This window comes from Streptomyces sp. NPDC002602 (assembly GCF_042889445.1).
In the GTDB taxonomy this organism is placed as follows: domain Bacteria; phylum Actinomycetota; class Actinomycetes; order Streptomycetales; family Streptomycetaceae; genus Streptomyces.
In genome coordinates this window covers 518014-574019 of record NZ_JBIAQX010000001.1, presented here as the reverse complement: position 1 = coordinate 574019, position 56006 = coordinate 518014, and the positions used below count along the sequence as shown (strand labels likewise).

The following is a 56006-nucleotide window of genomic DNA, read 5'->3' as shown; positions in this document are numbered from 1 at the left end:
GCCCCAGCCGGTCTGTACCTCGTCGCTGATCCAGAGGATGCCGTGCCGGTCGAGGACCTCGCGGAAGGCCCCGTACAGGCCGTCGGGCGGGGAGGTGAAGCCGCCGACGCCCTGGATGGGTTCCGCGATGAGCGCGGCGACTCCGCCGCGCGCCTGGCCGAGCACGTCTTCGAGGTCCGCGACGGCGGCGGCGGTGAACTCGGCGTCGGGCAGCGCCGCGAAGGGGCCCCGGGTGCGTACCGCGCCGTGGACGTAGTACGTCTGGAGCGGCGAGAGGCTGGTCGGGGACCAGCCCCGGTTGCCGGTGATCGAGACGGTGGAGAAGGACCGGCCGTGGTAGCTGTTGCGCATCGCCAGGATCTGGTTGGAGCGGCGGTACGACGTGGCGAGCAGCAGGGCGGTGTCGTTGGCCTCGGTGCCGGAGGTCGTGAAGAAGACCCGTGCGTCCGGGATGCCGGACAGGGCGGCGACGCGTTCGGCCAGTTCGACCATGGGCCGGTTCAGGTACAGGGTGGAGGAGTGGATGATCCGCCCGGCCTGTTCGGAGACGGCCTTGGTGACCTCGGGCAGGGCGTGGGCGGTCATCGTGGTGAGGATGCCGCCGAAGAAGTCGAGGTAGCGGTTGCCGTCGGCGTCCCAGACGTGGCGGCCCTCGCCGTGCGTGAGCTCGATGGGGCGGTCGTAGTAGAGCGCGAGCCAGTCGGGCATGACGGTGCGGTGGCGACTGTGCAGGGGGATCGGGTTGGTCACGGCTGTACGAGCCCTCCGTAGGCGTCGGGGCGGCGGTCGCGGTAGAAGGCCCACTGGTTGCGGACCTCCTCGATGAGGCCGAAGTCGAGGTCGCGGACGAGGAGTTCCTCCTCCTTGTCGCCGGCGACCTCCCCGACGAACTGACCGCGCGGGTCCACGAAGTAGCTGGTGCCGTAGAACTCGTTGTCCCCGTACTCCTCTTGGCCGACCCGGTTGATGGCGGCGACGAAGTACTCGTTGGCGACGGCGGAGGCGGGTTGTTCCAGCTGCCACAGGTAGGCGGACAGGCCTCGGGAGGTGGCGGACGGGTTGTAGACGAGTTGGGCGCCGGCCAGGCCCAGCGCACGCCATCCCTCGGGGAAGTGGCGGTCGTAGCAGATGTACACCCCGACCCGGCCGACGGCCGTGTCGAAGACGGGCCAGCCGAGGTTTCCGGGGCGGAAGTAGAACTTCTCCCAGAAGCCCTTGACCTGCGGGATGTGGTGCTTGCGGTACTTGCCGAGGTAGCTTCCGTCGGCGTCGATGACGGCGGCGGTGTTGTAGTAGAACCCCTCGGACTCCAACTCGAAGACCGGTACGACGATCACCATGCCGGTCTCGCGGGCGAGGTCCTGCATGCGGCGGATGGTCGGGCCGTCGGGAACTGCCTCGGCCCAGCGGTAGTGCTCCGCCTCCTGCACCTGGCAGAAGTACGGGGCGTTGAACACCTCCTGGAAGCCGATGATCTGCGCGCCTTGAGCAGCCGCCGCGCGGGCGTGCTCCTCGTGCTTGGCGATCATCGACTCGGTGTCTCCGGTCCAGGTGGCCTGGACGAGTGCGGCGCGGACGACTTGGGCCATGAGCTGCTCCTCGCGACGGGAACGCCGACTTCTACGCACGTAGACGGTGTGCGTAGGGAGTAGAACGTAGGCCTCGTCACAGCGTGGGGCAAGAGCGCCTTGCGCGGTTGGAGTAGTCGATCGCACTACGTCGATAGGCGGTCATTTCCTGTCATCAGGTGGGCGAACTGGTACTCAAGTGGTTACGGAGTAGCGATACCGGCCACGCGCAGGGCGTGTGTCAGGTCCCGGTGTCGGGTCCCCGGGAGGGCTCCCGCGGCCCGGAGCAGCCGCGGGGCGAACCAGTGCGGATCCCGTCGCGCCAGAGCGGCCGCCTCCTCGGCGGTGCGCAGCCGCACGAAGGCGCCGAGCAGGGCGTCCGCCTCCCGTTCCCGGCCGGCAGCGCCGAGCGCGAGGGCGGCCTCCGCGATCTCGGCGGCGGGTCGGGCCACGCCCTGGCGCAGCAGCGCGTCGCAGTCGGCGTCCCGGCCGGCCACCGCGAGGGCCGCCGCCGCGGCCGCGAGCCGTTCGGGCGGAAGCGAGGCGGCCTCCCAGAGCAGGGTGGCCCAGTCGGCGGCGAGCCCGGCGCGGATCAACGCGGCGGCGAGCCCGGGCAGCAGTTCGGCCGGCCAGGCAGCCGCCTCGCACAGCAGGGCGTGCGCCTCGCCGGTGCGGCCCCGCGCCCGGAGGTCCGCCAGTGCGGCGACGAACACGGCGGTGCGGCGGGGGCCGGGCGGGCGCGGGTCCGGACCGGGCGGCGCGGGCTCCGGGGCCGGGGCGTGGGGGTGTTGCGGTTCCGGGCGGCCGAACCGGGCCCCGCGCGGGGCGGCGGCGGCCGTGCCGTCGGGCGCGCCCGGCGGCGCGGCGTCGGCAGGCGACCGGGGCTCCGCCGCCCCGGCGTACCGGGCGCCGCCCCCGGAGCGCCGGCCACCGCGCAGCCACCGCCCCTCGGCCCGACCGACCGGGGGCGCGTCGGGGGCAGGGCCCGGCGGCGCGGGCGCGTCGGGGGCTCGGCCGTGTCCGGGCGACGGGGCGGGGGCCGGGGCGGAGGCCTGGGCGGGGGCCGGGGCGGCGTACGGATCCCGGACCGCCTCGCCGTACGAACCCCGGGCCGGCGCGCCGTACGGATCGTCGGCCGGGGCGGCGGTCGCCTCCGCGGCCGGGGCTTGGGCCGGGGCTTGGGCCGGGGCTTGGGCCGGGGCTTGGGTCTGACCGGACCGTTCCGGGGCCGGCGCCGGGGCTTGGGCCTGACCGGACCGTTCCGGGGCCGGCGCCGGGGCTTGGGCCTGGGCTTGGGCCTGACCGGACCGTTCCGGGACCGGTGGTTCGGGCGCCGCATCGACGGCCGGGCCGGCCGCCGCCGGGCGCCGCCGCGGCATCCCGGGCAGGGGTTCACCGGCCGCGGCGGCGGACGCGGTGTCCGACCGCGTCCACTCCCGCACCTCGGCCGGGTTCATCGGCAGCGCGGCGAGCCGGGCCGTGAGGTCCTCGTGCCGGCCGGCAGCCCGGGCCACGTCGTCCCGGGTCCAGGCCATCTCCCGCGTCAGCGCGGCCGCCTCCACCGGGTCCGGCGTACCGCCCAGCCGGGCCGTCAGGCTGCGCAGCGCCGCCTCCGAGGCCTCCCGCTGCGCGGCGGCCGCGCGGAGCAGGGCCCGCAGTTCGCCCGCGCCACCCGGAGCCCGGTCCCAGGCCCCGGCCGCGGCCCCGCGCAGCCGGGCCGCGTACTCCACCTCGCCCGCCACGGCCCGGGCATCACCCAGCAGGGACTCCACCACGTCCCACGGGGGGATCGCGGCTCCCTCCAGACAGGCCCGCATCCCGTCGGGGTCCCGGCGCAGGAACTCCCCGTACCAGCCCGCCCCGGGATCCAGTCTCCGCGTCAACCCGCTCAAGTATTCAGCGAGTTGAGCAATCAGCAGCGAAGTCGCCGTCTCCATGGGCGCATTGGATCCCAGCCGTGTTACAGGCGGGCTACGGGAACCTCAAAGCTTGACGGCGATCGCGGTGTGCGGGCGCTTGCCGCGACGCACCACGGCGGCGGGCACGTCCACCAACCAGAACTGCCAGGTGTACTTGCGCATCATCAGCCCGCGCACCCGCTTGAGACCCGCCTCGTCGAGCAGCCGCGCCTCGCCCGGCAGCGCGGGAGCGCCCTCCTCGACACGTCCGCGCACGTCACAGGGGCTGACGGTGACCCGGCCGCTGTTGCGGATGCGCTTGACCTTCCAGGAGTCGCTGCGCGTCCACACGTACAGCTCGCCCCCGTCCACCACCGCCCATACGGGTGTGGCGACGGGGGTGCCGTCCTTACGGAAGGTGGTGAGGCTGACGTACTTGCCCCGGCCGAGCTCCTCAAGGTTCATGCCCCGACCTTAGGGGGTTCCCCGCCGATCGGGCCGGGCCGGGCCGGGAGCGGGTGGTGGCCGGGGACGCCGCCCGGGTGGCGGGAGACCACCTCGCCCGGCTCCCCGCCCTGGGCTCGACCCTCGGGGACGGCGCAGGCCGCGAGCAGCAGACCGCTCGCGAGGACGCCGCCGAGCAGTCCGAATCCGAGTCGCTTCGATGCGTTCGTGGCTGACACGCCTTCACGCTTGCCCCGCGCTCCGCGGACCCCACCACCGGTTGGGCCGTTCGGCCGACCGCCCCGCTCGAACGACAGGCCGGCGGGGCCGATCAGGCGTACCCTCGCCGCCCCTTCGGCGCACGCCGGCACCCGCCCGTGTCGCCCCTTCGACGCGCGCCGGCACCCGCCCGTCCGACACGTCGGCCGTCCCGACGGAGGCGGCCGGACGGCACGGGCTCAGGCGGGCACAGGCTCAGGCGGGGACGGACTCAGGCGGGGACGAAGGCGCAGCGCCGCATCACGTCGTCGAGGGAGAGACCGAGGGCGCCGGCGAGGGCCGCCACGGTGAAGAAGGCGGGCGTCGGTGCGCGGCCCGTCTCGATCTTGCGGAGCGTCTCGGCTGAGAGTCCCGCGCTCGCGGCGATCTCGACCATGCTGCGCGGACCTCGCGCCTCGCGGAGCAGCGCGCCCAGCCGCTCGCCGCGCTCGCGCTCTTCGGGGGTGAGGGGGGTTCGGACCATGCGGCCATCCTACCCCGGGACCCAATTTTCATCCCGTTAAAGTTATACCGGTATAGTTATTGGCATGGTGAAACTGAAGACGGACCGAGACATCGAGGACATGCGGGCTCCCGGCCGGGTCGTGGGGCGGGCCCTGGCGGCGGCGCGGGAGGCGGCCGACGTGGGGGTCTCCCTGCTGGAGCTGGACGCGGTGGCCCGCGAGGTGCTGAGGGAGGCCGGTGCGACCTCCCCCTTCCTGGGGTACCGACCGCAGTTCGCGCCCGTGCCCTTCCCGGCGGTGCTGTGCGTCTCGGTCAACGACGCGATCGTGCACGGCGTCCCGACCGGATACCGGCTGCGCGACGGGGACCTGGTCAGCGTCGACTTCGGCGCGAAGCTGGGCGGCTGGGCCGGCGACGCCGCCGTGAGCTTCACGGTCGGCCGGGGCCGCCCGGCGGACCTGCGACTGATCGAGACCGCCGAGGCCGCCTTGGCCGCGGGCATCGCCGCCGCCGTGCCCGGCAACAGGATCGGCGACATCGCCCATGCCGTCGGCACGGTCTGCCGCGGCGCCGGGTACGGCATACCGGACGGGTTCGGCGGGCACGGCATCGGCCGCTCCATGCACGAGGACCCCGGCGTGCCGAACGAGGGTCCCGCCGGGCGCGGCATGAGGCTGCGCGCCGGCATGGTCCTCGCGATCGAACCGATGGTGATCGCCGGAGGCACCGACGACTACACCTGCGACGCCGACGGCTGGACCCTGCGGACCGTGGACGGCAGCCGCGCCGCGCACGCGGAGCACACGGTCGCGATCACCGCCGACGGCCCCAGGATCCTCACCACCCCGTGACCGTGCCGGGCCGGCCTTCTCGGCCCGGCACGATCCGAGGGAGACGACTTACGGGCGGCCGTGCGGGTTGACCACCATCGCCGAGCCGCCGCCGCGCCTGCTGGTCTCGGCCGCGGCCAGCCAGCGGCCGTCCGGCAGCCGCTGTACGCCGGTGGCGGCGCCGATCTCCGGGTTCTGCCGGAACCCCTGGCCGATCGCCTCCAGTTCGGCGCGCACCGGACTGTTCCACAGGCCCGGTTCCAGCTCGGTCGTCGTCTGGTTGCGCTGACTGGCCCGCGGCGCCGCGATGGCGTCGACCAGCGGCAGGCCCCGGTCCAGGTGTCCGAGCAGGGTCTGCAGCACGGTCGTGATGATGGTGGCGCCGCCCGGGGAGCCCACGGCCAGCACCGGGCGGCCGTGCTCCAACACGATGGTCGGCGCCATCGACGAACGCGGTCGCTTGCCGGGGCCGGGAAGGTTCGGGTCGGGTACGCCGGGGGCGGCCGGGGCGAAGGAGAAGTCGGTCAGCTCGTTGTTGAGCAGGAAGCCTCGGCCCGGGACGGTGATCCCGCTGCCGCCGGTGGACTCGATGGTCAGCGTGTACGACACCACGTTGCCCCAGCGGTCGGCGACCGTCAGGTGCGTGGTGTTCTCCCCTTCGTACGTGGTCGGGGCGGCCTTGCCCGTGGTGGCGCAGGGCACCGGCCTGCGCGGGTCGCCGGGGGCCAGCGGGCTGGTCAGCGTCTGTCCGGGCTTGACGAGGCAGGCGCGGCTGTCGGCGAACCGCTGCGAGAGCAGCTCCCGCGTGGGCACGTCCTCGGCGGCCGGGTCGCCGACCCAGCGGCCCCGGTCCGCGAAGGAGATCCGGGAGGCCTCGATGAACCGGTGCAGGTACTGCGCCTCGGAGAGCGAGCCCAGGTCGGTGCGCTCCAGGATGTTGAGCGCCTCGCCGACGGTGGTGCCGCCCGAGGAGGACGGGGCCATGCTGTAGACGTCCAGGCCCCGGTAGCCCACCCGGGTCGGGGCCTGCCGCTTGGTGGCGTACGCGCGCAGGTCGCCTGTGGTCAGATCGCCGGGGCGGACCACGCGGGTGGCGGCGGGATCCACCGGGGGCTTGCGGACGGCCCGCACGATGTCCTCGGCGATCGGGCCCCGGTAGAGCGCCCCGGTGCCCTTGCGTCCGAGTTCGGCGTAGGTGGCGGCGAGGTCCGGGTTCTTGAAGGTGGAGCCGACCACCGGCAGGGATCCGCCGGGCAGGAAGAGCTTCGCGGTGGCCGGGAAGTCCTTGAAGCGGTCCTGGTTGAGTTCGGTCTGGGACCGGAAGGTGGCGTCCACGACGAATCCGTCGCGGGCCAACTTCTCCGCCGGGCGCAGCAGTTGACCCAGGGGCCGCGAACCCCAGGCGTCGAGGGCGCTCTTCCAGGTCGCCGGGGTGCCGGGGACGCCGACTCCGCGCCCGCTGGTCTGGCCCTCGGCGAAGGGGATGGGGACGCCGTTCTCCTGGAACAGGCCGGCGTCCGCCGTCGCCGGGGCGGTCTCGCGACCGTCGATGGTGTGCACGCGGCGGGTCTTGGCGTCGTAGTACACGAGGTACCCGCCGCCGCCGATCCCGGCGGAGTACGGCTCGGTGACGCCGAGTGCGGCGGCGGTGGCGACCGCCGCGTCCACCGCGTTGCCGCCGGAGCGCAGGACGGCGATGCCGGCGGCGCTGGCGTCGGCGTCGACGCTGGCCACCGCACCTCCGTGGCCGACGGCCACCGGGACCTTCGCGGGGGCACCGCCGATCGGCACCGACGGCGGCGCCGCCGCCCCGGTGGACACCAGCGCTCCGACGAGGGCGACCAGCGCCCATTGACGTGCGGCGGGACGACGCATCCGTACCTCCAGTCGACGGCCTGTCAGACCCCGTGCCACAGGCCCAGGCCGGCACTCTAACTTCACCGCACCCCCCGCGTCAGGACGGCCTCGCGCGGGTTAACATCCGCGCCATGAACGACGACGTGCGCAACATCGTGCTCGGCGTGGTGGCCACGGCCATCAGCGGCGGCTTCGGCTGGTTCGCCCGTACCTACCTGTGGCGCCGCACGCTCCGCCGCAAGCAGGCCTTCTTCGGGCTGCCGTCCGGCTCGGACTGTCTGTTCGTGGTCAACCGGCAGATGGGCGGCACGGAGGGGTCGGTGCACCGCAACGACGCCTTCGCGCTGCTGGAGATATCCGCCCTGATCAAGGACTGCGGCGCGAACCTTCAGATCGTCTCCCAGGACACGGTCCGCCAAGGCTTCGGCGAGCGCGCCGAGTTCTGTGTCGGCGGTCCCGTCTCCAACGCGCGGACGGCCGCCCACCTGGGGTCGATGCTGCCGGGCATCCGGGTGGACGTCAGCACGGCGGCGGGTCCCGACCGGGGCGCCATCATCGTCGGCGAGGAGACGTACCGCTGGAACAAGGGCTTGGTGGACCACGTGGTGCTGGCCCGGCTGACGACGGGACCCGGGAGCAGGCCCGTGTTCCTGATCTCCGGGCAGACCGCGATCAGCAACCAGGCGGGCGCCCGCTATCTGGCGCGCAACCACCGTGAGTTGGCCCGCAAGTACGGTGACGACTCCTTCTGCGTCGTGCTCAAGGTGGTCAACTCCGACGCCTACGGACCGGACGTGGCCGAGCTGTTGGCCGATGTCACCCGGTCGGCCCGGACACCCGCATCGGCAGCCGCGTGATCCCGTTGATGAAGTTCGAGACCAGCCGGCGCGGCGGGCCGGCCGATTCGGGCGGGGGCATCAGTGTGCGCCACTCCTCGTAGAGGATGCGCAGTTGGAGCCGGGCGAAGTGGGCTCCCAGGCAGACGTGTGGTCCGTCGCCGAAGGAGACGTGCGGGTTGTGCGCGCGGCCGAGGTCGAGTCGGTCGGGTGCGGTGAAGACCCGCTCGTCGTGGTTGGCGGAGGCGTGGAAGACCACCACCTTGTCTCCGGCGCGGATCCGCTGCCCGCCGAGTTCGGTGTCCACGGAGGCGGTGCGGCGGAAGCTGAGCACGGGCGGGTGGACGCGCAGGAGTTCGTCCACGGCCCGGTGCATGGGTACCTCCCCCGCGGCGAGCCGTCGATAGCCGTCCGGGTCGCGTGCGAGGGCGAGCAGGCCGCCGGGCGCGGCGCTGCGTACGGTGTCGTTGCCCGCGACGGTCAACAGGAAGAAGAACATCTCCAGTTCGGCGGGCTCCAGTTCGGCTTCCGCGAGGGCGGTCATCACGTCGTCGCCGGGACGCGCCCGCTTGTGGGCGGCCAGTTCGCGGGCGTATCCGAACATCTCGCCCAGCAGCGCCGGGGAGCGGGGGTTGAGGGGTTTCCCGTCCGGGCCGAGCAACGGTTCGGGGGCGTCGTCGGGGTCCTGGTAGCCGATGACCCGTACGGTCCACTCCAGGAGCAGGCCGCGGTCGGCGGCCGGGATGCCCATCAGGTCGGTCAGGTTGAGCAGCGCGTACTCGTCCGTCACCGCGGACACCAGGTCGGTGGCCCCGTCCTCGGCGCCTTCGCGGGCGGCGCGCAGCAGCGCCCGGGCCCGCTCGCGCACCCGGCCCGCGAAGGCGTCGACGCGGGCGGGGGTGAAGGCGCGGGCGACGAGCCGCCGCAGCCGGCCGTGCCCGGGAGGGTCCTGGTTGAGCATGGTGCGGCGCAGGAAGGGCAGGTCGGCGGGGTCGGGGTCGCGGATCTGGGTGGCGCCGAGCCACGAGGAGTACGTGCTGTGCTCCCGCAGGACCCGTACGACGTCGGCGTGTCGGGTGACGGCCCAGAAGCCGGGGCCCGCGGACCAGCCGAGGACCTCCGGTTCGGCCTGCCGGGCGACGGGGTGCCGGTCGCGGAGCAGCCGGTAGCGCGTGTACGGGATGCCTTCGGCGTACAGGCGGGGGTCGAAGACGTCGGGGACGTCCGTGTCGCCGTGCGTGGGGGCGGGAGCCATGGGATCACGGTGCCGGTCGGGGCGCGCGCCCCGCAAGAGGACGGAACGCGACGGCCCGACACGATCCGAGGGACGGTCTGGGCCGTCTCTTTCGGATCTTGCCGGTCAGGCCCGCGTCGTCAGGTGCCGTGCATCGCAAGGCGGAGAGGCTCCCGAGTACTGGACGTCCTCGGGTGCCTCGACAACGCGGCGAGGTGCGGTGCCGGGCGGCGCGGGTCAGGCAAGATCCGGAAGAGACGGCCTAGAGGGGGCCGAAGCGGTAGCCGAAGCCGCGCACGGTCTGAATGTAGCGAGGGGCGGCGTCCGGGTCCTCGATCTTGTGGCGCAGGCGTCGGACGCAGGCGTCGACGAGGCGGGCGTCACCGTGGTAGCTGTGCTCCCACACGTACTCCAGCAGTTGCCGGCGGGAGAAGACCTGCGCGGGGGCGGCCGACAGGTGCAGCAGCAGTTTGAGTTCGCTGGGGGCCAGCGGGACGTGCGTGCCGTTCTTCGTGACGGTCAGACCGGCGCGGTCCACGGCGAGCTCACCGTGCGGCTCGATCCCGGAGCGGCCGTCGGTCGGGGCGACCAGGCGCCGCAACACGGCCCTGACTCGGGCCTCGATGATCTCGGTGCGGACGGGTTTGACGACGTAGTCGTCGGCGCCCGCCTCCAGGCCGACAACGATGTCGAAGTCGTCGCCGCGTGCGGTGAGCATGATGACGGGGACCTGGCTGGTCTCACGGATGCGGCGGCATACCTGGACGCCGTTGATGCCCGGCAGCATGAGGTCGAGCAGCACCAGCTCGGGTCGGAAGACGGCCATCAGGGCCAGGCCTTCCTCCCCGGTCTCGGCGGTGCTCACCTCGTGACCTCTGCGGCGCAGGCCGAGGGCGACCCCTTCCCTGATGGAAGGGTCGTCCTCGATCAGCAGTACGCGTGGCATCCGGTCAGTATCCAGTGTGGTTCGGGTGCCTTCCTCCCCCTACCGGCCCGTCTTCCGGCGGAGGGATTCGAGCAGGTCGGTGATCTCCGTCAGGCGCAGCGGCCCTGCGAGGAGGATGACGACCAGGGCGATCGTCGCGGTTCCCGCTCCGGCCGCGGCGAATCTGCCGAACGCGTCACACGCCAGGGCCGCCCCGTATCCGGCGACCGCCGCCGGCACGCAGGCCAGGAGCAGCCGCAGGTGGGTACGGAGCGCCGTGGTCCGGGCCCCGGCGGGGGTCTTGGGGCGCGGGCCCAGCCGGCGGGCGAGGGCGTACGCGGTGACCGCGGCGCCCGCCAGGTAGGCGAGGGAGGTGGCGCCGGCGATGCCGGTGACGACCCAGCGCGGCGGGAGCAGGGCGTGGGCGGTGTAGGCCAGCGACGCGGTGAGCACGACGATGACCAGGTTCAGGAAGAACGGGGTCCGGGTGTCGGAGAGCGCGTAGAAGCCGCGGGCGAGCACGTACTGGGCCGAGAAGGCGACCAGGCCGGGTGCGAAGGCGATGAGGATGCCGGCGATGACCTCGCTGTCGGCGGGCCCCACCTTCCCGTACTGGAGCACGCTCGCGGTCACCCAGGGCGCGAGGGCGGCGAAGATCGCGGCGGCGGGCACGACGAGGGCGGCGCTGGAGCGCAGTGCGTACGAGACGTCGCGGCGGACGGCGGCGTGGTCCCCGTCGGCGGCCGAGGCGCTCATCCGCGGCATCAGGGCGGTGACCAGCGAGACGGTGACGATGCCCTGCGGAACCACCCACAGCTGGTAGGCGTTGCTGTAGGCGACGTAGCCGGCGCCGCCCGCGACCCCGGAGTCGTCGGCCAGTTGGCCGGCGGTGGTGGAGAGCAGGGTGACGACCCAGTAGGCGAACTGGTTGGTGAGGACCAGGGCGACGAGCCAGCCCGCGTTGCGCAGCGGGCGGGTGAGGCCGCTGCCGCGCCAGTCGAAGCGGGGGCGCCAGCGGAAGCCGGCCGCGCGCAGCGACGGGATCAGGGCGAGTGCCTGGACGACGATGCCGGCGGTGGTGCCGATGCCGAGCAGTCGGGTCTCGGAGGCGCTCAGCACCTCGTCCCCGCCGACGGACACGTACAGGTGGAAACCGAAGACGGCGATGAGGACGAGGTTGTTGAGGATCGGGGTCCACATCATCGCCCCGAACCGGCCCCGGGCGTTCAGCACCTGCCCGAGCAGGGTGAACAGCCCGTAGAAGAGGATCTGCGGGAGGCAGAACCGGGCCAGGGCCACGATGGTGTCCAGTTGGGCGGCGCTGTAGCCGTCGGGCGCGTAGGCCCGGACGATCCACGGCGTGGCGAGCACCGCGGCGGCCGTGAGCACGAGGAGCGCGAGGACGCAGACGGTCAGCAGTCGGTCCGTGTAGGCGACGCCGCCGTCCTCGTGGCGTTTGGCCGCCTTGATCAGCTCGGGTACGAAGACGGCGTTGAGGGCGCCGCCGATCAGCAGGATGTACACGATGTTGGGGATGGTGTTGGCGACGGCGTAGCCGTCACCGAGGAAGTGGGTCCCGAGCGCGGCGACGACCACGGCGGAGCGGACGAAGCCGGTGGCGCGCGAGACGATCGAACCGGCGGCCATCAGCGCGCCGCTGCGCAGCACGGAGCCCTTGGCGGGCGCCGCCGGAGCGCCGTCCGGCGCCGGTCTCGTCTCGGTGGGGGCGGTCACCGGTGGGCACGGGGGGCCGCGAGGGCCCGGTCGCGCGCGATGTTGTCGTGTCCGTTCAAGGGTCTCTCCCGCTTGCCTGGTGCTTCGGCGATCCGACCGGCGGTGAACGCGTGTTCGCCGAGTCCGAGGAGGGAGGGTACCCCGCGGATGTCGTACCCGCCGGATCCGGTGGGAGGGGTGAGGGGGCGCGGGCGCCGCGGGTTCGGCGGGAATCGGACCACCGCGTCGACGTCGGATCGGCCGTCCGCCAGAGCCGGGGTCCCTGACGGGAGGGCCGTAAGTCCTTTCACCCGCGCCCGGAGGACGTCCGTCCATTTCGCGGCGCGGGTCCCGATCGGGAATCGGCGTTCGGTTGCACGATTCACTGCGGCGCATGTCACAGCACCGCGGCCGATCTTTCTGTCGAAATCCGCAACCCGGGGCCCTCGTGCGCACTCTCCCTTTACGAACGATCATTACTTCGGAGGGGTTTCCGTTGAGCCGCACACGCCGAATCGACCCGTCGCGCCGTCACCTCACGCGGGCGCGCGGTCGAACCGCCGCACTGGCCGGCGCCGCCGCGCTGGCGTCCCTCGCACTGACCGCCTGCGGGGGCGGTTCCGGTTCCGCCGGTGCCGGCGACGGCAAGGCGGGGAAGGACGAGAAGGCCACCATGGCGATCTCGGTCAACGCGACGGGCGGCGAGGCGAAGGCCGGCCAACCGGTCACGGTGACCATCGCGGACGGCAGGCTCGCCCGGGTGAAGGTGACGGACGGCAAGGGCGGTGAGCTGGCCGGTCGGATAGCCGCCGACGGCAGGACCTGGACGTCGGAGCGCAACGCGGCCCCGGGGGCCGAGTACCGGGTCGAGGCGCAGAACGCGGAGAGCCAGAGCGCGGAAGCCCGTTTCAAGACGTCCGCGGCCGACAAGGTGAACAAGGTGACGATCAATCCGGGCCGGGTCACCCCGGTCGTGGGTGTGGCGCAGCCCGTCTCGATCGTGTTCGACAACCCGGTGAAGAACAAGGCCGAGGTGGAGAAGCACCTGAAGGTCACCACGTCGAACAACACCGAGGGTTCATGGGGTTGGTTCAAGGACTATTCCGGCAATGACCGAGTGGACTGGCGACCGAAGGAATTCTGGAAGTCCGGCACCGCGGTGAAGGTCGAGATGAACCTGAACGGTGTCGACTCCGGAGCGGGCGGCGGGCTGTTCGCCAAGGACTACTCCACCGAGTTCAAGATCGGCAAGGACCGTCGGGTGAAGGTGGATCTCGACACTCACAAGCTGTCGGTCACCGAGGGCGGCCAGGTCGTGAAGACCATTCCGATCTCGGCCGGCACCCCGGGCGGCCAGAAGGCCTCCTGGTCCGGGACCATGGTGGTGATGGCGAAGGAGGGCACCATCCGGATGGATTCCCAGACGGTGGGCCTGGGCGACTCCTACGACAAGATGGTCGACTACTCGATGCGGTTGACCTGGTCGGGCATGTACGCGCACGCCGCCCCGTGGAACAGCGCGAACTTCGGCAGGGCCAACGCCAGTTCCGGCTGCGTGGGCATGAGCGACGCCAACGCGGCGGCGTTCTACGAGCAGGTGCAGGTCGGCGATCCCTTCGAGGTCGTCGGCAGCGGCTCCAAGGGACGCGCGGACATCGGCAACGGGTACGGCGAGTGGAACCTGTCCTGGGACGAATGGAAGGCCAAGAGCGCGCTGAACGGCGCGCCGCAGAACGGCTGACCACGCGACACCTTCCGATGCGGGCCGGTGCGTTGAACTTCAGTCAATCGTTACCCGTACGTAACTTACTCATGGGTTACCTAGGGTAAGCCCCTCCCGTTACCGTCGGGTCACTTTGACAACGGCGTACGCGAGGAGCGACAGATGGTCCGCACCACCAGCACCGCGGCGGCCGCAGCGACCGTGGCGGCCGTACTCGCGGCAACCGCCCTGGGCCTGACCCCCCACCAGGCCCAGGCGGCCCCCGTCACCGGGCCCACCGCCACCGCCGACGCCTCGTCGGAACTGCGCTTCCACGACATCCCCGGCTCCGGCGGCATCACCCTCAAGGGCAACGTCCTCACCCCCGCGGGCGCCGGGGCCGGCGCGAAGTACCCGCTGATCGTGCTGCCCACCAGTTGGGGCCTGCCGCAGATCGAGTACGTCGCCCAGGCCAAGAAGCTCGCCGACTCCGGTTACGTCGTGGTCAGTTACACCTCCAGGGGCTTCTGGCTCTCCGGCGGCCAGATCGAGACGGCCGGCCCGGCCGACACCGCCGATGTCTCCGCCGTCATCGACTGGGCCCTCGCCAACACCCCGGCCGACGCCGCGCGCGTCGGTCTCGGCGGGGTCTCCTACGGTGCGGGCATCAGCCTGCTCGCCTCGGCCCGCGACCCCCGGATCAAGGCCGTGGTCGCGCTCAGCGGCTGGGCCGACATCGTCGAGTCGATCTACTCCGGCCGCACCCAGCACCGCCAGGCGGCCGGGATGCTCGGCGTCGCCGGGCGGATCACCGGCCGGCCCGGTCCCGAACTCCAGCGGATCCTGGACGACTTCCTCGGCTCCCGACTGGACCGCGAACAGCAGATGATCGACTGGGGCAAGAAGCGCTCCGCCGCCTACGAGGTGGACCGGATCAACACCAACGGCGCCGCGATCATGCTGGGCAACGCCTGGGGGGACACCATCTTCCCGCCCAACCAGTACGCCGACTTCTTCGAGAAGCTGACCGGCCCCAAGCGCCTGGAGTTCCGCCCCGGCGACCACGCCACCGCCGAGGCCACCGGCCTGTTCGGACTGCCCAACGACACCTGGACCAATGCCCGCCGTTGGTTCGACCGCTACCTCAAGGGCGAGCGCAACGGCGTGGACTCCGAGGCCCCGGTGCAGATCAAGTCCCGCAGCACCGACGGGTACGAGGGCTACGCGGACTGGAAGTCGGTCGGCTCGGGCGGGACGCAGCGGCTGGCGCTCTCCGACAGCGAGCACGTGTTCGCCAACGTCGACTCCGGCGCCAACGGCGGCACCCTGTTCCTCTCCAGCATCCTCGACCAGTTCGTCAAGGCGCCCCCGGTCGCCTCCATCCCGCTCCTCCCCCGCGCCTTCGCGGCCGTCTGGCAGTCGGACCGGCACGACGAGGTCCGCAGGGTCCGCGGCACGGTCAAGGTGCACACCACCGTCACGCCCACCAAGGCGGACGGCACCTTCGTCGCGTACCTCTACGACGTCGGCCCGCTCGGCCTCGGCAGGCTGGTCAGCAACGCCCCGTACACCTTCCACGGGAAGACGCCGAACCAGGCCTTCGGGGTGGACCTCGACCTCTTCTCCACCGCCTACGACGTCCCGGCCGGCCATCGGCTCGCCCTGGTCGTGGACACCGTCGACCCGCTCTACATCGAGCACAACCCCACCGGCGCGCAGCTGACCTTCTCCTCGCCGCGCACCGATCCCTCGTACGTCTCGGTGCCGCTGCGCGAGCAGTGACCGCGGCTGCCGCCGGGCGGGTTGGCTCTTCGGGCCGCGGGCGGACTACGTGCGTCCGCCCGGCAGCGCCGTTCCCGGTTCGGCCGGGGCGACGGTGACCGCCTCGGTCTTCGGATTGCGCCGCTGCCGTCGCGCCACCCAGGTGGCGAACCAGGACAGCAGCATGCACATGCCGATGTAGATGGGAGAGATGATCATGACGACCGGGATGAACGGCAGGTCGTAGTCCAGGTTCGAGGCGATCAGCTTGCCCGCGTGCAGGAACTCCTCGTACGTGATCAGGTAGCCCAGCGAGGTGTCCTTCAGGGCCACCACGAGCTGGCTGATGATCGTGGGCAGCATCGCCCGGACCGCCTGCGGGGCCAGGACGAAGGTCATCACCTGGGTCTTGCGCATGCCCAGGGCGTAGGCGGCCTCGCGCTGGCCCTTCTCGACGGAATCGATCCCCGTGCGGAAGACCTCCGCCAACACCGAGCCGTTGTAGAGGGTCAGCCCCGCCACCAGCGCGGGCAGCGGCTGGACCTTCAGCGCGACGAAGATGAAGAAGATCATCACCAGGACGGGCATCGCCCGGAAGAACTCCACGCACAGCGTGGCGAGCCAGCGCACCGGACGGTGGATCGACATCCGCCCGGTGGCCAGCACCGCGCCCAGCGCCAGCGAGAGCACGGAGGCGTACGCGAAGGCCTTGAGGGTGTTTCCGAGCCCCCTGAGCAGCAGTTCCTGGATGCCCTTGTACTCGAAGGGGGTCCACTTGGCGGCGGTGAACTGGTCGGTGTCGAAGAGCAGGTAGAGGATCCAGCCGAGCACCAGCAGGATCAGCGCCGTGGAGATGACCCCGTAGAGGAAGTGCCGGCGCCGGGCCCGAGGACCGGGGATGTCGTAGAGGGCACTGGACTCCAGGTCCCCGTGGAGCGTGTGCGCGGTCATCGGGCGACTCCGAACCGCTTTTCGAGCACGTGGAAGAGAAGGCTGATGGACAGGGTGATGATCAGGTAGCCCACGGCGATCCAGACGAAGGTCCAGATGATGCTGTAGCCCAGCTCGTTGAGGGTCTTGTAGGTGCCCAGCAGCTCGTTGACGCTGAAGGCGCCCGCGATGGCGGAGTTCTTGGCGAGGGCGATCAGCGTGGAACCGATGGGCGGGATGACGGAGCGGAAGGCCTGGGGCAGCACCACCGTGCCGAGGGTCTGGTCGAAGGACATCCCCAGGCTCCGGGCCGCCTCGCCCTGCCCCTTGGGCACCGTGTTGATGCCCGAGCGCAGCACCTCGCAGATGAACGCGGAGGTGTAGCAGCCGAGCGCGAGGATCGCGAAGAGCTGGAAGGGCAGGACGATGCCGAAGCGCGGCAGGCCCAGCAGCACCGCGAAGAACAGCAGGGTGAGCGGGGTGTTGCGCAGCACGGTGACCCAGACCGTGCCGAAGACCCGGAAGGAGCCGACGGGCGCGACCCGGAAGGAGCACATCACGAAGCCCAGGACCAGGGCGAGGAGGGAGGCGTAGAAGGTGAGTTGCAGGGTCCCGAGGAATCCCTTGCCGTAGATCGCGAAGTTCTCGGTGAGTACGTCCATGGAGGTGGCTCCGCTCCTCTCAGCTCGCCGGGTATCGGTCGATGGGTGGTGGCGTCGGGGCGGGCTCGCCGGACAGGCCGAGCGTGGCCTCGTAGGCCTTTTTCCAGTTGCCGTTCTTCTCGTTCTCCGCCAGGGCGTCGTCGAGGGCGAAGCGCAGGGCGTTGTCGCCGCGCGGGACGCCGATCCCGTAGGGCTCCTTGGAGAAGGGCTCGCCGACGACCTTCAGTTCGTCGGGGACCTTGGCGGCGTAGCCGAGGAGGATCGAGTCGTCGGTGGAGACGGCGTCGACCTGGTAGGTGAGCAGGTTGTCCACGCAGACGGAGTAGGTGTCGTAGGAGACCAGCACGGCCTCGGGGTGCTCCTTCTGGAGGCGCTGGTAGGGGGTGGAGCCCGCCGCGGAGCAGACCTTCTTGCCGGCGAGGTCCTCGGGGCCCTTGATGTCCTTCTCGTCCTTGCGCACGAGGAGGGACTGGCCGGCCATGAAGTACGGGCCTGCGAAGCCGACCTGCTTCTTGCGGTTGTCGTTGATCGTGTAGGTGCCGACGTAGTAGTCGATCTGCCCGTTCTGCAGGGCGGTCTCGCGGTTGGCGGAGGCGATCGTCTTGAACTCGATCGTCTTGGGGTCGAAGCCCAGGGAGGCGGACATCATCTTGGCGATCTCGATGTCGAAGCCGGAGTAGCGTCCGCTGGCGGGGTCCTTCTCCCCCATGTACGGCTGGTCCTCCTTGGCGCCGACGACGAGGTGACCGCGCTTCTTGGCCCGCTGCCAGGTCGGGGACTCGGGCAGCTTGAAGTCGGTGGCGACCTTGTAGGTGGGCAGGTCCTCCGGCTGGGGCCCCTTGACGGGTGGGCTGCCGTCCTTGCCGCAGCCGACCGCGGAGGCGAGCAGGGCGAGGGCGAGGAGGACCCCGGGCAGGCGGGATCGACGGGAGAGCTTCACGGGCCGGCCCCTCAGTGCTTGAGGATCTTGGAGAGGAAGTCCCGGGCCCGGTCGCTCTCGGGAGCGGTGAAGAAGTCCTCCGGGGTGCGGTCCTCGATGATCTTTCCGTCGGCCATGAACACCACGCGGTTGGCGGCGGAGCGGGCGAAGCCCATCTCGTGGGTGACCACGACCATGGTCATGCCCTCCGAGGCCAGCTGCTGCATGACCTCCAGCACCTCGTTGATCATCTCCGGGTCGAGCGCCGACGTGGGCTCGTCGAAGAGCAGGGCCTTGGGGCTCATGGCGAGGGCCCGGGCGATGGCCACGCGCTGTTGCTGGCCGCCGGAGAGCTGGGCGGGGTACTTCTCGGCCTGGTCGGCGAGGCCCACCCGGTCCAGCAGCTCGCGTGAGCGCTTGTCGGCCTCTTCCTTCTTGCGCTTCCTGACCTTGACCTGCGCGAGCGAGACGTTGGCGAGGACGCTCTTGTGCGCGAAGAGGTTGAAGGACTGGAAGACCATGCCCACCTCGGCGCGCAGTGCCGCCAGCTCCTTGCCCTCGGCCGGCAGCGGCTTCCCGTCGAGCGTGATCGCTCCCGACTCGATGGTCTCCAGCCGGTTGATGGCCCGACACAGGGTCGATTTGCCGGAACCGGAGGGGCCGATGATCACCACCACCTCCCCGCGGCCGACGGTGAGGTTGATGTCTTGGAGCACGTGCAACTGCCCGAAGTGCTTGTTGACGTCCCGCAGCTCGATCAACGGATCGACGGCCATACGCTGCCCTGCCCACTTGTCGGTGTGTCGAGGTCAGCGCAAACTATCCAGCCGTGGAAGGGCACTTCGCCACGACACGCCTAAATGCCGCATAAAGGCGCCGGAGATCAGCCCTCCGAGGCCTCGGCGTACGCCTGGGACAACTCCGGGGATCCGGTCATCGCCCAGGACACCCCGGACTCGACCACGTTCAGCTCCCGGCCCGAGGCCAGCCGGATCACCGGTTGCCCGTTCGGCCACACCTGCCAGACGGTGCCCGGGATGCTGCGGATGATCACCGTCCCGAGGTAGAAACCGGCGTCGTTGCCCAGCCACGGCACGGCCTCGGGATCCCGTCGCCAGCGTGGCATCAGCTGGTCGAGCGCCTCCAACGAAGCCGGGCTCCCGTCGAGTTCGAGCCCTGCCGAGCGGGCTTGGGCGCGCAGCATCTCGCACTCCGAGAACAACTCGGCGACGCCCTCGGGATCATCCACGAGGGCGGCGGCGAGTCCCGCGCCCTGTTCCTTCTCGTTCCGGTTCAGCCAGTTGTCCAGGAAGGGGATGTTCATGCGAACCAGCCTGGCACCCGGATCCGCCGCCGGCCACAGGGCGCGCAGGAATCAGAGGTCCAGGTCCACCACGACCGGGGCGTGGTCGGACGCGCCCTTCCCCTTGCGCTCCTCGCGGTCCACGTAGGCGTCGGTGACGGCCTTGACGAAGGGGGCGTTCCCGTAGGCCAGGTCGATGCGCATGCCCCTGTTCTTGGGGAAGGCGAGCATCCGGTAGTCCCAGAACGTGTACGGACGGTCGTACTTGAGCGCGCGCGGGAAGACGTCCGAGAGACCGGCCTCGCGCAGCGCCTCCAGGGCGGCGCGCTCGGCGGGGGTGACGTGCGTGAGCCCCGCGAAGACCGCCGGGTCGTACACGTCCTCGTCGGTCGGCGCCACGTTGAAGTCGCCGAGCACCGCGAACGGACGGGGGCCGGCCGCGTCTTCGGCGACGGCGGCGGCCAGGGCGCGGAACCAGTCCAGCTTGTAGCCGTAGTGGTCGTGCTCGACCTCGCGGCCGTTCGGCACGTAGACCGACCAGACGCGCACCCCGCCGCAGGTGGCGGAGATGGCGCGGGGCTCCTGGACGCCCTCGTAGTCGGGCCCGCCCGGCAGGCCCGTCACCACGTCGTCGAGGCCCACCTTGGAGAGCAGGGCCACGCCGTTCCACCGGCCGGTGGCGTTGACCGCGGCCTCGTATCCCGCCTCGCGGAGCTCCGCGTGCGGGAACTGCTCGGCGGAGCACTTGGTCTCCTGGACGCACAGGACGTCCGTGCCGGAGGACTCCAACCAGGCCAGCAGGCGCGGCAGCCGGGCGGTGATCGAATTGACGTTGTACGTGGCGATACGCATGCCACCCAACCTACCGCCCGGCACCGACGGTCACAGGTCCGTGGCCTCCCCGGCGGTGAGCCTGCCGTGGTCGGTGCCGCCCAGGTTGTCCAGGGCCAGGTCGTAGATCGGCCGGGCCAGGTCCGCGAGGTAGGCGTCGTGGATGTCGATGGCGCGCCGGGGCTTGACCTCGCGGAGGTAGTCGATCACCTCGGAGACCTTGTTCCAGGGCGCGTGCACCGGGAGCATCAGGGTGTCCACGGGGGTCTCGGGCACGGTCAGCGCGTCGCCGGGGTGGAAGAGCGAACCGTCGACCAGGAATCCGACATTGGTGACCCGGGGGATGTCCGGGTGGATCACGGCGTGCAGCTCGCCGTGGACCCGCACCTCGAATCCGCCCGCGGTGAAGGCGTCCCCGTGCCCCACCGTGTGCACCCGGCCGGGGTGGGCCGGCGCCAGCTTCTCGGCGACGCTGCGCAGGGTCCACAGCTCGGCGGCGGGGTTCGCGTCGAGGGCGGCGCGCAGCCGGCCCTCCTCGAAGTGGTCGGGGTGCTCGTGCGTGACCAGCAGGACGTCGGCCCCCAGGCCGGCGTCGGGTTCGCTGAAGGCGCCCGGGTCGATGACGAGCACGCGCCCGTCCTTCTCCAACTGGACGCAGGAGTGGAGCCGCTTGGTGAGCTTCATGATCCCCAGGCTAGTGCTGTGGCCGGGAATTTGCCGGGTCGCGGTGTCCGGTGCGGTGCATCGCAAGGCGGAGGACTGCCTCTTGTACTGGACGTACTCGGGCCGTCCGACAACGCGGCGAGGTGCGGTGCCGGGCGGCGCGGGTCAGGCAAGATCCGAAAGAGACGGCCTGGCGGCGCGCGGACCCGGCTACGGGATGGCGGTGGAGACCACGTACACCCTGGGGACCGCGGGGTCGCTCAGGTCGACGGTGATGTCCCTGGTGGGGCGGGGTTCCTTGGCGTCCAGGGTGATGCCGAACCACGAATGGTCCGGTTGCCAGTTCCAGCCGGCGATCCGGGCGTCGTGATCGGAGATCGACACCCCCCGGGTCAGCGCCTCCCGACGGGTGCCCGCGTCGGCCAGGAAGGTGTCCAACTGCTCGGGGGTGAGGGCGAACTCGGTGTAGAGCCGGCTGGTGTGCCAGTTGTTGGTCTCCAGGTACCCCACGGCCGAGGCCTGATCGGGGATCGGCACCTCGTAGATGCTGCGCTGCACCTTGGAGGGCCATGCGGGGCGCACGTGGACCGCGCCGACCTTGGCGGCCTTGTCGCGGCCGCTCTGGCGGCTCTGCTGGGCGGAGACGGCGAGGTAGCCCGCGGGGACCCCGATCAGCAGCACGATGATGATCGCGGTGATCCAGCGGCGCCGGACCACGTGTCGGCGGTCCTCGGCCGGGGGGCGGGGTCTGCCTTCCGCGTCGGGAGCGGGAGCCTGGTGGGGCAGGGTGGGCGGGGTCACTGCTGTTCCTGCTCCCGGTCCTTGGCGCCGCCGAGGTCTCGGCGGCCCAACTGGGCGTAGCGCTCGTACCGCTCCACGCGGCGACGGGTGGCGCGGCGGAAGCGTCGGGCGACGAGTCGGGCGAGGTCGGCGGCGCCGACCATGCCGGCCTCCGGGCCGAGTTGGGCCTTCGCGATCCGGGCCTCGGGGCGGTAGCCGCGGCCGGTGAGGTGGCGCCGGAAGGCGTCCCGGGCGGGTCCGATGAGCAGGTCGTCGGCGGCGCTGACGCCGCCGCCGATGACGAAGCAGGAGGGGTCGAGGGCGGCGGCGAGGTTGGCGATGCCGACGCCCAGCCACTGGCCGATGTCCTGGAGGAGCTCGATGCACATGGCATCGCCCTCGCGGGCCAGCTCGGTGATGAGCGGGCCGGTGATCTCGTGGACGTTGCCGCCGACCTTGGCGATGATGTTGTAGGCGACCGGGGAGTCGGCCGCGGCCAGCTCGCGCGCCTCGCGGACCAGGGCGTTGCCGGAGCTGTACTGCTCCCAGCAGCCGCGGTTGCCGCAGGGACAGCGGTGGCCGCCGGGAACGACCTGCATGTGCCCGAACTCGCCGGCCACCCCGTAGCGGCCGCGCTTGACCTGGCCGCCTTCGAGGATGGCGCCGCCGATGCCGGTGCCCAGCGTGATCATGACGAGGTGGTCCTCGCCGCGTCCGGCACCGAAGCGCCACTCGGCCCAGGCCGCGGTGTTGGCATCGTTGTCGACCATGACGGGGACCGCGAGCCGGGACTGGAGGGCGTCGCGCAGCGGCTCGTCGCGCCAGGCGAGGTGCGGGGCGAACAGGACGCGGGAGCGGTCGGCGTCCACCCAGCCGGCCGCGCCGATGCCCACCGCGTGCACGTCGTGGCGGTCGGAGAGGTCCAGGACCAGTTCGACGATGGTGTCCTCGACGACCTTGGGGCTCTTGGACTTGTCGGGGGTCTCGGCGCGGATCTTCTCCAGGATGACCCCGTCCGCGTCCACCACCCCGGCCATGACCTTGGTGCCGCCGATGTCGATGCCGACGGTGGGGACCCGGGGGGCGGTCAGCAGTGACCGGCGCTCACGGGTCCCGACGGTCCGCAGGACGGTGCCCCGCGCCGACCCCCGGTGGGCGAGCGAGAAGTCCCGGTACGTGCTCATCGAGTCGTGTCGTCCTTGGTGGTCCGCGGGGTGGGGGGAGCCGGGTCGGCTGTGTCGGACGGCGGCCCGTCCGCTCCCGATTCTGCCACTCGCTCCAGTTCGTGGCTCAGTTCGTCGAGCTCGGACCCGCCCGCCATCTGTCGGGTGAGCTCGTCGAGGGTGATCGAGTCGCGGGTGTGGCTGCCCGCCATGGTGCCCCGCTTGAGGAGCACGAAACGGTCGCCGACCAGGTACGCGTGGTGCGGGTTGTGCGTGATCAACACCACCCCGAGGCCCGCGTCGCGGGCGGCGGCCACGTACTTCAGGACCACGCCGGACTGCTTGACTCCGAGGGCCGCGGTGGGCTCGTCCAGGACGAGGACCTTCGCTCCGAAGTACACGGCCCGGGCGATGGCCACGCACTGGCGCTCGCCGCCGGACAGGGTGCCGATGGGCTGGTCCACGTCCCGCAGGTCGATGCCCATCCGGAGCAGCTCGGCCCGGGTGGTCGCGCGCATGAGGTCCACGTCGAGGCGGCGGAAGGGGCCCCGGCCCCTGGTGGGCTCGGAACCGAGGAAGAAGTTCCGCCAGACCGGCATCAGCGGGACCACGGCGAGGTCCTGGTAGACGGTGGCGATGCCGTGGTCGAGGGCCGCGCGCGGGTTGGCCAGCACGGTCTCCTGGCCCTCGATCTCGAAGGTGCCGGCGTCGTGCCGGTGCAGCCCCGCGATGATCTTGATGAGGGTGGACTTGCCGGCGCCGTTGTCGCCGAGGACACAGGTGATCTCGCCGGCGGAGACCTCCAGGGAGACCCCCTGGAGGGCCTTGATGTTGCCGTAGAACTTGCTGACCTCGGTCAGCCTGACGAGGGCGGTCGCGCCGTCGTGCACGGCCTTGGTCGGGGTGTCGGTCATCACTTCGCCTCCGCCCGCTTGCGGACCCATGCGTTGAGCAGTGTGGCGAGCAGCAGCATCGCGCCGAGGAAGAACTTGAACCAGTCGGGGTTCCACTGGGCGTACACGATGCCGTTGCTGGTCATGCCGAAGATGAAGGCGCCGACCGCCGAGCCGATGGCCGAGCCGTAGCCGCCCGTCATCAGACAGCCTCCGATGACGGCCGCGATGATGTAGAGGAACTCGTTGCCGACGCCCTCGCCGGACTGCACCACGTCGAACGAGAAGAGGATGTGCTGCCCGGAGATCCAGGCGCAGAGCGCGACACCCATGTAGAGCCCGATGCGGGTCTTCACGACGGGTACGCCGGTCGCGCGGGCCGCGTCGGCCCCGCCGCCCACCGCGAAGATCCAGTTCCCGGCTCGGGTGCGCAGCAGGATCCAGGTCGCGACGGCGACCAGGGCGAACCACCACAGGATGGTGACCTTGAGGGTGACCGATCCGATGGTCCACTGCGAGGCGAACAGGGCCCTCGCGGAGGAGAAGCCCTCCATGTCGGCGATGCTCTTGGTGGAGACGGAGCCGCTGATGAGCTTGGTGAAGCCGAGGTTCAGGCCGGTCAGCATCAGGAAGGTGCCGAGCGTGATGATGAAGCTCGGCAGCTTGGTGCGGGTCAGCATGAACCCGTTGAAGAAGCCGATGGCCAGGGTGACCAGCAGGGAGACCAGGACGCCGACCCAGACGTTCGCGGTCATCTGGTAGCTGAACATCGAGCTGACGAGCGCCGAGGTGGTGACCATGACGCCGGCCGACAGGTCGAACTCGCCGCCGATCATCAACAGGGCCACCGGCACCGCCATGATCCCGATGGTGGAGGCCGAGTACAGGACGGTGCTGAGGCTGGAGGCGCGCAGGAAGCTGTCGGCGGCGAAGGAGAAGAACACGAAGACGGCGACCGCGCCGACGACCGCGCCCAGCTCGGGGCGGGCCAGCAGACGGCGCACGAGCGAGGTGGGGGCCAGCCGCTCGTCGACCGTCGCACCGGCGGTCGCGCTCATCGGCTGCCCCGCTTGATGTACTTCTCCAGCTCGGCGGCCTGGGCGCCGGTGACGATCGCCGGTCCGGTGAGGACCGGGCGGCCACCGCCGAGGACGTTCGCGTTGTAGAGGTTGAGCCAGAGCAGGTCGACGGCCTCGTACCCCTGGAGGTAGGGCTGCTGGTCGACGGCGAAGCCGAGGGCGCCCGACTTGAGGTCCCTGGCCACTGACTCATTGAGGTCGAAGGTGTCCACCTCGGCCTTGCTGCCCGCCGCGTCCTTGGCCTTGACGGCGGTGGCGGCGAAGGGCGCGCCGAGGGTGACGATCGCGTCGACGGACGGGTCCGCTTGGAGCTTCGCCTGGAGGGACGACTGCACGGAGGGCATGTTGGTGCCCTCGACGTAGAGGTTCTCCATGACCCCGCCGGACTCGCCGAAGGACTTCTTCGCCCCGGCGCAGCGCTGCTCGTGGCCGACGTTGCCCTGTTCGTGCAGGACGCAGACGGCCTTCTTCTTCCCGCGCTTGGCCAGCTCGGTGCCGACCGCCTCGCCGGCGATCTCCTCGTCCTGGCCGATGTGGGTCAGGGCCCCGTACTCGGCGGACTGGGCGGATCCGGAGTTGACCGTGACGACCGGGATGCCGGCCTTGACGGCCTTGGCGACGACGTCCTTGAGGGCGTCGGGCTTGGCCAGGCTCACGATGATGCCGTCGACCTTCTGGTCGATGGCGTTCTGCACGAACTGGGCCTGCTGTTGAGCCTGGTCGTCGTGGGCGTAGACGAACTTGATGTTGTCCTTCGCCGCGGCCTCCTTGGCACCCTTCTGCACGATGTCCCAGAAGGTGTCGCCGTCCCCGGCGTGGGTGACCATCGCGAAGGTCCAGCGCGGGGTGGACACGGCGGGCCGGCCGGCCTCGGCGGCCTTCGCCCGCTCCTCGGCTCGTTTGCCACCCGTACTGCTGCACCCCGCGAGGGAGGCACCCAGTACCGCCGCGAGCACGACGCCCACGACGCCCACCCCTGTCCGAACCCTAGCCACGTCGCCGCGCCCTTCCTTTGTCCTGCACTTCTCGGATGTCGAAGCGGATCGATGTCAAAGCGGTCCATTCCGGTTCCAGCCGCCCAGTATCCGCCACAGTGGACCACGGGAGCCCATCGGGGCGGCGTCGGGCGGATTGACAGGTCCCCCATACGGGGTCACGTTGAGTGCATGCGCATCGGGCTCATCGGAACCGGCCGGATCGGCTCGTTCCACGCGGCCGCCCTGGCCCGCCACCCGGACGCCGGCTCGCTGCTGCTCGCCGACGTCGACCCCGCTCGGGCCGCGCGGCTCGCGGACCGGCTGGGCGCCACGGCCGCGCCCACCGTGGAGCAGGTCTTCACCTGGGGCGTGGACGCGGTCGTCGTGTGCTGCTCCACCGACGGACACGCCGAACTGATCGTCCGGGCGGTGCGCGGCGGGCTGCCCGTGTTCTGCGAGAAGCCGGTGGCACCGGACCTGACCCGCACCCTGAACGTGCTGCGCGAGGTCACGGCGCTGGGCGGGGTGCTCCAGCTGGGGTTCATGCGCCGCTTTGACGAGGGCTACGCCGCGGCGCGGGAGCTGGTCCGTTCGGGTGCGCTGGGGCGACTGCACACCGTACGGACGACGACGGCCGATCCGTCGCCGCCGACCGCGGCCTATCTGGCCGGCTCCGGCGGGCTGTACCGGGACTGCCTGGTGCACGACTTCGACATGGTCCGCTGGGTCACCGGGCGCGAGGTGACCGAGGTGTACGCGGCCGGGTCGGACGCGGGTCCGTCCGTGTTCCGGGAGACCGGTGACGTCGACACGGCGGTGGCCGTCCTCACCCTGGACGACGGGACGCTGGTCAGCAGTACCGGCACCCGCTGCAACGGCGCCGGGTACGACGTGCGGATGGAACTCGCCGGGGAGCGGGACCAGGTCTCCACGGGGCTGGACGACCGTACGCCGATCGCCTCGACGGAGCCGCACGGCCCGCCCGCGGCGAGCAAGCCGTGGACGGGCTTCCTGGAACGGTTCGCCCCCGCGTACGAGGCGGAGCTGGCGGCCTTCGTACGGCTGGTGCGCGGCGAGGGACCCAATCCCTGCGACGGCCGCGAGGCGCTCGCCGCGCTCCGGATCGCGGAGGCCTGCGAGCTGTCCCGGCGGGAACGGCGCCGGGTGCGGTTGGAGGAGCTGCCGGACCTGTGAGCCGCCGGGCATCGCGGGCGCCCGGCCGGCTACCAGCGCACCGGGTGGCCGAGGACGCCCCGGACCAGGATGCCGGGCACCCACGCGTGCTCGATCGGCTCCTCCTCCAGGTCGGGGAAGCGCTCCAGGAGGGAGCGGATCGCGATCCGGCCCTCCAGTCGGCCCAGGGGGGCGCCGACGCAGTGGTGGATGCCGTGGCCGAAGGCGATGTGGCCGCCGCCGCGTCCGGGGCGGCGGATGTCGAAGGTGTCGGGACGCGCGAAGCGCGCGGGGTCCCGGTCGGCTCCGGCGAGGGAGACCAGGACGGGGGAACCGGCCTCGATCAGCGCGCCGCCGATCTCCAGGTCCGCGCGGGCGAAACGGAAGGTGGCCGTCTCCACCGGTCCGTCGTAGCGCAGGGCCTCCTCCACGGCTCCGTCGGTGAGCCCGTCGAGGTCGGCGCGCAGGGCCGCGAGCTGGTCGGGGTGGGCGAAGAGGGCCCGCATCGCGTTGGAGATCAGGTGCACGGTGGTCTCGTGGCCGCCGATCATCATCAGGAAGGCCATGGCGACGAGCTCTTGCCGCGAGAGCCGGTCCCCGTCCTCGCCGCGGCTGGTGGTCCAGTCGCTGAGCAGGTCGTCGCCCGGTTCGGCGAGCTTGGCGTCGGTCAGTTCGGCCAGGTACGCGGTCATCGCGCGCAGGGCCGCGTTCTCGGTCTCCACCCCGGTCGGCGAGACGATCTCGGTGACCCACTCGTGGAAGGGGCCCCGGGCGTCCTCCGGTATCCCGAGGAGTTCGCAGATCACCGTCATGGGCAGCGGCCGGGCGTAGGCGTCGATCAGGTCGGCGCGCCGCTCGGGCAGGGCGGCCATGTCGTCGAGGAGCCCGTCGACGATCTGCTGGATGCGGGGCCGCAGGGTCTCGATCCGGCCGGGGGCGAAGGACCGCGAGACCAGCCGGCGCAGCCGGGTGTGGTGGGGCGGGTCGGCGCGCATCATGTTGGCGCTGGCGTCGGTCTTCTCGCGGTCGGTGTACAGCCCGGACGTCAGCCAGTTCTTGGAGACGTCGGGGTGGGTGAGGGCTTGGCGGGCCGCGTCGTGACCGACGACGAGCCAGACTTCCTGCCCGTCCACCGCCTTGACGCGGTGGACCGGGGCGATCTCCCGCAGCCGCGCGTAGTGGGGGTACGGGTTTTCGTTGAAGTCTTCGGCGATCGTACTGAGGTCCAGAACCGGCATGTCGCCAGCCTAGACGTGTAGTTGACCTCGAAGGAGCGGCTTTCGGCCATTCGTTCAGGCTGCGGCGCGCCGGCCCCAGGCGGTGCCGCCGAGTACCAGCGCGACCCCGACGAGACCGACGGCGCCGAGGCGCTCGCCGGCGATCGCGATGCCGGCGGCGGCCGCCCACAGGGGCTCGGTGCCCAGCAGCAGGCTGACGCGGGAGGGCGAGGTGCGGCGTACGGCCCACATCTGCACGAAGAAGGCGAAGAGGGTGCAGAGGACGGCCAGGAAGACGAGCCCCGCCCATTGGCGGGAATCGAAGGCGACGGCGGTCTCCCAGGGGCTCGCGCCACTGCCGGGCAGCAGGGCGAGAAGGGCGAACACCGCGACGGCGCCGCCGAGCTGGACCGTGGTGAGGGAGAGCGGGTCGGCGTCCTGGACGGCCTTGATCCGGGCCATCAGCAGGACGTGCAGGGTCCGGGCGAGGGCCGCGCCGAGGATGAGCAGGTCGCCGAGGCCCGGGGCGGTGAAGCCGGCCCCCTGGGTGAGCAGCACCACGCCCGCGACGGACACGGCGGCGGCGCCGAGGAATCCGGTCGAGGGCCGCACGCGCCGGACGGCGGCCTCGGCGAGCGGGGTGAAGATCATGGTCAGGCTGATGATCAGCCCGGCGTTCGTGGCGGAGGTGTGGACGACCCCGTAGGTCTCCAGCAGGAAGATCCCGCCGAGCACGAGGCCCAGCAGCCCGGCGCCGCGCAGTTGTGCGGCGTTCAGCGCGCGCAGCCGCCGCAGACCGACGACGACGAGGACGGGCAGGACGAGCGCGAAGCGCAGCACGAGCACCGCGATCACGGTGTGCGTGGTGGTGATCCCCTTGGCGGCGAGGTAGCTGCCGCCCCAGACGACGGCGACGAGCAGGACCGGCAGATCGGCGAGCCAGGCTCGGCCGGGGGCGGCGACGGGGGCGGGGGCGGCGACGGTGGACACCGGTTCTCCAACGGCAGGAGGCGGGTGGAGACTTCGGTGGCTCGCACGGGGCGTGACCACGCTACCCGAGCGTGATCACGCCGGTCGAGCGGTTTGGCGGTCGCTCGCGGCGGGACCCGCCTCCGGTCAGGCGAAGGAGCCGAAGGCGGCCCGGCCCGCCGGGCGGTAGGTGTGGATCGACGTGCCCTTCGTGGTGGTGCGGGAGTCGACCACCTCGCAGGCGGTCGGCAGGCCCCCCGTCGGGAACAGTCGGCGCCCCGCGCCGAGGAACACCGGAAAGACCAGCAGGTTCAGCTCGTCGACGAGATCGCGCGCCAGCAGCCACTGGGCGAGGGCGCCGCTGCCGTGCACCTGCAGTTCCCCCTCCAGTTCGTCCTTGACCCGTGTGATCTCGGCCGGGAGGTGCTCGCCGTCGATCACCGTGGTCCCGGCCCAGGCGGGCTCCTTGAGCGTGGTCGAGGCCACGTACTTGGGCAGTCCGTTCAGTCGGCTCGCGATCGGGTCGGTGGGATCGGTGTACCGCGGCCAGTGCCCGGCGAAGATGTCGTACGTCCGGCGCCCGAGCAGGAACGCCCCGGCGCGGTCGAAGACCTCCGTGATGAACTCCCCCATGCCCTCGTCGGCGAACGGCACGGTCCAGCCGCCGTACCGGAAGCCGTCGCTGGTGTCCTCCTCCGGTCCCCCGGGGGCCTGCATCACGCCGTCGAGGCTGAGGAAGGTGGTGAGGGTCAGCTTGCCCATGGCTCTGCGCTCCTTGTTCGCGGTTCGTCCGGCTACACGGGTTCAGACTTCCCGGCCGCCCGGAACTCATCGGTGCGGCGCGCGTGAACGCGAGGTCCGATTCCCGCCGGCCCGTTTCCCCCGCCGACCATTTCATTGAACCCGCAACGACTTACGGAACGAGACGGCCGGACGACACGGCCGGACGCCAACGGGAGGAAGCACATGAACGGCACAGTGGCACTGGTCACGGGCGGCAGCCGCGGCATCGGGGCCGCCACGGCCCTGCGCCTGGCGCGGGACGGCGTCGACGTGGCGATCACCTACGTCGACGACGCGGCCTCGGCGGCGAAGGTCGTCGGCGAGATCGAGGCCCTCGGTCGACGCGCCCTGGCCGTACGGGCCGACTCGGGCGACGCCGCGGAGGCCGCCGGGGCGGTGGAGCGGACCGTACGGGACCTCGGACGGCTCGACGTACTGGTCAACAACGCCGGGGTGGGCGTGCTCGGCCCGCTCGACGCGCTCCCCCTCGCGGACGTGGACCGCGTCCTCGCGGTGAACGTCCGCGGGGTCTTCCTGACCTCCCAGGCGGCAGCCGGCCGGATGGGCTCCGGCGGGCGGATCATCACCATCGGCAGCTGCATCGCCAGGCGGGTCCCGGGCCCCGGGGGCACCCTGTACGCGATGAGCAAGGCCGCGCTGACCGGTCTGACCAAGGCGCTCGCCAGGGAACTCGGCGGTCGCGGGATCACCGCGAACCTCGTGCACCCCGGCCCGGTGGACACCGACATGAACCCGGCCGACGGTCCCCACTCCGCCCCGCAGGCGTCGATGACGGCCCTCGGCCGCTTCGGGACGGCGGCGGAGGTGGCTGCCATGGTCTCCTTCCTCGCGGGGACGGACTCCGCGTACGTCACGGGCGCCGAGTTCTCGGTGGACGGCGGCCACGCGGCGTAGGGCCTTCACTCACCGGATCGGTGAACGCCGACGGGGAACGCCGACGGGGCGCACCCCGAGTGGTGCGCCCCGTCGGGCGGTCGACCGGTCCCCCGGGGGTGTCGGCCCCCGGGGCGGTCACCGGTTCGGCGTCAGCCGCCGAGCTCCTGGTGGCGGGCGGCGTGCGCGGCCGCGCCGGCCTCCGTCAGCGAGCCGTACAGGCGCAGGCGGGAGAAGCCGCCGTCCGGGAAGATGTCGATCCGGACGTGGGTGCCGACCGCCGGGGCGTCGAGCACGAAGCGGTGGTTGGTGTCGGGCTGCAGGCGGGTGCGGGGCAGGAACTCCGTCCACTCGCCCTCCTCGCCCGACTTGATCGAGAGCGAGGCCCAGCCGGCCGAGTTGCCCTTGAGGTACGCGGTGTCGATCTCGACGGCGCGGATCTCGGAGTCGGCGACGAGCTGGTAGCGGATCCAGTCGTTGCCGTTGTCACGGCGACGGGCGGTCTCCCAGCCGTCGTCCATCTTGCGGGAGCGGCCCGGGTTGATGGTGTTGGTCGGCGGGGAGTAGAAGCGGTTGGAGGCGTCCTGTACCGAGCCGCCGTTCTCCAGGGCGACCACGTCGAAGGTGCCCAGCGCGGTGAGCCACTTCGGGTCGGTGACGACCTCGCCGTGGACGCGCAGGCGGGCGATGCCGCCGTCGGGGTGCTGGTTGACGCGCAGGTGCGTGAAGCGCTGCTCGACGTTCACCTCGAAGCCGTTGGCCGCGTGGCCGCCGACCGGGGTGCGCTCGACCAGGGTCGTCCACTTGACGTCGTCGGAGAGGAGCTCCTCGGCCGTCGGGGAGCCCGCGACCGAGGCGCCCTGCACCGACACGGCCTGCGGCATGTTGCCGCGGAAGTGGGCGGTGTCGACGATGATGCCGCGGATGACGCCGGGGGCGCCCAGCCGTACGAGCGCCCAGTCGTGGTCCTCGGCGGTGGGCCAGGGCTGGGTGGCGCCGACGCCGCGGCGACGGCGGGTCTCCCAGCCGTCCATGACCTTGCCCTTGTGCCCGAAGTCCTCGGGGTCGAAGTGGGCGGCCTCGGAGATCAGCAGGTTCTCGCGCTGGGCGAAGAACTCGTCGTTGGCTTCGATGACACCGGCGCCCAGCTCACGGGCCGCGAGGTTCGCGTACCGCGTGAAGGGGAAGTCCGCGGTGCGGTAGTCCGCGTACGGGTCGCCGCCTCCGTACGGGTTCGCGTTGCCGGTGAAGGAAGCCGGTCCAGTTGAACGCTGTGCCACTGTCAGTTCTGCCTTTCGAGGAGTCGGCCCGTGGGCTCGTTCGGGGTGCCGTGGTCGGCGATCCGCGTGCCGCGCAGCCAGGTGGACTTCACGACGCCGTGCAGGGTCTTGCCCGCGTACGCCGTGACCCGGTTGCGGTGGTGCAGTTCCGCGGGATCCACGGTGAAGGTCTCTTCGGGTGCCAGGACGGCGAAGTCCGCGTCGCGGCCGACCTCGATCGCGCCCTTGTCGGACAGCCCGGCGAGGGCGGCGGGGGCGGCGGACATCCAGCGGACGACGTCCTCCAGGGTGTGGCCGCGCCGGCGCGCCTCGGTCCAGATCGCGGGGAGTCCCAGTTGGAGGGAGGAGATGCCGCCCCACGCGGTGGCGAAGTCGTTCGTCTTCAGGTCCGCGGTGGAGGGCGAGTGGTCGGAGACGACGCAGTCGATGGTGCCGTCGGCGAGCGCGTCCCACAGGAGGTCCTGGTTGGCGGCCTCGCGGATGGGCGGGCAGCACTTGAACTCGCTCGCGCCGTCCGGGACTTCCTCCGCCGTCAGGGTGAGGTAGTGCGGACAGGACTCGACGGTGACGCGCACGCCCTCGGCCTTGGCGGCGGCGATGAGCGGCAGCGCGTCGGAGGAGGACAGGTGCAGGACGTGCACGCGGGCGTTCAACCGCTTCGCCTGGGCGATCAGGTTCCCGATGGCGGTGTTCTCGGCGTCGCGGGGACGGGAGGCGAGGAAGTCGGCGTACTTCGGGCCGGGGGTCTGCGGCGCGGAGTCCAGGTGGTGGGGGTCCTCGGCGTGCACGATCATCAGGCCGCCGAAGCCGGTGATCTCCGCGAGGGACGTGGCCAGTCGCTCCTGGTCGAGCTCGGGGAACTCGTCCACGCCGGAGGGCGACAGGAAGCACTTGAAGCCGTAGACGCCGGCGTCGTGCAGGGGGCGCAGGTCCTTGACGTTGTCGGGCAGCGCGCCGCCCCAGAAGCCGACGTCCACGTGCGCCTTGGCGCGGGCGACCTCCTGCTTGACGCGGAGGTTGTCGACCGTGGTGGTCGGCGGCAGGGAGTTCAGCGGCATGTCGAGGATGGTGGTGATGCCTCCGGCCGCCGCCGCGCGGGTGGCGGTCCAGAAGCCCTCCCACTCGGTGCGGCCCGGGTCGTTGACGTGGACGTGGGTGTCGACCAGGCCGGGGAGCAGGACGTCGTCGCCGAAGTCCTCCAGCCGGGCTCCGGCCGGTACCTCGGCCTCGTACTCCGACACGGCCGTGATCTTCCCGCCGGCGACGGCCACCGAGGCGGCGCGCGTCCCCTCGGGGGTGATGACGCGCGTCGAGCGCAGTACCAGTTCCACAGCCGCGTCGGCCACCGGAACCTCCCCATCTACTTCCACAGAGCGAAATTCAACGTTCTGTTGACGGAGTCTTCACCCCGATCCGGGGCCAGTCAAGAGCGCCCGGACGGACCACCCAGCCCCGCACGGCACAATTGGATGTTTCCACAGGATGGAATTAAGATTTCACTATCCAGAATGTAGCTACCGCCATCGGGAGCCGCGCGGTTGACTTCCGAGGACGTCCACCACCAGGACAAACCCCCTCTGACCGGCGGGGACGGCAGTGCCCCGGCTCTAGGGCCGACGCCGACCGACCGGTAGGCTGATTCCTTGCCTGCCAGCACCGAAAGGACCGCGCCCGTGCCGACGTCCAGCGCCAGCACCACCGACGCTTCCGCCAAGCCCACCGCCGCCGGGGGTGGCGTCCAGTCCCTTGAGCGCGCCTTCGATCTGCTCGAACGCATGGCCGATGCCGGAGGCGAGGTCGGCCTCAGCGAACTCTCCGCCGCCAGTGGTCTCCCGCTGCCCACCATCCATCGCCTCATGCGCACCCTCGTGGCGTGCGGCTACGTCCGGCAGCAGCCCAACCGACGGTACGCCCTCGGCCCCCGGCTGATCCGTCTCGGCGAATCCGCCTCGCGCCTCCTGGGCACGTGGGCCCGTCCCTACCTCGCGCGGCTCGTCGAGGAGACCGGCGAGACCGCGAACATGGCGCTGCTCGACGGGGACGAGATCGTCTACGTCGCCCAGGTGCCGTCCAAGCACTCCATGCGCATGTTCACGGAGGTGGGCCGCCGGGTGCTGCCGCACTCCACGGGCGTGGGCAAGGCGCTGCTCGCGTACACCCCCGCGGACGAGGTGCGCGCGCTGCTGGCCCGCACCGGGATGCCGGCCGCGACCGAGAAGACCATCACCACGCCCGAGGGCTTCCTCGACGCCCTGGAGCAGGTCCGCAAGGTGGGCTACGCGGTCGACGACAACGAGCAGGAAATAGGAGTCCGCTGCCTGGCCGTGTCGGTGCCCAACTCGCCGACCGCCGCCGCGATCTCCATCTCGGGCCCCGCGGGCCGGGTGACCGAGGCGCTGACGGACTCCATCGTGCCGATCCTCCAGGGGATCGCCGCCGAGCTGTCGGTGGCCCTGCAGAGCCAGAATCCCGCGTAGGGACCCGTACGCGAAGGCCCCGGACCGCCCTTCTCGAAGGGGGCGGGCCGGGGCCTTCGTACGTCGGGGCGGCGCCTCGGACGTCGCGGGGCCGGGACCTTCGCGGCTCGGGCGGCGCCTCGCACCTCGCGGGGCCGGGACCTTCGCGTGTCGGAGACCGGGGCCTTCGTGCGTCAGCGGGCCGGGGACGTCTGCGTGAGGCGGCCGTCCGTCATCGTCATCGTGCGGTCCACCCGCTCCAGGTGGGCGTGGTCGTGGGTGACCAGCACCGTGGCGGTGGACCGCTCGCGGGTGAGGGTGACCAGGAGGTCCAGTACGGCCGCCCCCCGCTCGTGGTCCAGGGCGCTGGTCGGCTCGTCCACCAGCAGCACGGCGGGCTCGTTCATCAGGGCGCGGGCGATGTTGACGCGCTGGCGCTGCCCGCCCGAGAGCTGGTGCGGGCGCTTGTCGGCCTTGTCGGCCATGCCCACCGCGTCCAGCAGGTCCAGGGCCCGCCCGCGCAGCCGCTTGGCCGGCCGGCCCGACATGTGGGCCATCACCTGGAGCTGCTCTGCGGCGGTGAGGGAGGCCGGCAGGTTCGGTTGCTGGAAGACGATGCCGATCTCCTCGCGGCGCAGCGCGGACTTCTCCGCCGCGCTGAGCCGGGCCGTGTCCCGGCCGGCGACGACGACCCGGCCCGCGTCCGGGGTGACCAGGGTGGCGGCGACCGCGAGCAGGCTGGACTTGCCGGAGCCCGAAGGGCCGATGACGGCGGTCAGGGTGCCCGCCGGCGCCTCCAGGGCGACCGCGTCGAGGGCGGTGAGCCGGCCGTCGCCGTCCGGATAGGTGAGCGTGACGTCGTGGACGAGCAGGGTCATCGGGCGCTCCCGAGTGCGGTCAGCGGGTCTACGGCGGTGATCCGCCGGATGGACAGGGCGGCTCCGAGCGCGCCGAGCGCGATCATGACGGCGGGGGGCACCAGCACGGTGGCCGCGTCGAGCACGAAGGGCACGTCGCCGCCACTGATCAGCGCCCCGAGGACGGCGACGAGGGCCGTACCGAGTCCGGTCCCGACGGCGAGCATCACCACGGCCTGACCGAGGGCGTCCCGCAGCAGGTACGCCGTGGAGGCACCCAGTGCCTTCAGCACGGCGACGTCACCGCTGCGCTGGATCGTCCACACCGTGAAGAAGGCGCCTGTGACCAGGGCGGAGATCGCGAAGAGGAAGCCGCGCATCAGTTGGAGCGAGCCGTTCTCCGAGGTGTAGGAACCGATCGCGGACAGCGCGTCGTCGACGGTCGCGGTCCGGGTTCCCGCGCTCGCGTCGCCGGCGGCGAGGTCCGCCCCGGACGCGTCCAGGGCGATGACGGTGGCGACGGTGTCGATGGAGGTGCCGGGGTTGCCGACGCGCTGCCAGTCGTTGAGGTCCATCCAGACGACCGGGGTGTGGCTGAAGGCGGCGGTGCCGGAGACGGCCGCGACGGACAGTTCGAGCGCGCCGATCCTCAGCTTCCCGCCGGCCGCGAGCCCGCCGAGTTCCTCGGCGGCCTTCTCGGTCAGGACCACCTGCCCCTGAGTGAGTCCGGATCCGCGGGGGGCGAGGCGGCCCGCCGGATCGACGCCGAAGGCCGAGACGGCCGCGGTGCGCTCACCCGCGGCGGCGTTGGTGGTGCGGATGCCGATCGGCTCCGCCGATGTGACGCCGGGTCGCTCGCGCCAGGCCAGCCAGGCCTTCTCGGATATCCGGGAGTTGGTGAAGGACACCTCCTGGTCCCCGGCGGGCGCCGCGAACGACAGGTGGGAGGCGGGCAGTCCCGTGATCGCCGAGATGTTCTCCCGGGCCAGTCCGGAGGTGAGTCCGGACAACAGGCCGACCAGCAGGGTGATGAGCACGACGACCGAGCCCATGAGGGCGAAGCGGCCCTTGGCGAACCGTAGATCTCTCCATGCGACGAACATGTCCCCCACCCTGGTGTTCCCCGTGGACACACGGCATCGCGCCACGGTAGGGATCCTCGTGTCGAAGGGACGCCCTGTACATCAATCCTTTGGTTGACCGGTGCCGGCGGACCCCCGCTTACGCTGGTCGGGCCATGGTTGCTCCGGAATCCCGCCCCCTGACCCCCGTCTCCCGCGTCCTGCGGCTGTGCCTGCACGCGCTGCTCTTCGGGCTGCTCGCGCTGGCCGCGGGACGCGCCCTCGCCGACGACGTGCCCCGCGCCGGGTGGGCGGTCGCCGCGTGCGCGCTGTTTGCCGCCGTGTACGTGGCGGGCGCCGCGGCTCCCGTGGTGGACCGCTCGCCGCGCGCCGGGGCGGTGTGGCTGGCCCTGCTCGGCGCGGCCTGGGCCGCGCTGCTCGTGGTCTCCCCGGACGGGCTGTGGATCGCCTTCCCGCTGTACTTCCTCGAACTGCACCTGCTGCGGCTGCGCTGGGGGGTCGCGGCCGTCGCCGTCACGGCCTGCGCGGCGATCGGCGGGTTCCTCGCGCACAGCAGCACCGCCACCCCGGGGGCCTTCCTCGGCCCACTGCTGGGCGGGGCCGTCGCCGTGGCCACGGTCCTCGGCTACCAGGCCCTGTACCGGGAGAGCGAACGCCGCCGGGAGCTGATCGAGGAACTCATCGCCACCCGGGCCGAGCTGGCCGCCGCCGAGCGGGGCGCGGGGATCCTCGCCGAACGGGAACGCCTCGCCCGGGAGATCCACGACACCCTCGCCCAGGGCCTGAGCTCGATCCAACTGCTGCTGCGGGCCGCGGAGCGCTCGCTCCCCGCCGGCGCGCCCGCGCTGGAGCACATCGGCCGGGCCCGGGAGGCCGCGCAGGAGAACCTCGCCGAGGCGCGCCGTTTCGTCCGCGCCCTGACACCCCCCGACCTGGAGCACGGCTCCCTCGCCGCGGCGCTGGAGCGGCTCTGCTCCGCGGCTCCCGGGCCGCGCGTGCGGTTCTCGCCGAGCGGCACCCCCCGGATCCTGCCCACCCCGTACGAGGTGGCCCTGCTGCGGATCGCGCAGTCGGCGCTGGCCAATGTGGTGCGGCACGCCCGCGCCGGCCGCGCGGAGATCACCCTGACCTTCATGGACACCTCGGTCACCCTGGACGTCGTGGACGACGGCCTGGGCTTCGACCCCTCGTCGGCTCCGTCCGGCGAGGGCGGCTTCGGTCTGCCGGCGATGCGCTCGCGGGCCGAGACACTGGGTGGACTGTTCACCGTCGAGTCCGCCCCGGGCCAGGGCACCGCCGTGGCCGTCACCCTGCCGTTGCCCGCGGAGGCCCTGTCATGACCATCCGGCTGCTGCTCGCCGACGATCACCCGGTGGTCCGCGCGGGGCTGCGCGCGGTGCTGGACACCGAGGCGGACTTCGCGGTCGTCGCGGAGGCCGCCACCGCCGAGCGGGCGGTCGAACTGGCCGCCTCGACGGGGGTGGACGTGGTGCTGATGGACCTCCAGTTCGGGCCCGGCATGCACGGTTCGCAGGCCACGGCCCTGATCACGGCCCGGCCAGAGGCCCCCCGAGTGCTGGTGCTGACCACGTACGACACGGACGCGGACATCCTGGCCGCCGTGGAGGCGGGCGCCTCGGGCTACCTGCTCAAGGACGCACCGCCGGAGGAGCTGGCGGCGGCGGTCCGCACGGCGGCGGCCGGTCAGTCGGCGCTGGCCCCGGCGGTGGCGTTGCGGCTGATGGACCGGATGCGGATGCCGGCGGAGGCGCTGACGAAGCGGGAGCTGGAGGTGCTCCAACTGGTCGCGGACGGATTGTCGAACCAGCAGATCTCGAAGCGGCTCTTCCTCAGCCAGGCCACGGTCAAGTCCCACTTGGTGCACGTCTACGCGAAGCTCGGCGTGGACTCCCGCACGGCGGCGGTCGCCACGGCCGCCACCCGCCGGCTGATCCGCACGCCGTAGGGCGGGGCGGCCGGCGGCGTCTCACGCGACCCAGTACGGCCGTTCCACCGACGGGGGCAGCGGCACGCCGTCGTGGAAGGCGGCCGCGAGCCGGCGGACGCCCTCGTCGAGGCGGTCCGCCGGGAGCGTGTACGGGATGCGCAGGCGGTGTTCGAAGGTTCCCGGGTCCACTCCGAAGCGGGCGCCGCGCCCGATGTGGACTCCGGCGGCCGCGGCCCGTTCCGAGAGCGCGGAGCTGACCGGTTCCCCGAGGTCCACCCAGAGCGAGAGGCCTCCCGGCGGCAGCTCCCAGGACCATTCCGGGGTGTGCCGTTCGAGGGAGCGCACCAGGGCCTCGCGTTGCCCCCGCAGTTGTCCGAGCCGTGTCGGGAGCGACGCGTCGAGCCCTTCCAGCAGCGGCAGCGCGACGAGTTGGTCCAGGACCGAGCCGGTCATGTCGGTCGCGACCCGCACGGCCGTCAGCTCGGCGATCATCTTGGCGGAGGCCCGGATCCAGCCGACGCGCAGACCGCCCCAGTGGGTCTTGCTCAGTGACCCGATGGTCACGACGTGGTCCGCTCCCCCGCGCGGCGCGAGGGAGGCCAGCGGGGCGGGTGCGGGCACGTCCAGGGCGATGTCCGCGATGGTCTCGTCGACCACCAGCCAGGTCCCGGTGCGCCGGGTGGCCTCCAGCAGGCGGTGTCGGTCCTCCTCGGGCATCAGGGAGCCCGTCGGGTTGTGGAAGTCGGGGATCACGTACGCCAGTCTCGGCACGGTCTGGCGCAGCGTGGACTCCGCGATCTCCATGTCCCAGCCCGCTTCGGACACGGCGATCGACGCGGTGCGCAGTCGGGCGTGCCGCAACGCGTCGAGCGCGTTGGCGTAGGTCGGGTTCTCGGTGACGACCCGGTCCCCCGCTCCGCACAGCAGGCTCACCACCAGGGCGAAGGCCTGCTGGGCGCCCGCCGTGACGAGGATCTGCTCGGGGCGGGTGGGCAGTCCGCGCCGGGTGAAGCGTTCCGCCACGGCCGTGCGCAGGTCGGGCAGGCCGAAGGGGTGGTAGCCGGGGTGCCGTGCCACCGCGGGCAGGCGGGGCGCGGCCCAGGCCAGGGCCGCTTCCAGGCTGCCCTCGGGGGCGCCCATCGCGGCGATGGCCAGGTCGATGCCCGGATCGCCGTCCGGGCGGTACCCGGCGCCGATGAGCGGGAGGGCGGCGACGGGCCCGTGGCTTTCGGGCAGTTCGGTCCAGGTCCCGGAGCCGCGCCGGCTGCGTACGTAGCCGCTCTCGCGCAGCAGGTCGTAGGCGCCGGTGACGGTGGCCCGGCTGGCGCCGACGGCGGCGGCGAGTTCGCGTTCGGCGGGCAGTCGCACGCGCAGGGCGATGCGGCCGTCGAGGATCAGGGTGCGCAGGGCGTCGGCGAGGGAGCGGTAGCCGGGGCGTGCCCGGACCTCGGCGGGCAGCAGCGCGGCGAGCCGGCGGCTGCCGATGGTTCTGTCCGCCGTATGGACCACTGGACCGTTCGCCATGCCAACCTCCCCCGATTGGCTCTGCCCGCCAGGCCAATCGAGGACCAGACTCGCCGTATTGGCCCCCGATTGGCAAGGAGACGCCGACATGCTGACCGATCGCGAGGAACGAGCCCGGGCGAACGCCGTGGAGCAGCGGATCTCCGAGCCGCTGCGCTTCCCGATCTTGTCGGACGCCGTGTCCGCCGCCGTGCCGGTCGTCTCGGCAGCCGTGCCGGCCGTCGCGGCCGCCGTGCGCGGGATCCCGGCCGCCGTGCGCGGGATCCTGACGCGGCGCCCGCGCGGCGCCGTCCAGGGGCGAGAATCGCTGTCATGTCAGCCCACACCACCCCCAGCCCCGCCCCGGTGATCGCGGGCCTGCTGCTCGCCGCCGGGGGCGGTCGCCGTCTCGGCGGACGCCCCAAGGCGCTGCTCTCCCACCACGGCCGCCCGCTCGTGGAGAACGCGGTCCGGGTGCTGCGCGAGGCGGGCTGCGGCCCGCTCCACGTGGTGTTGGGGGCCTCGGCGGCCGAGGTGCGCGAGCGCGCCGACCTGACCGGTTGCGTGGTGGTGGACAACCCGGACTGGGCCGAGGGCATGGGGTCCTCGTTGCGGGTCGGGCTCGCCTCGCTGGCCGGCGCGGGGGCGGACGCGGCGCTGGTCTCCCTGGTGGATCAGCCGGGCATCGGGGCGGCTGCGGTGGCCCGGGTACGGGCGGCGTACCGGTCGCCCGCGAGCCTGGCCGCCGCGGCGTACGACGGCGAGCGGGGGCATCCGGTGCTGTTCGGGGCGGACCGGTGGGCGGACATCGCCGAGACCGCGACCGGCGACCAGGGGGCGCGGGTCCACCTGAAGCGGCACGCCGGGGAGCTCACCCTGGTGGAGTGCGGGGACATCGCGGAGGCCTGGGACATCGACACGCCGCCGGACCTGGCCCGACTCGCATGAATCGGCCGGCCGGCGGGAAGCAGCGGGGCGTGACCACCATGGCACCCAGGGCCACCGATCGGCGGAATCTGTCGACCCGGAGAATCTCGACATCAACAAACCATTGAACTTCCACCATGAGGAAATTACTATCCACTGGTCAGAAGCGCCCTGAACCCACAGACGGCGCCCGCGACCGTATCCCGGAACTCTCCACACCCGACGGCACTGCGTGCCGTCTCGCGCGAGCATTCCCCCGCGGCCGCCAGGCACCGCCGCTGAAGGAGTGACAGATATGTCCGCACCAGCGCCGTCCCCGCTGGCCATCGTCGACGCCGAGCCCCTGCCCAGGCAGGACGAAGTCCTCACCGAAGCGGCCCTCGCCTTCGTGGCCGAGCTCCACCGGCGGTTCGCACCCCGCCGCGCGGAACTCCTCGCCCGACGCGGCGAGCGGCGCGCCGAGATCGCCCGGACCTCCACCCTCGACTTCCTCCCGGACACCGCACAGGTCCGCGAGGGAGACTGGAAGGTCGCGCCGGCCCCGGCCGCGCTGAACGACCGCCGCGTGGAGATCACCGGTCCGACGGACCGCAAGATGACCATCAACGCCCTGAACTCGGGCGCCAAGGTCTGGCTCGCCGACTTCGAGGACGCCTCGGCTCCCACCTGGGAGAACGTCGTCCTCGGCCAGCTGAACCTGATCGACGCCTACGAGCGTCGCATCGACTTCACCGACCCCCGTACCGGCAAGGCGTACGCGCTGAAGGCCGCCGACCAGCTCGCCACCGTCGTGATGCGGCCGCGCGGCTGGCACCTGCAGGAGCGCCACCTGCGCTTCGAGGGCGGCCCGGCCTCCGGTTCGCTCGTCGACTTCGGCCTGTACTTCTTCCACAACGCCCAGCGCCTGATCGACCTCGGCAAGGGCCCCTACTTCTACCTGCCGAAGACGGAGTCGCACCTCGAGGCCCGCCTCTGGAACGACATCTTCGTCTTCGCCCAGGACTACGTCGGGATCCCGCAGGGCACCGTCCGCGCGACCGTCCTGATCGAGACCATCACCGCGGCCTACGAGATGGAAGAGATCCTCTTCGAGCTCAAGGACCACGCGGCCGGCCTCAACGCGGGCCGTTGGGACTACCTCTTCTCCATCGTGAAGAACTTCCGTGACGGCGGCGAGAAGTTCGTCCTGCCGGACCGCAACGCGGTGACGATGACCGCCCCCTTCATGCGGGCGTACACCGAACTGCTGGTCAGGACCTGCCACAAGCGCGGCGCACACGCCATCGGCGGCATGGCGGCCTTCATCCCGTCCCGCAAGGACGCCGAGGTCAACAAGGTCGCGTTCGAGAAGGTCAAGGCCGACAAGGACCGCGAGGCCGGCGACGGCTTCGACGGCTCCTGGGTCGCCCACCCCGACCTGGTCCCGATCGCGATGGCCTCCTTCGACGCGGTGCTCGGTGACAAGCCCAACCAGAAGGACCGGCTGCGCGAGGACGTCTCGGTGGCCGCGGGCGAACTGATCGCCGTCGACTCGCTGGACGCGAAGCCGACCTACGAGGGGCTGCGCAACGCCGTCCAGGTCGGCATCCGTTACATCGAGGCGTGGCTGCGCGGCCTGGGCGCCGTCGCCATCTTCGGACTGATGGAGGACGCGGCCACCGCCGAGATCTCCCGCTCGCAGATCTGGCAGTGGATCAACGCCGGGGTCGTCTTCGAGAACGGCGAGACGGCCACCGCCGACCTGACCCGCAAGATCGCGACCGAGGAACTGGCCGCCATCCGCGCCGAGGTCGGCGAGGAGGCCTTCACCGGCGGCAAGTGGCAGCAGGCCCACGACCTCCTGCTCCAGGTCTCCCTCGACGCCGACTACGCGGACTTCCTCACCCTCCCCGCGTACGACCAGCTCACCGGCTGACCCACTCGCGTCTTCGGCTGAAACGCACAGCAGCCGAGCACGAAGCCCCGCCCCCGCCGCCCCCAGGGCCCGGGGGCGGGGCCTTTTCGCGTCACCCGCCCGTGGGCGCGCGGCGCCGGGCGGCGGAATCCGGCCGGGCGAGCCCGGCACACGGAACGCGTGGACCGACCGAACGATCGGACGTTACCTCATCGTGATCTGCGCGTACCTAGCGGTAACATGCGACGCCGTGTCACCTTTCCGATGCCACCGGCGCCGGCGGTAATCCCCACTTCCCCAGCCGTGCACCGGAGTTCCTCCGGGCACCGGCGTGGCAGACCGCAGGAGTTCCGCAGTGATCGGATTCCGCAACACCGGCAAGGGCCGGACCGGCAGTCGTGTGCGACGACTGGCCGGGGCCGCACTGATCCTCCCCCTCACCGCCGCCGCGCTCGTGACCGGCGGGGCCGGAACGTCCGCGGCGAGCCCGGGCAACGGGCCCACCGCGGTGGTCTCCCTGGGCGACAGCTACATCTCCGGCGAGGCCGGCCGGTGGAAGGGCAACAGCCTGACCAACGGCGGCGGCCGCAACGGCACCGACCGGGCCTGGACCGGCGGCAGTTCCTACGATCCCTCCAAGGTGTACGGCGCCACCGCCGGCGGGTGCCACCGGTCGGACTCGGCCGAGGTGCGCAGCGCCGGGCCGATCGCCGACGTGGCCGTGAACCTGGCGTGCTCCGGGGCGGTGTCGGACAACGTGTTCCGGGCGTCCAACGGCGGGGTGTCCTTCAAGGGCGAGGCCCCGCAGGCGGATCAGCTCGCCGCCGTGGCCGCGAGCCACGACGTCAAGGTGATCGTGCTGTCCATCGGCGGGAACGACCTCGGGTTCGCCGGCATCATCCAGGACTGCGCCTTCGACTTCGTCCTCTGGGGCTCCTACTGTCACGACGATCAACAGGAGTCCGTCGACGGGAAGATGGACGGGGTGATGGCCAAGGTGGGCAAGTCCGTCGACGAGATCCGGGCGGTGATGCGCGGCGCCGGGTACGCGGACTCCTCGTACCGCGTCATCCTCCAGTCCTACCCCTCGCCGATCCCGCGGGGCGCCGAGAACCGGTACCCGCAGAGCGACTGGAGCCGGTTGAACTCCGGCGGCTGCCCCTTCTGGAACCGGGACTCCGACTGGGCGCGGGACGCGCTGGTGCCGCAGATCGCCGATCGGTTGGGCGCGGTGGCCGCCGCCAAGGGCGTGCAGTTCCTGGACCTGCGGGACATGATGCAGGGCCGCGAGGTGTGCGCGAAGGCCAGCAGGCTGGTCACCTCGACGTCGGCCGCCTCCGCGCGGACGAGCGAGTGGGCGCGCTGGATCGACAGCAGCGAGACGCAGGGACTGATCCAGGAGTCCATGCACCCGAACCACTTCGGACAACTGGCCGTCGGGCGCTGCCTGGCCCTGGCCGCGGCCCGACCGGCGACGTCCCGGGACAGTTGCCGGAACACCGCCGGCGGTGACCAGAGCGGGATGTACCTGACGCCCGCCCCGTAGACCCCGCTGCGCGCTCGGCGCGTGGGGGACGCGGAACCCGCGGCCGCGAGGCCCGGGTTCCGTGGGGGCGTGCCCGCCCTTGCCCGCCGTCGAGGGGACGGTTCGGTTGTCGGTACGGCGCTTGCTGTCGATCGCGGTCTCGGCGCCCTCGCGTAGCCGGACCGCCGTCAACAGCGAGCGCTGCACGGGCTCCTGAACGCACCCTCACCGCGGGTACGGGGCGAGGTTCCACGGCCTAGGGCCTGTCGTCAAAGTGTCGTCTGCCTCGCGACGCCTGGCACGCACTCTCGCCGTACCGGGCGAAAGCCCAAGTACGTCCAGTACGCGGGCTTCCGCCCGGCACGCCGAGAGCACGCACCAGACGCCGCGAGGCCGCCCTTCGGGCGACGACGCCACTTTGACGACAGGCCCTAGAGGGCGGGTTGCTCGTCGCCGTCGCGGACGGAGGGCGATCGCAGCGTGGTCATGGCGTCGGTGAAGGCCTCCCGGCAGCGCAGCCAGTCGGGGTCCGGGGTGCCGGTCCCCAGGGCCAGCAGTTTGGGCAGCAGGTCCGCCGAGAACGCCTGGGCGGCTTCGGCCGGGAGCAGGGACGGCAGGTTGTCGATGGCGATGACGTCGAGCGGTCGCAGGCCGTCGACCAGCCGGCGGGCCGGGGTCGCCCAGTCGGTGAGCCGGTCGTAGACGGGCAGCAGGTGCAGCGGCGAACCCGTGTCACAGGTGATGTCGGCGATCACCGAGAGGCGTCGCCCGTCGGGACCGGGGTCGCCGTCCAGGTCGGCGGATGTGAGGAAGGGCGGCACGGGTCGGGTGGTGAGCACCGCGTTGACCAGGACGTCGCACCCGAGCAGGGCCGTACGGTCCAGGTCGGCGGTGTCGGTGCGGTCCCACCGGGTGACCCGTGCGCCGGCGGTGACCAGGGCGTCGCAGGCGCCGCGCCCGCTGCGCCCGTACCCTCCGATCACGATGGACCGCAGCTGTACCCCGTCGGGTGGGGGAACGGCCCGCGAGGCGCGTAATCGGCGGTCGAGTTCGGCCCGGGGCATCGGTGTCAGCGGGCCTTCGAGCAGGCCCCGCGTCTGGAGTACGGCGAGCGCCGCGCCCACGTAGCCCGCCCAGTACCCGAAGGCGGCTAGCCTGCGGCCCTGGGCGTCGGCCAGGTACTCCAGGTCGAGCAGGGTCCCGCCGCCCGCCGCGAACCGCTCCAGCAGCGCCGGGGCCTCGGCCTGGCCCTTGTACGCGTGCCCGAAGTACACGTGCCGGTGGTGCAACCGCTCGGGTGTCGGCGGGAGTTCCTTCAGGCCCAGGACGTACGCGGACTCGGGTGCGGCCCCGTCCGCCCAGGATCCGGCGGGTGCGGCGCGGCAGCCGGCGTCCACGTAGGCGGAGAGGGGGAAGACGCGGTGGTCGGAGTCCTCCACGGTGAGTCGTACGCCCTGCCGGACGAGCCGTCCGGCGTCCTGGGGGGTGAGCGGGGCCCTTCGTTCGGTGAGGCGTGTCTCGTTGCGCATCCACAACTGCGGCACATCTGCCATCGGCGGTACCACCTGTCTGCTCAGGACGCCTCGACGGACGTCCGCGTGCAACATGTGACCGACCATCAGAGTCCGTTCGCCGGTGGCGTTCGGCAAGGAGCGCGGCAGCGGGAACGGGGGCTCAGAATTCAGGCAGCAGCGCTCGCGGTCCGATCCGTGCGCCCTCCGCGTACGCCGCCCGGAGTTCCTCCTCGGGCATCCGGTCCTCCAGGACGTCCAGGGCGCGCGGCGGGCGGGCGGCCGCCGGACGGGCCCCGGAGACCGAACCGAGGAGCCGGGCGGATCGCGCGTACCGGCCCTGACCCGCCTCCAACTCGGCCAACAGCTCAGCCGAGAGCGCCCGGCCGGTCCGGTCGCCCAGGGCCGATTGTGTCTCCAGCGCGCGCGTCACCTCGGTACGGGCCGCATCGGTACGACCCTGGCGGGCCAGGCGCACGGCCGAGGCGTGGCTCGTCCAGGAACGGGCCCACGGGTCGCGACGCCCGCCGGGCGGATCGGCCGGCGGTTCGACCGACGGCTCGGCGAGCGGGTCCACGTGCGCGAGGGCCAGTGCGAGGGCGGCCCGGAACGCCTCCCGGCCGGGGCCGGACACGGGCCCGGCGGGCAGCAGTTCCAGGGCCTCCCGGTACTCGGTGACGGCGCTCTCGTGGCGGCGTTCCCACAGGGCGATCGTGCCGCGCACGTGCGCGAGGTGCGCCAGGCAGGCGTCGTCTCCTTCCCGCACCGCGGCGCTCCAGGCCTCCACCAGCAGCGGGTCCGTACCGTCCGCACCGTCGAGGATCGCCGTCAGCCAGGCGGCCAGCCACAGCGCGCGGGCCGGCCGGGGGCGCGGATGCAGGGCGAGGGCGCGCTCCAGGTGGCACCGGCCCTCCGCCGGGAGCCCGCAGGCCGACCAGAGGAACCACAGGGTGACGGCCAGTTCCAGGGCGGCGCCCGGACCCGCGGTGAGGGGGTTCATCGCGGCCCGCAGCTCGGGGAGTTCGGCCAGGGCAAGGGCGCGCGCCTCGCTCTGTGCGCCGCCCCGCCACAGTCGCGCGGCGCGTTCCGCGAGCGAGCGACAGCGCTCCTGGTGGCGCAGGGCGACGGTGGTCCCGTCGTCGCCGGGGCGGCGGGCCAGACGCATGGCCGCGTGGGCGCGTACGGACAGGGGCAGTCGGTGGCGGCCGGGGTGCTCCTCGTCCGCGAGCAGGGCGGGGGCCAGTCGGGCCAGGGCCTCCACGGCGGCGGCCGGGGTCAGCTCGCCGAAGCCGCACACGTCGGCGACCGCGGCCGCGTCGAAGGGGCCGGCGAAGACGGAGAGCCGTTCCCACAGGAGGCGTTCGGCCGGCGAGGCCAGTCGGTGGGTGCGCTCGGCGTCGACGCGGGTGGCGCGCCCGGCGCCGCCGGCGAGGAAGGTCAGCGGGTCGGCGGTCAGGCGGCGCAGGGCCTCCAGGGGCGGGTAGCGGTGTGCGCGCCCGGCGGCGAGTTCCAGGGCTGCGGGGATCCCGTCGAGGGCCCGGCACAGGGCGGCGACGGCGGCGGCGTTGGCGTCGGTGAGCTCGAAGAAGGGGTCGGCGCCGCGCGCGTGTTCCTCGTACAGCCGCACGGCTGCGGAGCCGACGATCGCGGCGGCGGGTTGCCGGGCGGCGGGGTCCCGGGGTTCGGCGGGCAGGGACAGCGGCGGGACGGCGAGCTCGGCTTCGCCCGGCAGGTCGAGTCGCCGTTGGGAGGTCGCCAGGATGCGGGCCCGGGGCAACCAGGCCATCAGGTCCGCCACCACCCGTGCGGCCTCGTCCCCCAGTTGTTCGCAGCCGTCGAGCACCAGCAGGACCTCGCGGCCGTCGAGCCCGTGGACCAGCTCGTGTTCCATCACCGCCCACCGGGATTCGGGGAGCGTGGACAGCTCCACCCAGACGGTGTCGGCGCCGTCGCCCGAGGTCAGGGCGCGTACGGTGCGCAAGGCGAGCCGGGTCTTGCCGATGCCGGCGGGCCCGGTGAGGGTCACCAGCCTGCCGGCGGCCAGCAGTTCGGCGGTGGCGGCCGTCTCCCGGTCCCGGCCGACGACATCGGACAGCTCCGCGGGCACCGTGCGACGTGCGCACGCTTCGGGGTCCCCCACGTGTCCTCCCGCGACGTCCTGTACTCGCGCACAACCGTCGGATTCATCGGTTCGGCGCACAAAGAGAGATGATCTGCGGAAAGTCCGGTCTTCCGACCCGCGACCGGGAGAACCACCAGGGGGAAGGTATGCACGCGGCCATTTCCGCCGTGGACGACACCGACCGGGCGCTCGTCCACGCACTCCAACTCGCGCCCCGGGCGAGCTGGGAGCGGTTGGGGCCGGTGCTCGGCGCCCGCCCCGACACGCTGGCCCGTCGCTGGGAGCGCATGACGGGGGCCGGCGAGGCCTGGATATCGGGGCTGGGGCTACGTACGGGCAACCAGTCGCCCTGCATGGCCTGGGTGGAGGTGACCTGCGCCGCCGGCACCGCCCCCGCGGTCGGCGCGGCGCTGGTCGGGGACCCGCACACGCTCGGCGTGCAACACACCACGGGCGCGCGTGACCTGTTGGCGTTCGTGGCCGTACCGACCCTGCACACGCTGTACCGCTACCTGTCCTTCCGCGTCCAGCGGATCCCCGGGGTGGGCGCGACCCGGTCGTCGATGGTGACGGCGGTGCACAGCGCCCCCGACCGGTGGCGCCTGGACCAACTGACCCCGCTCCAGATCGATCTGCTGACCGGGCGGAACCGCCGCTCCACGTCGTCGACGGCCCCCGCCGGCCCGGCTCCGACGGGCATGACGGAGGAGGACCGGCCGCTGGTGCTGGCGCTGGCCTCGGACGCGCGCCGCAGCGTGGCCTCGCTGGCGCGGGAGGTCGGCTTGAGCGAGTCCACGGTGCGTCGCCGGCTGGGCCGGCTGGAGGCGGGGCAGGGGCTGCGCTACAGCTGCGCGATGGCCTCGGGGGTCTCGGGGTGGCCGGTGTCGGCGACCCTGTGGGCGGAGGTGCCCGAGCACGAGGTGGCCGACTGCGCGGCGGCGGCGATCGGGTTACGCGAGACCCGGACCTGCATGTCCGTCAGCGGGCCCTGGAACTTCATGATCAGTGCACGGCTGCGCACGATCGCGGAGCTGTCCCGCTACACCTCGGACCTCTCGCGCCGGTTGCCGGCGATGCGGGTCACCGACTCGGCGGTCGCGCTCCACGTGCGCAAGGCGGAGGCGCAGGAGTTGGACCAGGAGGGGCGCCGCGTGCGCACGGTGCTCCCGGACATCTGGACGGAGCCGACGCGCGCGGCCTGAGGCACGCGCACCGGGGAACGGACGGGCCGGGAACGGACGGACCGGAAACGGACGGGCCGGGAACGGACGGGCCGGGAACGGACGCGCGGCCCCGGGTGGCTCCGGGCGCGGACTCGTGCGGGAACACGGGCGCGCGGCGGTGCGGACGCCACACCCGCAGTGGGTGGCGTCCGCACCGCCGCGCGCCGGCCGGGGGTCCCGGCCTCAGTGCACGAACGCCGGTTCCGACGGAGCCTGCGCGGCCTCGTCCTTCTTCTTGGCGCCGAGGTGGTTGAAGGCCAGGTTGAGCAGGATCGCCACGACGCAGCCGGTGCTGATGCCGGAGTCGAGGACGACCAACAGGTCCTTCGGGAAGGCGTGGTAGAAGCCCGGGGCGGCGATCGGTATCAGGCCGATGCCGACCGAGGCGGCCACGATCAGGGCGTTCTCGCCCTTCTCCATGGCGGCGCCCGCCAGGGTCTGGATGCCGCTGGCGGCGACCGAGCCAAAGAGGACGATGCCGGCGCCGCCGAGCACGGGCAGCGGCACCACGCCGATCACGGAGGCCGCCACCGGACACAGGCCGAGCAGGATCAGGATGGCGCCGCCGGCGGCGACGACGAACCGGCTGCGCACCTTGGTCATCGCCACGAGTCCGATGTTCTGGGCGAAGGCACTGCACATGAAGCCGTTGAACAGCGGGCTGATGGCACTGCCGAGGGTGTCGGCGCGCAGGCCGCCCTCGATGGTCTTCGCGTCCGCCGGACGGCCCACGATCCTGCCGAGGGCCAGGATGTCGGCGGTGGACTCGGTCATGCAGACCAGCATCACGATGCACATGGAGATGATGGCGGCGACCTGGAACTGTGGGGCGCCGAAGTGGAACGGACTGGGGAAGCCGACGATGTCCGCGTCGCGGATGGCGTCGAAGTTCGTCATGTGCAGCGGGATCGCGATGAGGGTGCCCACCACCAGGCCGAGCAGGATGGATATCTGCTGGAGGAAGCCCCGCAGGAACTTCCGCATGACCAGCACGATCGCCAAGGTGAGGGCGGCCATGCCGATGTTCTGCATCGACCCGTAGTCGGAGGCGGTGCTGTTGCCGCCCTGCGACCAGTTGAACGCCACGGGGAGCAGTGAGACGCCGATCAGGGTGATGACCGTGCCGGTGACGACGGGTGGGAAGAAGCGGACGAGCTTCCCGAAGTAGGGGGCGGCCAGGAAGCCGAGGAGTCCGGCGACGATGATCGCGCCGAAGATGACGGGGATGGCGTCGGCCCCCTCCCCCTTGCCGATGGCGATCATCGGAGTGACACCGGCGAAGGAGACGCCGTTGACGAAGGGGAGTTTGGCGCCGATCTTCCAGAACCCGAGGGTCTGGAGCAGGGTGGCGAGGCCGGCGGTGAAGAGCGAGGCGCCCATCAGGAAGGCCGTCTCGGTGGCGGAGAGACCGACGGCGGGTCCGACGATCATGGGCGGGGCGACGACACCCGCGTACATGGCGGCCACGTGTTGGAGACCGCTCGTGAACATTTTCAGCGGAGGCAGGGTCTCGTCGACCGGGTGCGTCTCCTCCGGTACTGCGACTGCATCTTTGCGAAACCTGGGCGTTGCGGCCACGGCTTCCTCCGGTCGGGTAACACGTCGGCAGGGACGTGGGTGTCTGGGAGGTGGTGCGAAAGCGGTGCTAGTCGAGCCGTTGTGAAGTTGTGGAGGTGCCGTCCCGAGGGGTGTGCGGGACGCACGGGGTGCGGAAACGATTCGCCCGAGTCGTTCCCACGGGATGCCGCGGTGCGTGGGAGCCCGCGGGCCGTGGCGTGACGCGTTGGCGTGCCGATGGTGGTGCGCGCCGTGAGAGTGTCACGAGTCACCGCCCCCGGGGGCGCCCTCGGTGTTGACCTCGGGCGCTTCCCGGGAACGGCTGCCGCGGACCCCGCTCGGGTCCGCGGCCGCCGGTCGAGGGCCGTCCCCCTCGACCGGACTCCGGGGGATCAGGCCTGCGCGGAGAGCCGCGCGAGGCGCTGGGCCTCTTCCCGCGTGGACACGGCGATCGCGTCCTCGTCGGCGAAGAGCAGTCGGTTGTTCTCGACGATCTGCTTGCCGTTGACCAGCGAGAGGGTGACCGGGGCGGCCGCGCCGAAGACGAGCGCGGTGACCGGGTCCGCGATGGAGGAGTGTGCCAGCGTGCTGACGTTCCACATCACCAGGTCGGCGAGCTTGCCCACCTCCAGCGAACCGATGTTGTCGGCGCGGCCGAGGACCTGGGCGCCACCGTACGTACCCAGGCGCAGGGCCTGGCGCGCGTTCAGGGCGCGCTCGCGGTGGACGGGGTTCAGGCGGTTGATGAGCAGCGCGTTGCGCAGCTCGGTGTGCAGTTCACCGGACTCGTTGGAGGCGGTGCCGTCCACGCCGAGGCCGACCGGTACGCCGGCGGCCAGCATGTCGGGTACGCGGGCGATGCCGGCGGCCAAGCGGGCGTTGGAGGACGGGCAGTGCGCCACACCGGTCTTGGTGCGGGCGAACGCGGCGATGTCGGAGTCGTTCATGTGGACGCTGTGCGCCATCCACACGTCCTCGCCGAGCCAGCCGGTCGACTCGAAGTAGTCGGTCGGACCCATGCCGAACAGTTCCTTGCAGAACTGCTCCTCCTCGACGGTCTCCGAGCCGTGCGTGTGCAGGCGCACGTTCAGCCGGCGGGCCAGCTCGGCGCCCTGCTTCAGCAGTTCGGTGGAGACCGAGAAGGGGGAGCACGGGGCGACGGCGACCTGGGTCATCGCGTCGAAGGAGTGGTCGTGGTGCTTCTTGACGGTCGCCTCGGTGTCGGCGAGCGCGCCTTCGAGGGTCTCGACGGCGTGGTCCGGCGGCAGGCCGCCGTCCTTGACGCTGCGGTCCATCGATCCGCGGGCCAGGGTGAAGCGGACGCCCATCTCGGACGCGGCGCGGATGATCGAGCCGGAGAGGTCGCCGGAGCCCTTGGGGAAGACGTAGTGGTGGTCCATGGCGGTGGTGACGCCGCCCTTGGCCATCATCGCCAGGGAGCCCTGGGCGGCCGTGTACGTCATCTGCTCGTCGATGCGCGCCCACGTCGGGTACAGGGCGACGAGCCAGTTGAAGAGGTTGTGGTCGGTGGCCAGACCACGGGTGATCCACTGGTAGAAGTGGTGGTGCGTGTTGACCAGACCCGGGGTGACGAGGTGACCCGTGCCGTCGATGCGGCGGACCACGTTGGCGAGGTTCTCGGGGGCTCTGCCCGCACCGATCGACTCGATCTTGTTGCCGGCGACGACCACGTGACCCGAGGCGTACTCGGTGTCGTTCGCGTCAACGGTCGCGATGGCACAGTTCTCGATGACGATGCGCCGGGCGGCGCTGTCCTGGGCTGCCGATGCTGCCATGGGACTTCCTCGTGCTTTCAGTGGCGGTACGGGCACGGCAAAACCCAGGGGATTTGAGTGCCGGAGCCGGGGGCCTTGACAGCTGACAGTACTGCCGCCCCGTGTGTTGCGTCCGGGTGCCGATTAAGGAAGTTGAAGAGTGTCGCGCCGATCCCGGGGCCACTGCGGGGCCCCGGGACGAACGTGCTCGTCAGAGGTTGGTCATGTCCACGGGGATGCGGGCGTCCACGCCGTCGCGGAGGACCGTCGCCTCGATCAGACCGTAGGGGCGGTCCGCGGCGAAGTAGACCTCGTTGTCGTTCTTGAGGCCGAAGGGCTCCAGGTCGACGAGGAAGTGGTGCTTGTTCGGGAGCGAGAAGCGGACCTCGTCGATCTCCGAACGGTGGTTGATGATGCGCGAACCCATCTGGTACAGGGTCTGCTGCAGCGACAGGGAGTAGGTCTCCGCGAAGGCCTGCAGCATGTGCTTGCGGGTCTCGGCGTAGGACTTCTCCCAGTTGGGCATCCGCTGCTCGTCGTCCGACCAGTTGAAGCGCCAGCGGGCCGACACCTGGGTGGCCAGGATGCGGTCGTAGGCCTCCTTCAGGGTCGTGTACTTGTCCTTCACGTAACCCCAGAACTCGGAGTTCGTGGAGTTCATGACGACGAGGTCCTTGAGGCCGGAGATGACCTCCCAGTTCGTGCCGTCGTACGTGATCTGGGTGACGCGGGTCTCCATGCCCTCGCGGACGAACGAGTGGTTGACCTCGTCCGCCCCGATGAACTTGGAGTTGGCGTCGGAGGTGGCGATCCGGGACCAGGAGTACTCCTCGATCCGGATGCGCGCCCGCTGGATCGGCTCCTGGCTGTTGACGAACCAACGCGCCAGGTGGATGCCGAACTGCTCGGCGGACTCGATGCCGTACTCCTTGGCGAACGCGTACACCGTGTTCTTGGTGGTGTCCGTCGGCAGGACGTTGGCGTTGGAGCCGGAGTAGTGGACGTCGTCCATGTCGCCGGAGAGGGCGACCGAGACGTTGAGGTCCTTGATGTGGTGGGTGTCGCCGTCCCGCGTGATCTTGACTACGCGGTTCTCTGCTTTCCCGTACTGATTCTGGCCGAGAATCGTGGGCATGTCTGCTAGCTCCCTCGGTAAACGGAGTAGCCGAACGGGTTGAGCAGCAGCGGTACGTGGTAGTGCTCGCCCGGGTTCACCGCAAAGGTGATGGTGACCTCCGGGAAGAACGCACCGCTGTCCCTTACGCGGGGGGCGTCCTGCTGCGCCTCGGCTTGCTTCTTCGAACTGTGCTTGTTCAGGAAGTACGTCTCGGTCTCGAAGTCGAGACGCACGTGTGTGGTGCCCTCCGGCAGGGCCGGCAGGTCCTTGCAGCGTCCGTCCGCATCGGTGGCGGAGCCGCCCAGGGCCGCCCACTCGCCGCCCGGACCCGTACGGGCCGACAGGGAGATGGCGACGCCCTCGGCGGGCTTGCCGATGCTGGTGTCCAGGATGTGCGTGGACACCGACGCGGTGGTCTCGGTGCTCATGGCGTGCTCACTCTCCTTCTGCGAGGCGGGTCAGACGGATCCGGTTGATCTTGACGAGCTCGCCGCGGGCGATTTCCCGCTCCGCTTCCGGCGAATTGTCGATCCGGACCTTGACCGCGTCCCGCATGAACTCACCGGTCGCACCGGTGGCGCAGATGAGGAAGACGTGGCCGAACTTCTCCTGGTACGCCAGGTTCAGTTCGAGGAGCTCGTTCTTGAGGTCCTCCGAGGCACCGGCCATGCCACGCTGCTCACGGGCGGAGGTCGGGTCTCCCGGCTTCGGCCGGCCGATCGGAGCGTGGCCCCCCATCGCCTCGCCGAGATCCTCGGCGGTGAGCTCCGCCATGGCGGACTCGTTGGCCGAGAACAGGGCATCGGCGGTGGTGAAGGGACGCTGTGCGAGCAACCTGCTCCCCCATGCCGAGCTGGCACAGACCTCGTGCAGTTCGGCCGTGGCCGCGCTGTCGTCCAAGGCGTTGAACCGGGTGAGACCCGGGGTCGGACTCGAAGTCACGGTAGGCCTCCGTGGCCTGTTGTTGCTTGACGGGCTGCGCATAGCTAACGCCCTCGACAACACCGCGTCAACACTTTGTTGAAACTTCGCGTACACAAAAGCCGCCGCCCGGATGAAACGGGCGGCGGCTCGTCACCGTGCGTCAGGCGGTGTTCACGCTTGGCTGTTCTTGTTCGGGTTTTCCCTGTTCAGGTAGTTGTAGACCGTGAAGCGGCTGACCCCCAGGGCACCCGCGACCGTCTCCACCCCGTGCCGCACGGAGAAGGCGCCACGCGCCTCCAATATGCGTACCACGTCCTGCTTGGCCTTTCGATCGAGCCGGGCCAGGGGCACGCCGTGGCGTCGCTCCAGCGCCGCCAGGATGTGGTCCAGCGAGTCGGACAGCTGGGGCAGGCGCACGGCCAGCAGGTCCTGACCCTCCCAGGTGAGCACGACGTCGTCGGGCTGCGCCTGGGAGGGATCCATCAGCTCGCCGCCGATGGCGTCGACCAGCGGCTTGACCGCGGTGACGAACGGGTGGTCGCGGGGCTCGGTCACGGGGTCTCCTCCCGGATCACGTTCACCTGGAGCGAGACGCGCGTGGCTCCGGCCTCCAGCGCATCGCGCAGGAGCGCGGAAACGGCGGTGAGCACCTCGTCGGACCCGCCCTCGGCGGTGTTGCCGAAGGGGCCGACGTCCACCGCGTCGAGCCGCGCCTTCTGGATGACCTCGCGAGCGGCCACGGCATGGGCGGGGGCCTCTTCGAGATCGAAGGGCTCGGTCGTGAATTCCACTCTCAATCGCACGCGGTCAAGCTACCCCGCGCTCCGGACGTTTCGGGAGTCCGCACTTGACAGCCACGCGAACCTCGATGCAGTCTTCCATCAAGCAGAAAACAACTTCCGCAATACGGAAGGAGCGCACACCCCTCATGGGATACACGGACCAGCGCTTCGATGTGAACCTTTCGATCCTCTACACGGAACTCCCGCTCCTGGAGCGTCCCGCGGCCGCCGCCGCGGCGGGCTTCACCGCGGTCGAGCTGTGGTGGCCCTGGATCGAGACCCCCACCCCCGCCCAGGCGGAGCTCGACGCCCTCAAGAAGGCTCTTGAGGACGCCGGTACCCGGCTGGTGGGTCTGAACTTCTACGCCGGCCGATTGCCGGGCCCGGACCGCGGCGCGGTCTCGGTCCCCGGTGAGGAGTCGGAGCGCTTCAACGCCAACATCAACGTGGCCGCCGACTTCGCGGCCTCGGTCGGCTGCAAGGCGCTGAACGCCCTCTACGGCAACCGTGTGGAGGGCGTCGACCCGGCCGTCCAGGACGAGCTCGCCCTGGAGAACCTGGTCGTGGCCGCCCGCGCCGCCGACCGGGTGGGCGCGATCCTCCTGATCGAGACCCTCAACAAGCCCGAGTCGCCGCTCTACCCCCTGGTGAGCGCACCGGCCGGCATCGAGGTCGTGGACAAGGTGAACGAGGCCACCGGCCTCGGCAACGCCAAGTTCCTCCTCGACCTGTACCACCTGGCGATGAACGATGAGGACCTCTCCGAGGTCATCGAAAAGTACGCCGCCAAGACCGG

The 56006-nt window shown here is 71.7% G+C and carries 54 protein-coding genes (2 of these 54 only partly in view); 15 read left to right on the top strand and 39 right to left on the bottom strand.

Annotated features, from left to right (window positions below):
* The 6 genes from ACFYW3_RS02225 to ACFYW3_RS02200 all read right to left on the bottom strand — a co-directional run.
* A protein-coding gene (locus ACFYW3_RS02225; RefSeq protein WP_267796127.1) for an aspartate aminotransferase family protein crosses the window boundary here: on the bottom strand, positions 1-708 show its 5' portion. The gene continues 546 nt to the left of window position 1, outside the view; the window shows 708 of its 1254 coding nt (coding positions 1-708); it begins with the start codon at positions 706-708; its stop codon lies off the left edge, out of view.
* A gap of 38 nt (positions 709-746) precedes the next feature.
* Positions 747-1589: a nitrilase-related carbon-nitrogen hydrolase gene (locus tag ACFYW3_RS02220; RefSeq protein ID WP_053681745.1), complete on the bottom strand. Its 843-nt coding sequence runs from the start codon at positions 1587-1589 to the stop codon at positions 747-749.
* Positions 1590-1771: 182 nt separating this feature from the next.
* Positions 1772-3451, bottom strand: coding sequence for a hypothetical protein (locus ACFYW3_RS02215; protein ID WP_389385274.1), 1680 nt, complete (start codon positions 3449-3451; stop codon positions 1772-1774).
* Between the two features lie 99 nt (positions 3452-3550).
* A complete protein-coding gene (locus ACFYW3_RS02210) occupies positions 3551-3931 on the bottom strand; it encodes a PPOX class F420-dependent oxidoreductase (protein WP_389385273.1) in 381 nt (126 codons plus the stop codon).
* A complete protein-coding gene (locus ACFYW3_RS02205; protein ID WP_351760557.1) occupies positions 3928-4149 on the bottom strand; it encodes a hypothetical protein in 222 nt (73 codons plus the stop codon). Before ACFYW3_RS02205 ends, ACFYW3_RS02210 begins: the two co-directional genes overlap by 4 nt.
* A gap of 251 nt (positions 4150-4400) precedes the next feature.
* Positions 4401-4652 (bottom strand): helix-turn-helix transcriptional regulator, encoded by a 252-nt coding sequence (locus tag ACFYW3_RS02200; RefSeq protein WP_351760555.1) that lies wholly within the window; start codon positions 4650-4652, stop codon positions 4401-4403.
* Between the two features lie 64 nt (positions 4653-4716).
* Here ACFYW3_RS02200 and map point away from each other — a divergent pair, with 64 nt between their 5' ends.
* Positions 4717-5484 carry a type I methionyl aminopeptidase gene (gene map, locus ACFYW3_RS02195; protein ID WP_351760552.1) on the top strand — a complete coding sequence of 256 codons (768 nt, stop codon included), beginning with the start codon at positions 4717-4719 and terminating at the stop codon, positions 5482-5484.
* 48 nt (positions 5485-5532) lie between these two features.
* On the opposite strand, the gene ggt is transcribed toward map, so the two are convergent.
* On the bottom strand, positions 5533-7338 hold the full coding sequence (gene ggt / locus ACFYW3_RS02190) for a gamma-glutamyltransferase (RefSeq protein WP_389385272.1): 1806 nt from the start codon (positions 7336-7338) through the stop codon (positions 5533-5535).
* Between the two features lie 113 nt (positions 7339-7451).
* On the opposite strand from ggt, the gene ACFYW3_RS02185 reads away from it, so the two are divergent.
* On the top strand, positions 7452-8177 hold the full coding sequence (locus ACFYW3_RS02185; protein ID WP_351760548.1) for a hypothetical protein: 726 nt from the start codon (positions 7452-7454) through the stop codon (positions 8175-8177).
* Here the strand turns inward: ACFYW3_RS02185 and ACFYW3_RS02180 are convergent.
* From ACFYW3_RS02180 to murJ, 3 genes are all read right to left on the bottom strand, one after another.
* Positions 8137-9411, bottom strand: a complete 1275-nt coding sequence (locus ACFYW3_RS02180; protein ID WP_389385271.1) for a cytochrome P450 — start codon at positions 9409-9411, stop codon at positions 8137-8139. The genes ACFYW3_RS02185 and ACFYW3_RS02180 overlap by 41 nt on opposite strands.
* 241 nt (positions 9412-9652) lie before the next feature.
* A complete protein-coding gene (locus ACFYW3_RS02175; protein ID WP_351760542.1) occupies positions 9653-10336 on the bottom strand; it encodes a response regulator transcription factor in 684 nt (227 codons plus the stop codon).
* Positions 10337-10375: 39 nt separating this feature from the next.
* Positions 10376-12049 (bottom strand): murein biosynthesis integral membrane protein MurJ, encoded by a 1674-nt coding sequence (gene murJ, locus ACFYW3_RS02170; RefSeq protein WP_389385270.1) that lies wholly within the window; start codon positions 12047-12049, stop codon positions 10376-10378.
* Between the two features lie 475 nt (positions 12050-12524).
* Here murJ and ACFYW3_RS02165 point away from each other — a divergent pair, with 475 nt between their 5' ends.
* A complete protein-coding gene (locus tag ACFYW3_RS02165) occupies positions 12525-13769 on the top strand; it encodes an Ig-like domain-containing protein (protein WP_389385269.1) in 1245 nt (414 codons plus the stop codon).
* A gap of 144 nt (positions 13770-13913) precedes the next feature.
* The gene (locus tag ACFYW3_RS02160; RefSeq protein WP_389385268.1) at positions 13914-15512 is read left to right on the top strand and encodes a CocE/NonD family hydrolase; all 1599 of its coding nucleotides are present in this window, start codon (positions 13914-13916) and stop codon (positions 15510-15512) included.
* 45 nt (positions 15513-15557) lie between these two features.
* On the opposite strand, the gene ACFYW3_RS02155 is transcribed toward ACFYW3_RS02160, so the two are convergent.
* The 12 genes from ACFYW3_RS02155 to ACFYW3_RS02100 form a co-directional block, all read right to left on the bottom strand.
* Complete coding sequence (locus ACFYW3_RS02155; protein WP_351760534.1) at positions 15558-16442, bottom strand: amino acid ABC transporter permease; 885 nt, start codon at positions 16440-16442, stop codon at positions 15558-15560.
* Positions 16439-17083 (bottom strand): amino acid ABC transporter permease, encoded by a 645-nt coding sequence (locus tag ACFYW3_RS02150; protein ID WP_351379135.1) that lies wholly within the window; start codon positions 17081-17083, stop codon positions 16439-16441. Before ACFYW3_RS02150 ends, ACFYW3_RS02155 begins: the two co-directional genes overlap by 4 nt.
* Before the next feature lie 19 nt (positions 17084-17102).
* Entirely contained in the window at positions 17103-18023 is a 921-nt protein-coding gene (locus ACFYW3_RS02145) for a glutamate ABC transporter substrate-binding protein (RefSeq protein WP_389385267.1), read from the bottom strand.
* 11 nt (positions 18024-18034) lie between these two features.
* Positions 18035-18778, bottom strand: a complete 744-nt coding sequence (locus ACFYW3_RS02140; protein ID WP_389385266.1) for an amino acid ABC transporter ATP-binding protein — start codon at positions 18776-18778, stop codon at positions 18035-18037.
* 107 nt (positions 18779-18885) lie between these two features.
* Entirely contained in the window at positions 18886-19326 is a 441-nt protein-coding gene (locus ACFYW3_RS02135; protein ID WP_329441319.1) for a DUF6278 family protein, read from the bottom strand.
* 51 nt (positions 19327-19377) lie between these two features.
* Positions 19378-20157, bottom strand: coding sequence for an exodeoxyribonuclease III (locus tag ACFYW3_RS02130; RefSeq protein ID WP_266969179.1), 780 nt, complete (start codon positions 20155-20157; stop codon positions 19378-19380).
* 30 nt (positions 20158-20187) lie between these two features.
* On the bottom strand, positions 20188-20820 hold the full coding sequence (locus tag ACFYW3_RS02125) for an MBL fold metallo-hydrolase (protein ID WP_351760526.1): 633 nt from the start codon (positions 20818-20820) through the stop codon (positions 20188-20190).
* 189 nt (positions 20821-21009) lie between these two features.
* On the bottom strand, positions 21010-21600 hold the full coding sequence (locus tag ACFYW3_RS02120; protein WP_351760523.1) for a hypothetical protein: 591 nt from the start codon (positions 21598-21600) through the stop codon (positions 21010-21012).
* A complete protein-coding gene (locus tag ACFYW3_RS02115) occupies positions 21597-22763 on the bottom strand; it encodes an ROK family glucokinase (protein WP_351760521.1) in 1167 nt (388 codons plus the stop codon). The genes ACFYW3_RS02120 and ACFYW3_RS02115 overlap by 4 nt, the downstream gene beginning before the upstream one ends.
* On the bottom strand, positions 22760-23656 hold the full coding sequence (locus tag ACFYW3_RS02110; RefSeq protein ID WP_389385265.1) for an ATP-binding cassette domain-containing protein: 897 nt from the start codon (positions 23654-23656) through the stop codon (positions 22760-22762). The genes ACFYW3_RS02115 and ACFYW3_RS02110 overlap by 4 nt, the downstream gene beginning before the upstream one ends.
* The gene (locus tag ACFYW3_RS02105; protein ID WP_351760515.1) at positions 23656-24693 is read right to left on the bottom strand and encodes an ABC transporter permease; all 1038 of its coding nucleotides are present in this window, start codon (positions 24691-24693) and stop codon (positions 23656-23658) included. The genes ACFYW3_RS02110 and ACFYW3_RS02105 overlap by 1 nt, the downstream gene beginning before the upstream one ends.
* Complete coding sequence (locus ACFYW3_RS02100; protein WP_389385264.1) at positions 24690-25709, bottom strand: sugar ABC transporter substrate-binding protein; 1020 nt, start codon at positions 25707-25709, stop codon at positions 24690-24692. The genes ACFYW3_RS02105 and ACFYW3_RS02100 overlap by 4 nt, the downstream gene beginning before the upstream one ends.
* Positions 25710-25880: 171 nt before the next feature.
* Here ACFYW3_RS02100 and ACFYW3_RS02095 point away from each other — a divergent pair, with 171 nt between their 5' ends.
* Complete coding sequence (locus ACFYW3_RS02095; RefSeq protein WP_351760510.1) at positions 25881-26885, top strand: Gfo/Idh/MocA family oxidoreductase; 1005 nt, start codon at positions 25881-25883, stop codon at positions 26883-26885.
* 29 nt (positions 26886-26914) lie between these two features.
* Here ACFYW3_RS02095 and ACFYW3_RS02090 read toward each other — a convergent pair whose 3' ends face one another.
* The 3 genes from ACFYW3_RS02090 to ACFYW3_RS02080 form a co-directional block, all read right to left on the bottom strand.
* Entirely contained in the window at positions 26915-28102 is a 1188-nt protein-coding gene (locus tag ACFYW3_RS02090; protein WP_351760508.1) for a cytochrome P450, read from the bottom strand.
* Positions 28103-28156: 54 nt separating this feature from the next.
* Positions 28157-29071, bottom strand: coding sequence for a DMT family transporter (locus ACFYW3_RS02085; RefSeq protein ID WP_389385263.1), 915 nt, complete (start codon positions 29069-29071; stop codon positions 28157-28159).
* 126 nt (positions 29072-29197) lie between these two features.
* Positions 29198-29812, bottom strand: a complete 615-nt coding sequence (locus ACFYW3_RS02080) for a dihydrofolate reductase family protein (RefSeq protein WP_351760503.1) — start codon at positions 29810-29812, stop codon at positions 29198-29200.
* Positions 29813-30016: 204 nt separating this feature from the next.
* Between ACFYW3_RS02080 and ACFYW3_RS02075 the strand changes: the two genes are divergently transcribed.
* On the top strand, positions 30017-30748 hold the full coding sequence (locus ACFYW3_RS02075) for an SDR family oxidoreductase (RefSeq protein WP_351760501.1): 732 nt from the start codon (positions 30017-30019) through the stop codon (positions 30746-30748).
* Between the two features lie 131 nt (positions 30749-30879).
* Here the strand turns inward: ACFYW3_RS02075 and alc are convergent, their stop codons facing one another.
* Both alc and allB read right to left on the bottom strand, forming a co-directional pair.
* On the bottom strand, positions 30880-32007 hold the full coding sequence (gene alc / locus ACFYW3_RS02070) for an allantoicase (protein WP_389385262.1): 1128 nt from the start codon (positions 32005-32007) through the stop codon (positions 30880-30882).
* A gap of 2 nt (positions 32008-32009) precedes the next feature.
* Positions 32010-33353 (bottom strand): allantoinase AllB, encoded by a 1344-nt coding sequence (gene allB, locus ACFYW3_RS02065; RefSeq protein WP_351760495.1) that lies wholly within the window; start codon positions 33351-33353, stop codon positions 32010-32012.
* A gap of 327 nt (positions 33354-33680) precedes the next feature.
* Here allB and ACFYW3_RS02060 point away from each other — a divergent pair, with 327 nt between their 5' ends.
* Positions 33681-34484 (top strand): IclR family transcriptional regulator, encoded by an 804-nt coding sequence (locus ACFYW3_RS02060; protein WP_053676799.1) that lies wholly within the window; start codon positions 33681-33683, stop codon positions 34482-34484.
* Positions 34485-34657: 173 nt separating this feature from the next.
* Here the strand turns inward: ACFYW3_RS02060 and ACFYW3_RS02055 are convergent, their stop codons facing one another.
* Entirely contained in the window at positions 34658-35341 is a 684-nt protein-coding gene (locus ACFYW3_RS02055) for an ABC transporter ATP-binding protein (RefSeq protein ID WP_351760492.1), read from the bottom strand.
* Complete coding sequence (locus ACFYW3_RS02050) at positions 35338-36423, bottom strand: ABC transporter permease (protein WP_389385261.1); 1086 nt, start codon at positions 36421-36423, stop codon at positions 35338-35340. Before ACFYW3_RS02050 ends, ACFYW3_RS02055 begins: the two co-directional genes overlap by 4 nt.
* A 134-nt stretch (positions 36424-36557) precedes the next feature.
* Here ACFYW3_RS02050 and ACFYW3_RS02045 point away from each other — a divergent pair, with 134 nt between their 5' ends.
* On the top strand, positions 36558-37742 hold the full coding sequence (locus tag ACFYW3_RS02045) for a sensor histidine kinase (RefSeq protein ID WP_389385260.1): 1185 nt from the start codon (positions 36558-36560) through the stop codon (positions 37740-37742).
* Complete coding sequence (locus ACFYW3_RS02040; RefSeq protein WP_351760482.1) at positions 37739-38368, top strand: response regulator transcription factor; 630 nt, start codon at positions 37739-37741, stop codon at positions 38366-38368. The genes ACFYW3_RS02045 and ACFYW3_RS02040 overlap by 4 nt, the downstream gene beginning before the upstream one ends.
* Before the next feature lie 21 nt (positions 38369-38389).
* Here the strand turns inward: ACFYW3_RS02040 and ACFYW3_RS02035 are convergent, their stop codons facing one another.
* Positions 38390-39874 (bottom strand): PLP-dependent aminotransferase family protein, encoded by a 1485-nt coding sequence (locus ACFYW3_RS02035; RefSeq protein ID WP_351760479.1) that lies wholly within the window; start codon positions 39872-39874, stop codon positions 38390-38392.
* A gap of 88 nt (positions 39875-39962) precedes the next feature.
* Between ACFYW3_RS02035 and ACFYW3_RS02030 the strand changes: the two genes are divergently transcribed.
* The 4 genes from ACFYW3_RS02030 (at position 39963) to ACFYW3_RS02015 (ending at position 44220) form a co-directional block, all read left to right on the top strand.
* Positions 39963-40223, top strand: coding sequence for a hypothetical protein (locus ACFYW3_RS02030; RefSeq protein ID WP_351760476.1), 261 nt, complete (start codon positions 39963-39965; stop codon positions 40221-40223).
* Entirely contained in the window at positions 40187-40801 is a 615-nt protein-coding gene (locus ACFYW3_RS02025) for a nucleotidyltransferase family protein (protein WP_351760474.1), read from the top strand. Before ACFYW3_RS02030 ends, ACFYW3_RS02025 begins: the two co-directional genes overlap by 37 nt.
* Before the next feature lie 274 nt (positions 40802-41075).
* The gene (aceB, locus tag ACFYW3_RS02020) at positions 41076-42695 is read left to right on the top strand and encodes a malate synthase A (RefSeq protein WP_351760471.1); all 1620 of its coding nucleotides are present in this window, start codon (positions 41076-41078) and stop codon (positions 42693-42695) included.
* A gap of 334 nt (positions 42696-43029) precedes the next feature.
* Positions 43030-44220, top strand: coding sequence for a GDSL-type esterase/lipase family protein (locus tag ACFYW3_RS02015; protein ID WP_351760468.1), 1191 nt, complete (start codon positions 43030-43032; stop codon positions 44218-44220).
* A gap of 410 nt (positions 44221-44630) precedes the next feature.
* Here the strand turns inward: ACFYW3_RS02015 and ACFYW3_RS02010 are convergent, their stop codons facing one another.
* Both ACFYW3_RS02010 and ACFYW3_RS02005 read right to left on the bottom strand, forming a co-directional pair.
* Positions 44631-45752 (bottom strand): saccharopine dehydrogenase, encoded by a 1122-nt coding sequence (locus ACFYW3_RS02010; RefSeq protein ID WP_389385259.1) that lies wholly within the window; start codon positions 45750-45752, stop codon positions 44631-44633.
* 121 nt (positions 45753-45873) lie between these two features.
* A complete protein-coding gene (locus ACFYW3_RS02005) occupies positions 45874-47850 on the bottom strand; it encodes an ATP-binding protein (RefSeq protein WP_389385258.1) in 1977 nt (658 codons plus the stop codon).
* 128 nt (positions 47851-47978) lie between these two features.
* Here ACFYW3_RS02005 and ACFYW3_RS02000 point away from each other — a divergent pair, with 128 nt between their 5' ends.
* The gene (locus ACFYW3_RS02000) at positions 47979-49034 is read left to right on the top strand and encodes an Lrp/AsnC family transcriptional regulator (RefSeq protein ID WP_351751421.1); all 1056 of its coding nucleotides are present in this window, start codon (positions 47979-47981) and stop codon (positions 49032-49034) included.
* Between the two features lie 204 nt (positions 49035-49238).
* On the opposite strand, the gene ACFYW3_RS01995 is transcribed toward ACFYW3_RS02000, so the two are convergent.
* The 7 genes from ACFYW3_RS01995 to ACFYW3_RS01965 all read right to left on the bottom strand — a co-directional run bounded on the left by ACFYW3_RS01995 (position 49239) and on the right by ACFYW3_RS01965 (position 55231).
* On the bottom strand, positions 49239-50633 hold the full coding sequence (locus tag ACFYW3_RS01995; RefSeq protein WP_351751423.1) for a nucleobase:cation symporter-2 family protein: 1395 nt from the start codon (positions 50631-50633) through the stop codon (positions 49239-49241).
* Between the two features lie 371 nt (positions 50634-51004).
* On the bottom strand, positions 51005-52408 hold the full coding sequence (locus ACFYW3_RS01990; RefSeq protein ID WP_351751424.1) for an 8-oxoguanine deaminase: 1404 nt from the start codon (positions 52406-52408) through the stop codon (positions 51005-51007).
* Between the two features lie 190 nt (positions 52409-52598).
* A complete protein-coding gene (gene pucL / locus ACFYW3_RS01985) occupies positions 52599-53522 on the bottom strand; it encodes a factor-independent urate hydroxylase (RefSeq protein WP_351385561.1) in 924 nt (307 codons plus the stop codon).
* Positions 53523-53527: 5 nt separating this feature from the next.
* Positions 53528-53932, bottom strand: a complete 405-nt coding sequence (gene uraH, locus ACFYW3_RS01980) for a hydroxyisourate hydrolase (RefSeq protein WP_053676788.1) — start codon at positions 53930-53932, stop codon at positions 53528-53530.
* A gap of 7 nt (positions 53933-53939) precedes the next feature.
* A complete protein-coding gene (gene uraD / locus ACFYW3_RS01975; protein ID WP_351751425.1) occupies positions 53940-54446 on the bottom strand; it encodes a 2-oxo-4-hydroxy-4-carboxy-5-ureidoimidazoline decarboxylase in 507 nt (168 codons plus the stop codon).
* 153 nt (positions 54447-54599) lie between these two features.
* A complete protein-coding gene (locus tag ACFYW3_RS01970; RefSeq protein WP_351751426.1) occupies positions 54600-54983 on the bottom strand; it encodes a helix-turn-helix domain-containing protein in 384 nt (127 codons plus the stop codon).
* On the bottom strand, positions 54980-55231 hold the full coding sequence (locus ACFYW3_RS01965; RefSeq protein ID WP_266950473.1) for a hypothetical protein: 252 nt from the start codon (positions 55229-55231) through the stop codon (positions 54980-54982). Before ACFYW3_RS01965 ends, ACFYW3_RS01970 begins: the two co-directional genes overlap by 4 nt.
* Before the next feature lie 125 nt (positions 55232-55356).
* On the opposite strand from ACFYW3_RS01965, the gene ACFYW3_RS01960 reads away from it, so the two are divergent.
* A protein-coding gene (locus ACFYW3_RS01960; protein WP_351751428.1) for a TIM barrel protein crosses the window boundary here: on the top strand, positions 55357-56006 show its 5' portion. It continues 184 nt past the right edge of the window; the window shows 650 of its 834 coding nt (coding positions 1-650); it begins with the start codon at positions 55357-55359; its stop codon lies beyond the right edge, outside the window.

Bases quoted from the DNA above. Each gene is read 5' to 3' on its own strand.
- ACFYW3_RS02220 (WP_053681745.1), bottom strand. From the start codon at position 1,589: ATGGCCCAAGTCGTCCGCGCCGCACTCGTCCAGGCCACCTGGACCGGA.
- ACFYW3_RS02210 (WP_389385273.1), bottom strand. From the start codon at position 3,931: ATGAACCTTGAGGAGCTCGGCCGGGGCAAGTACGTCAGCCTCACCACC.
- ACFYW3_RS02200 (WP_351760555.1), bottom strand. From the start codon at position 4,652: ATGGTCCGAACCCCCCTCACCCCCGAAGAGCGCGAGCGCGGCGAGCGG.
- map (WP_351760552.1), top strand. From the start codon at position 4,717: ATGGTGAAACTGAAGACGGACCGAGACATCGAGGACATGCGGGCTCCC.
- ggt (WP_389385272.1), bottom strand. From the start codon at position 7,338: ATGCGTCGTCCCGCCGCACGTCAATGGGCGCTGGTCGCCCTCGTCGGA.
- ACFYW3_RS02185 (WP_351760548.1), top strand. From the start codon at position 7,452: ATGAACGACGACGTGCGCAACATCGTGCTCGGCGTGGTGGCCACGGCC.
- ACFYW3_RS02180 (WP_389385271.1), bottom strand. From the start codon at position 9,411: ATGGCTCCCGCCCCCACGCACGGCGACACGGACGTCCCCGACGTCTTC.
- ACFYW3_RS02175 (WP_351760542.1), bottom strand. From the start codon at position 10,336: ATGCCACGCGTACTGCTGATCGAGGACGACCCTTCCATCAGGGAAGGG.
- ACFYW3_RS02160 (WP_389385268.1), top strand. From the start codon at position 13,914: ATGGTCCGCACCACCAGCACCGCGGCGGCCGCAGCGACCGTGGCGGCC.
- ACFYW3_RS02155 (WP_351760534.1), bottom strand. From the start codon at position 16,442: ATGACCGCGCACACGCTCCACGGGGACCTGGAGTCCAGTGCCCTCTAC.
- ACFYW3_RS02150 (WP_351379135.1), bottom strand. From the start codon at position 17,083: ATGGACGTACTCACCGAGAACTTCGCGATCTACGGCAAGGGATTCCTC.
- ACFYW3_RS02140 (WP_389385266.1), bottom strand. From the start codon at position 18,778: ATGGCCGTCGATCCGTTGATCGAGCTGCGGGACGTCAACAAGCACTTC.
- ACFYW3_RS02135 (WP_329441319.1), bottom strand. From the start codon at position 19,326: ATGAACATCCCCTTCCTGGACAACTGGCTGAACCGGAACGAGAAGGAA.
- ACFYW3_RS02130 (WP_266969179.1), bottom strand. From the start codon at position 20,157: ATGCGTATCGCCACGTACAACGTCAATTCGATCACCGCCCGGCTGCCG.
- ACFYW3_RS02125 (WP_351760526.1), bottom strand. From the start codon at position 20,820: ATGAAGCTCACCAAGCGGCTCCACTCCTGCGTCCAGTTGGAGAAGGAC.
- ACFYW3_RS02115 (WP_351760521.1), bottom strand. From the start codon at position 22,763: ATGAGCACGTACCGGGACTTCTCGCTCGCCCACCGGGGGTCGGCGCGG.
- ACFYW3_RS02110 (WP_389385265.1), bottom strand. From the start codon at position 23,656: ATGACCGACACCCCGACCAAGGCCGTGCACGACGGCGCGACCGCCCTC.
- ACFYW3_RS02105 (WP_351760515.1), bottom strand. From the start codon at position 24,693: ATGAGCGCGACCGCCGGTGCGACGGTCGACGAGCGGCTGGCCCCCACC.
- ACFYW3_RS02095 (WP_351760510.1), top strand. From the start codon at position 25,881: ATGCGCATCGGGCTCATCGGAACCGGCCGGATCGGCTCGTTCCACGCG.
- ACFYW3_RS02090 (WP_351760508.1), bottom strand. From the start codon at position 28,102: ATGCCGGTTCTGGACCTCAGTACGATCGCCGAAGACTTCAACGAAAAC.
- ACFYW3_RS02080 (WP_351760503.1), bottom strand. From the start codon at position 29,812: ATGGGCAAGCTGACCCTCACCACCTTCCTCAGCCTCGACGGCGTGATG.
- ACFYW3_RS02075 (WP_351760501.1), top strand. From the start codon at position 30,017: ATGAACGGCACAGTGGCACTGGTCACGGGCGGCAGCCGCGGCATCGGG.
- ACFYW3_RS02055 (WP_351760492.1), bottom strand. From the start codon at position 35,341: ATGACCCTGCTCGTCCACGACGTCACGCTCACCTATCCGGACGGCGAC.
- ACFYW3_RS02050 (WP_389385261.1), bottom strand. From the start codon at position 36,423: ATGTTCGTCGCATGGAGAGATCTACGGTTCGCCAAGGGCCGCTTCGCC.
- ACFYW3_RS02045 (WP_389385260.1), top strand. From the start codon at position 36,558: ATGGTTGCTCCGGAATCCCGCCCCCTGACCCCCGTCTCCCGCGTCCTG.
- ACFYW3_RS02040 (WP_351760482.1), top strand. From the start codon at position 37,739: ATGACCATCCGGCTGCTGCTCGCCGACGATCACCCGGTGGTCCGCGCG.
- ACFYW3_RS02035 (WP_351760479.1), bottom strand. From the start codon at position 39,874: ATGGCGAACGGTCCAGTGGTCCATACGGCGGACAGAACCATCGGCAGC.
- ACFYW3_RS02030 (WP_351760476.1), top strand. From the start codon at position 39,963: ATGCTGACCGATCGCGAGGAACGAGCCCGGGCGAACGCCGTGGAGCAG.
- ACFYW3_RS02025 (WP_351760474.1), top strand. From the start codon at position 40,187: ATGTCAGCCCACACCACCCCCAGCCCCGCCCCGGTGATCGCGGGCCTG.
- aceB (WP_351760471.1), top strand. From the start codon at position 41,076: ATGTCCGCACCAGCGCCGTCCCCGCTGGCCATCGTCGACGCCGAGCCC.
- ACFYW3_RS02010 (WP_389385259.1), bottom strand. From the start codon at position 45,752: ATGGCAGATGTGCCGCAGTTGTGGATGCGCAACGAGACACGCCTCACC.
- ACFYW3_RS02000 (WP_351751421.1), top strand. From the start codon at position 47,979: ATGCACGCGGCCATTTCCGCCGTGGACGACACCGACCGGGCGCTCGTC.
- ACFYW3_RS01990 (WP_351751424.1), bottom strand. From the start codon at position 52,408: ATGGCAGCATCGGCAGCCCAGGACAGCGCCGCCCGGCGCATCGTCATC.
- pucL (WP_351385561.1), bottom strand. From the start codon at position 53,522: ATGCCCACGATTCTCGGCCAGAATCAGTACGGGAAAGCAGAGAACCGC.
- uraH (WP_053676788.1), bottom strand. From the start codon at position 53,932: ATGAGCACCGAGACCACCGCGTCGGTGTCCACGCACATCCTGGACACC.